41 protein-coding genes and 5 pseudogenes are annotated in these 46,501 nt (G+C 47.1%); 15 read left to right on the forward strand and 31 right to left on the reverse strand.

The window, feature by feature from the left end:
* The 3 genes and pseudogenes from ACESTR_RS14305 to ACESTR_RS14315 all read left to right on the forward strand — a co-directional run.
* On the forward strand, positions 1-144 hold a 144-nt coding region (locus tag ACESTR_RS14305; protein WP_346990145.1), incomplete at its 5' end, for a DUF4120 family protein.
* Positions 145-247: 103 nt separating this feature from the next.
* Positions 248-493: a type II toxin-antitoxin system ParD family antitoxin gene (locus ACESTR_RS14310; RefSeq protein WP_044054665.1), complete on the forward strand. Its 246-nt coding sequence runs from the start codon at positions 248-250 to the stop codon at positions 491-493.
* Positions 486-689: pseudogene (locus tag ACESTR_RS14315) on the forward strand (type II toxin-antitoxin system RelE/ParE family toxin); the annotation flags it as partial. The gene ACESTR_RS14310 and the pseudogene ACESTR_RS14315, both read left to right, overlap by 8 nt.
* Here the strand turns inward: ACESTR_RS14315 and ACESTR_RS14320 are convergent.
* Together ACESTR_RS14320 and ACESTR_RS14325 are read right to left on the reverse strand one after the other, a co-directional pair.
* Complete coding sequence (locus ACESTR_RS14320; protein WP_346990144.1) at positions 591-1,616, reverse strand: Y-family DNA polymerase; 1,026 nt, start codon at positions 1,614-1,616, stop codon at positions 591-593. The pseudogene ACESTR_RS14315 and the gene ACESTR_RS14320 sit on opposite strands and share 99 nt — an antisense overlap.
* A complete protein-coding gene (locus ACESTR_RS14325) occupies positions 1,613-2,497 on the reverse strand; it encodes a S24 family peptidase (RefSeq protein ID WP_014775772.1) in 885 nt (294 codons plus the stop codon). Before ACESTR_RS14325 ends, ACESTR_RS14320 begins: the two co-directional genes overlap by 4 nt.
* Positions 2,498-2,788: 291 nt before the next feature.
* Between ACESTR_RS14325 and ACESTR_RS14330 the strand changes: the two genes are divergently transcribed.
* The 9 genes from ACESTR_RS14330 to ACESTR_RS14370 all read left to right on the forward strand — a co-directional run bounded on the left by ACESTR_RS14330 (position 2,789) and on the right by ACESTR_RS14370 (position 14,494).
* The gene (locus tag ACESTR_RS14330) at positions 2,789-4,465 is read left to right on the forward strand and encodes a tetratricopeptide repeat protein (RefSeq protein WP_014775773.1); all 1,677 of its coding nucleotides are present in this window, start codon (positions 2,789-2,791) and stop codon (positions 4,463-4,465) included.
* A 238-nt stretch (positions 4,466-4,703) separates the two neighbouring features.
* Positions 4,704-5,126, forward strand: a complete 423-nt coding sequence (locus ACESTR_RS14335; RefSeq protein WP_014775774.1) for a DUF3244 domain-containing protein — start codon at positions 4,704-4,706, stop codon at positions 5,124-5,126.
* 56 nt (positions 5,127-5,182) lie between these two features.
* A complete protein-coding gene (locus ACESTR_RS14340) occupies positions 5,183-6,799 on the forward strand; it encodes a hypothetical protein (protein WP_014775775.1) in 1,617 nt (538 codons plus the stop codon).
* 20 nt (positions 6,800-6,819) lie between these two features.
* Positions 6,820-7,416, forward strand: a complete 597-nt coding sequence (locus ACESTR_RS14345) for an outer membrane beta-barrel protein (RefSeq protein ID WP_042494055.1) — start codon at positions 6,820-6,822, stop codon at positions 7,414-7,416.
* Positions 7,417-7,502: 86 nt separating this feature from the next.
* Positions 7,503-8,417 (forward strand): DUF4848 domain-containing protein, encoded by a 915-nt coding sequence (locus ACESTR_RS14350; protein ID WP_167537968.1) that lies wholly within the window; start codon positions 7,503-7,505, stop codon positions 8,415-8,417.
* Positions 8,418-8,548: 131 nt separating this feature from the next.
* Entirely contained in the window at positions 8,549-9,424 is an 876-nt protein-coding gene (locus tag ACESTR_RS14355; protein WP_014775778.1) for a DUF4249 domain-containing protein, read from the forward strand.
* Positions 9,421-11,418: a TonB-dependent receptor plug domain-containing protein gene (locus tag ACESTR_RS14360; RefSeq protein ID WP_014775779.1), complete on the forward strand. Its 1,998-nt coding sequence runs from the start codon at positions 9,421-9,423 to the stop codon at positions 11,416-11,418. The genes ACESTR_RS14355 and ACESTR_RS14360 overlap by 4 nt, the downstream gene beginning before the upstream one ends.
* Positions 11,419-11,501: 83 nt before the next feature.
* Entirely contained in the window at positions 11,502-14,000 is a 2,499-nt protein-coding gene (locus ACESTR_RS14365) for a hypothetical protein (RefSeq protein WP_014775780.1), read from the forward strand.
* 32 nt (positions 14,001-14,032) lie between these two features.
* The gene (locus ACESTR_RS14370) at positions 14,033-14,494 is read left to right on the forward strand and encodes a hypothetical protein (RefSeq protein ID WP_147344315.1); all 462 of its coding nucleotides are present in this window, start codon (positions 14,033-14,035) and stop codon (positions 14,492-14,494) included.
* Positions 14,495-14,530: 36 nt separating this feature from the next.
* Here ACESTR_RS14370 and ACESTR_RS14375 read toward each other — a convergent pair whose 3' ends face one another.
* The 18 genes and pseudogenes from ACESTR_RS14375 to ACESTR_RS14460 all read right to left on the reverse strand — a co-directional run bounded on the left by ACESTR_RS14375 (position 14,531) and on the right by ACESTR_RS14460 (position 29,158).
* Positions 14,531-14,983: a TraQ conjugal transfer family protein gene (locus ACESTR_RS14375; protein ID WP_014775782.1), complete on the reverse strand. Its 453-nt coding sequence runs from the start codon at positions 14,981-14,983 to the stop codon at positions 14,531-14,533.
* An 11-nt stretch (positions 14,984-14,994) separates the two neighbouring features.
* Positions 14,995-15,597 (reverse strand): conjugal transfer protein TraO, encoded by a 603-nt coding sequence (locus tag ACESTR_RS14380; protein WP_014775783.1) that lies wholly within the window; start codon positions 15,595-15,597, stop codon positions 14,995-14,997.
* A gap of 2 nt (positions 15,598-15,599) precedes the next feature.
* Positions 15,600-16,490, reverse strand: a complete 891-nt coding sequence (traN, locus tag ACESTR_RS14385) for a conjugative transposon protein TraN (protein WP_014775784.1) — start codon at positions 16,488-16,490, stop codon at positions 15,600-15,602.
* Between the two features lie 6 nt (positions 16,491-16,496).
* A pseudogene (gene traM, locus ACESTR_RS14390) lies at positions 16,497-17,555 on the reverse strand (conjugative transposon protein TraM); the annotation flags it as partial.
* 18 nt (positions 17,556-17,573) lie between these two features.
* Entirely contained in the window at positions 17,574-17,723 is a 150-nt protein-coding gene (locus ACESTR_RS14395) for a hypothetical protein (protein WP_155835658.1), read from the reverse strand.
* 216 nt (positions 17,724-17,939) lie between these two features.
* Positions 17,940-18,563, reverse strand: a complete 624-nt coding sequence (traK, locus tag ACESTR_RS14400; protein ID WP_014775787.1) for a conjugative transposon protein TraK — start codon at positions 18,561-18,563, stop codon at positions 17,940-17,942.
* A 5-nt stretch (positions 18,564-18,568) separates the two neighbouring features.
* Positions 18,569-19,627, reverse strand: a complete 1,059-nt coding sequence (gene traJ, locus ACESTR_RS14405; protein ID WP_014775788.1) for a conjugative transposon protein TraJ — start codon at positions 19,625-19,627, stop codon at positions 18,569-18,571.
* A gap of 15 nt (positions 19,628-19,642) precedes the next feature.
* Positions 19,643-20,272 carry a DUF4141 domain-containing protein gene (locus ACESTR_RS14410; RefSeq protein WP_042493581.1) on the reverse strand — a complete coding sequence of 210 codons (630 nt, stop codon included), beginning with the start codon at positions 20,270-20,272 and terminating at the stop codon, positions 19,643-19,645.
* Complete coding sequence (locus ACESTR_RS14415) at positions 20,262-20,633, reverse strand: hypothetical protein (RefSeq protein ID WP_042493584.1); 372 nt, start codon at positions 20,631-20,633, stop codon at positions 20,262-20,264. The genes ACESTR_RS14410 and ACESTR_RS14415 overlap by 11 nt, the downstream gene beginning before the upstream one ends.
* Positions 20,620-21,069, reverse strand: a complete 450-nt coding sequence (locus ACESTR_RS14420; protein WP_014775791.1) for a hypothetical protein — start codon at positions 21,067-21,069, stop codon at positions 20,620-20,622. The genes ACESTR_RS14415 and ACESTR_RS14420 overlap by 14 nt, the downstream gene beginning before the upstream one ends.
* A gap of 402 nt (positions 21,070-21,471) precedes the next feature.
* Positions 21,472-21,906: pseudogene (locus ACESTR_RS14425) on the reverse strand (conjugal transfer protein TraG); the annotation flags it as partial.
* 111 nt (positions 21,907-22,017) lie between these two features.
* Positions 22,018-23,823 (reverse strand): reverse transcriptase domain-containing protein, encoded by a 1,806-nt coding sequence (locus ACESTR_RS14430; protein ID WP_014774765.1) that lies wholly within the window; start codon positions 23,821-23,823, stop codon positions 22,018-22,020.
* Between the two features lie 555 nt (positions 23,824-24,378).
* A pseudogene (locus ACESTR_RS14435) lies at positions 24,379-26,460 on the reverse strand (TraG family conjugative transposon ATPase); the annotation flags it as partial.
* A 51-nt stretch (positions 26,461-26,511) separates the two neighbouring features.
* Positions 26,512-26,844 carry a DUF4133 domain-containing protein gene (locus ACESTR_RS14440; RefSeq protein WP_014775793.1) on the reverse strand — a complete coding sequence of 111 codons (333 nt, stop codon included), beginning with the start codon at positions 26,842-26,844 and terminating at the stop codon, positions 26,512-26,514.
* A gap of 2 nt (positions 26,845-26,846) precedes the next feature.
* Positions 26,847-27,143, reverse strand: a complete 297-nt coding sequence (locus ACESTR_RS14445) for a DUF4134 domain-containing protein (protein WP_014775794.1) — start codon at positions 27,141-27,143, stop codon at positions 26,847-26,849.
* A gap of 158 nt (positions 27,144-27,301) precedes the next feature.
* Positions 27,302-27,943 carry a hypothetical protein gene (locus ACESTR_RS14450; RefSeq protein ID WP_014775795.1) on the reverse strand — a complete coding sequence of 214 codons (642 nt, stop codon included), beginning with the start codon at positions 27,941-27,943 and terminating at the stop codon, positions 27,302-27,304.
* 1 nt (position 27,944) lies between these two features.
* Complete coding sequence (locus ACESTR_RS14455; protein ID WP_052312789.1) at positions 27,945-28,391, reverse strand: DUF3408 domain-containing protein; 447 nt, start codon at positions 28,389-28,391, stop codon at positions 27,945-27,947.
* Positions 28,392-28,393: 2 nt separating this feature from the next.
* Complete coding sequence (locus tag ACESTR_RS14460; protein ID WP_014775797.1) at positions 28,394-29,158, reverse strand: ParA family protein; 765 nt, start codon at positions 29,156-29,158, stop codon at positions 28,394-28,396.
* Positions 29,159-29,678: 520 nt separating this feature from the next.
* On the opposite strand from ACESTR_RS14460, the pseudogene mobC reads away from it, so the two are divergent.
* Positions 29,679-30,095 (forward strand): annotated as a pseudogene (gene mobC, locus ACESTR_RS14465) (plasmid mobilization relaxosome protein MobC).
* Positions 30,080-31,369: a conjugal transfer protein MobB gene (gene mobB, locus ACESTR_RS14470; protein WP_014775798.1), complete on the forward strand. Its 1,290-nt coding sequence runs from the start codon at positions 30,080-30,082 to the stop codon at positions 31,367-31,369. The pseudogene mobC and the gene mobB overlap by 16 nt, the downstream one beginning before the upstream one ends.
* A 257-nt stretch (positions 31,370-31,626) precedes the next feature.
* Here the strand turns inward: mobB and ACESTR_RS14475 are convergent, their stop codons facing one another.
* Positions 31,627-32,664, reverse strand: a complete 1,038-nt coding sequence (locus ACESTR_RS14475) for a hypothetical protein (RefSeq protein WP_147344314.1) — start codon at positions 32,662-32,664, stop codon at positions 31,627-31,629.
* Positions 32,665-33,359: 695 nt separating this feature from the next.
* On the opposite strand from ACESTR_RS14475, the gene ACESTR_RS14480 reads away from it, so the two are divergent.
* On the forward strand, positions 33,360-34,232 hold the full coding sequence (locus ACESTR_RS14480) for a hypothetical protein (RefSeq protein WP_147344313.1): 873 nt from the start codon (positions 33,360-33,362) through the stop codon (positions 34,230-34,232).
* A gap of 142 nt (positions 34,233-34,374) precedes the next feature.
* Here the strand turns inward: ACESTR_RS14480 and ACESTR_RS14485 are convergent, their stop codons facing one another.
* From ACESTR_RS14485 to ACESTR_RS14530, 10 genes are all read right to left on the reverse strand, one after another.
* Complete coding sequence (locus ACESTR_RS14485; protein WP_052312790.1) at positions 34,375-36,171, reverse strand: S8 family peptidase; 1,797 nt, start codon at positions 36,169-36,171, stop codon at positions 34,375-34,377.
* A 113-nt stretch (positions 36,172-36,284) separates the two neighbouring features.
* Positions 36,285-36,884, reverse strand: a complete 600-nt coding sequence (locus ACESTR_RS14490) for a tail fiber domain-containing protein (RefSeq protein WP_014775802.1) — start codon at positions 36,882-36,884, stop codon at positions 36,285-36,287.
* Positions 36,885-36,954: 70 nt separating this feature from the next.
* The gene (locus ACESTR_RS14495; protein WP_081488107.1) at positions 36,955-38,871 is read right to left on the reverse strand and encodes a hypothetical protein; all 1,917 of its coding nucleotides are present in this window, start codon (positions 38,869-38,871) and stop codon (positions 36,955-36,957) included.
* A gap of 75 nt (positions 38,872-38,946) precedes the next feature.
* Complete coding sequence (locus ACESTR_RS14500) at positions 38,947-41,667, reverse strand: BACON domain-containing protein (protein WP_167537969.1); 2,721 nt, start codon at positions 41,665-41,667, stop codon at positions 38,947-38,949.
* A 525-nt stretch (positions 41,668-42,192) separates the two neighbouring features.
* The gene (locus ACESTR_RS14505) at positions 42,193-43,230 is read right to left on the reverse strand and encodes a YhcG family protein (RefSeq protein ID WP_014775806.1); all 1,038 of its coding nucleotides are present in this window, start codon (positions 43,228-43,230) and stop codon (positions 42,193-42,195) included.
* 61 nt (positions 43,231-43,291) lie between these two features.
* A complete protein-coding gene (locus tag ACESTR_RS14510) occupies positions 43,292-43,465 on the reverse strand; it encodes a transcriptional regulator (protein WP_014775807.1) in 174 nt (57 codons plus the stop codon).
* A 124-nt stretch (positions 43,466-43,589) separates the two neighbouring features.
* Positions 43,590-44,615 carry a hypothetical protein gene (locus ACESTR_RS14515; protein ID WP_014775808.1) on the reverse strand — a complete coding sequence of 342 codons (1,026 nt, stop codon included), beginning with the start codon at positions 44,613-44,615 and terminating at the stop codon, positions 43,590-43,592.
* 9 nt (positions 44,616-44,624) lie between these two features.
* Positions 44,625-45,815, reverse strand: a complete 1,191-nt coding sequence (locus tag ACESTR_RS14520) for a hypothetical protein (protein WP_042493598.1) — start codon at positions 45,813-45,815, stop codon at positions 44,625-44,627.
* Between the two features lie 18 nt (positions 45,816-45,833).
* On the reverse strand, positions 45,834-46,064 hold the full coding sequence (locus ACESTR_RS14525; RefSeq protein ID WP_022044125.1) for a helix-turn-helix domain-containing protein: 231 nt from the start codon (positions 46,062-46,064) through the stop codon (positions 45,834-45,836).
* Positions 46,039-46,344 (reverse strand): helix-turn-helix domain-containing protein, encoded by a 306-nt coding sequence (locus ACESTR_RS14530; RefSeq protein WP_022044126.1) that lies wholly within the window; start codon positions 46,342-46,344, stop codon positions 46,039-46,041. The genes ACESTR_RS14525 and ACESTR_RS14530 overlap by 26 nt, the downstream gene beginning before the upstream one ends.
* Between the last annotated feature and the right edge of the window lie 157 nt (positions 46,345-46,501).

Consider the following 46,501-nt stretch of genomic DNA (forward strand, 5'->3'; position numbering starts at 1 on the left):
TTCGCGCCCTATTCGTTCCTCTTCAAGGAACGCTATCCCGACGGGAGTCTGGGCGTTGTCGGCGGATTGGTTTATCACGGACAGCCGGATCGATCGTGCTGTTTTATCAACCGCCCCTTTCACGGCTGGATGACCCATACCTGAAAAGTCGAAATCCGAATCGTCGATCCCGGCCGAGGCAATAAATCCGGCCGGGATTTTGTTTTATTATTAAATATTGGTAATTTTGCGTAAAGACAGCGTGATTATGAAAACGACATCGGTAGCCCTCGGGGTTTATTTCGAGGATTTCATTAAAGCGAAAATCGCACAGGGACGTTATAATAACGCCAGCGAGGTTATTAGGGCCGGTTTGCGGCTTTTGGAGGAAAACGAAAGCCGTCTGACGGAGTTGAAAGCCGCCATCCGCGAAGGAATCGACAGCGGCGTGGCCGAAGGATTCGATCCTGCGGAGCATCTGAGAACTCTGAAAGCGAAGCGGGCGAATGGCTGAGATTCGGTTTACCCGCAAAGCGGTCGAGGATCTCTCCGACATTTGGAACTATACGGCGGATACATGGTCGGAGCGACAGGCGGACACCTATTACTGGTTATTGATCGCCTCCTGCCGCAAGCTGGCAGGCAATCCCGTGCTGTTCGGCCGGGAATACAAGGAACTCGGGGAGAAGGTGTACGGCTTCAAGGTCAACAAACACATCGTCTTTTACCGTATTCCGGACGACGGGGCGATCGAGGTCGTGCGCATCCTGGTCGCGGAGCTTGCGGGCCGAGGAGCTGAGGTAACGGACCACGGCGGCCTTTACCTCGTTGAAATCGGAAGTCATTTTCCCGAATGCCCGCGACGTGCATATCTCCTGCTTGTCGGGCGGCGCCAGTTCCAGACTGATGCAGGGCGTCCCGTTCATCTCGCGCCAGAGGCGATCGCACACAACGGTCATGTTCTTGCGCACCCATTCGCGCGGCAGAACGGAGAAATCGTAGGCCGTGCGGATGCCCATCGCCGTCAGCCGCTTTTCATGCCGCCGTCCGATGCCCCACACATCGCCTATAGGCAGCTTTTTCAGCGCTTCCACGCGCTTTTCTTCCGTGTCGATAATGTAGAGCCCCCGCCGGGCATCGTCCGTCTTGGCGAGCTTGTTTGCGGCTTTGGCCAATACCTTCGTCGGGGCGATACCCAGACAGATCGGGATGCCGATTCCGCGCCGGGTGGAGCGAATGATGTCGCGCCCCAGCTTCTCGAAATCGAATCCTTCCATCCCCGTGAAATCGAGGAACCCTTCGTCGATGCTATACCGCTCATAATTCGGGGTGTAAGATGAAAATATACTGTGCATACGGTTACTCAAATCCCCATAAAGCTCGTAGTTAGAAGAGAACGTGACGATGCCGTGTTCCCGGATGGTGTCCGTTATCTGAAACATCGCGTCACCCATCTTGACGTATTTCTTCGCCAGCCGGTTCATGGCTATCGCACAGCCGTCATTGTTCGAGGCTACGATGATAGGCTTTCCGTAAAGCCACGGCTGAACGGATTCCTCGCAGGAGCAGTAGAAAGAATTTCCATCGGCAAGGCCGACCATCTGACGGGGATTCAGGGGCAATAGTTTCTGACTCATTTCTTACCTCCCTTCTTTACCCTTAATTGCCGGATGGAATGGGTTACGATACCCCAGAGCAGGCGTTCATTGTCTTCGGTAATTTGAATTGGAGCGTAATCCTTGTTGCCGGGCATCAGCCAGATCTCCCCGTTGTCGCGCAATTCAACGTATTTCATGGTGAAACCCTCGGTAGTGACGCATACGGCAAGGTCTCCCCACTGGGGTTCGAGCATCCGGTCTACAATCACCGAATCGCTGTCCTCGATGTCGTCGTCAATCAGGGAGAGGCCCTTTACCTTTCCGAAGAAGGTGCTGACCGGGTTGGGAATCAGCTCTTCGTTCAGGTCGATAAGCCCCTCGGCGGAAACATCGCTCTCCGGAAAAAACGAAGCTCGGATCGCCCGCCGCTCGAACAGCGCGGGTTGTTCCTTCTGCGGCAGGCGGTCGATAAGGCGTGTGCGCCGTCGCTTGAACCTCCGGACTTTGATGACGACCGTAACGACGCCCAGCACCCGCGCTTCGGTTTCGCCGTCGACAGGAAGCGTGTCGTCCGTTCCGCCGCCGAGAAGCCATAGCTCGCGCCCCTTTTTGCGGATGTATTTCAGCACGCGCTCGCCGCAGACCTCGCAGAGTGCGAGGTCCCCGGTATGCGGGGCAAGGCTCGTGTCGAAGAGGATGCCGTCGCCCTGTTCGAGTTCTTCTTCGACCATATAGTAGTCCCGAATGCGGGCATAGTAGGTCGCACCCGGATTGAGTATTAGGACTTCGTTCAGGTCGATGCGGTCGCCGATATAGTCCGTGGCCGGCGAGGGGAATCCCGCCGGAATTCCCTCGCTGACGTAGGGCAGCGATTTGGCCTTTACCGTAACAAGTCCGTATATATCGAAATGAATATTCATTAGATACAGTTATGGCGCAGGGAATACAATGGCAGCACGCAATGCTATCGGGCATTGTGTTGTCATTTCATCAATTATTTAAGCCGGCCGTATACCGACAATGTACATGATTGGAAGTTGCGTCCTTTCCGTAGTACTCTCCTGCGGAGTTTATGTGCAAAAATAACGGAAAATTTCGTGCCTATGTTGTGTGAATCTAAAAGATACTACAAGGCACACATACTTTCCAGCACTTTTATTATGCTTTGAGGTCCATTTTTATTATCTTTGGTCGTCACCTTGCATTCTTCTATGATAAACGGAACAAACAGAATACTGACAATCATTATCCTGATCATTGGGATAAGTACTGGATGTTCGGGAAATAAAACCGTCGAATCGCAGTTGTCCCGAGCCGAGCAGGTGATGCAATCATTGCCGGACAGTGCCCTTCGAATCATTGAAAATATCGATACAGACGATATTTCACGCCGTAGTACCCGTGCCCGCTATGCACTCCTGTATTCCCAGGCCCTCGACAAGAATTACATCGATCAGACAAATGATTCACTCATTCGTATCGCCGGTAAATACTACCGTTCACAAGGCAATATACGAGCCCAAGTTCTTACAGGTTACTATCATAGCAGAATTTTATGCAATAACGGAGATTATACACGGGCACTGTTACTTCTCCTGCGAATAGAAGATAAAGCTCAGGAGTTGAACGATCCTTACTTGCTGGGTATGTTATATCATCAAATCAGCGAGATATATACCACACGCTATGATTACCCCAATAAATTGAAATTCGCACAACAGGCATACGACAGCTATCTCAGTGCTGGTCTGAAAAATCATTGCGGGTATGCACTTTTCGATATTGGCGAAGCATACTTCAACTTGGAAGACTATGACAATGCTTTCGAAAACTATAAAAAATCACTCTACATAGCTATTGAAGAACAGGATTCAGTTATGCAGCGTTCCTGTCTCAGCAATATCGCAATGGCATGCGTTGGGCAACGTGAACCCGAAAATGCGATTGCGGCGTTATGGCAGATTAAGCAACAACTGCATGAAGATTGGGATGACCAAGAATATATCTCTATGGCTAATGCTTATCTTATTGCCAATCGACTGGACAGTGCGCAATATTACCTGAACATGGCCGAAATTCGGCATGATGACGATCCTATTGCTATTGCACGATTGAAAAGCGCAGCAGCACGAATTCATATCAGAACCCGCGAATTGACGAAAGCCGCAACTGAATTTCAATATTGTCTTTCTGCCCAAGATTCGCTATTCAGAATAGCCCTGCAGGAGTCTTATGCAAGTTTGCATCGGGATTATCTCGACAAACGGCAACGAGTTGCCCATCGTATGCTACTTATCATGCGGCAGCGTATCTGGCTTGCATCGGCTCTGTTCATCACTATAATACTCTTTGTAGGATTCATCGCTTTTGTGAACTTTCGCAAACGGCAGCTAACCGTTGCAAAATATATGTCGGCCATCGAAGATATAAATAATGCCAAGAAAATTTTGATGGTTAAACTCGATTCGCAGCAACAATCGGATACGACTGAATTACGGCGTATAATCAAAGATCGGTACTCTGTAATCGACCAACTCGCCTCTACTTATTACGAGCGTCAGGGCATGGACGAGCAAAAAGCCATTTACAATAAGGTAAAGAATTTGCTTGATTCCTATGCCTCTGATGAGAAAGGAAAACAGGAAATCGAACGAATCGTAAACCTCTGCTACGATAACGTGATGCAAAAGGTCCGAGAGGAATTACCGACTTTGAAAGATTGGGAACGCGATCTGCTTTGCTATGTGTACGCCGGTTTTTCGCTGCGTGTAATCAGTGTGTTCACCGGAGACAGTATCAACTATGTGGCAGTAAAAAAATCCCGTCTGAAGACAAAAATCGCCGAATCCGACGCTCCGTCAAAGGATTTTTTCATCAGTTTGATATAGTAAATCACTAACAACCAGATCATTATTTGCATTTGTGTAGATGCTTATTTTGCATCCACCTAATAATCAGTGTGTTATGAATGCGTAATAATTAGCCGCAAATATCGGCCGCAACAATCTGTAATACAGTGTGTTATACTTGTGTCTTGTAATGGTTTTACAAGGCATTTTTTCGTTTTGAACGGAAGGTATCTCTAATTTTGCTAATAATTAACTCACTTATTTAAATCCCTTAATTATGAAAACCTTTACTCTAATCCTCGCTGTTCTGATGCTGGTTCCGGCGATTCCTTTTGCCAGTTCTCTATGTGAATCGGAATACTCCTGTATGACCGGGAAAAAAGACAAAAATCATCAGCACACCTTCGAAATTATGATTACCTCTGGCCGGCCACGCCCTACGCGCCCCCGGATGATCGTTCCGACTCCCATTACCTGCATTTATGACGCACAGTCGGAATCTCTGAACTTCGTATTTTCTGAAAATCTCGGAGGAGTTACTATTACCATCGCAAATACTACTACGGGAACCGTCATCTATGACATGTGTTCAACCACTCCTGGAAACTGTAAGGTCATGTTGCCGGATGAAGAAGGCGAATACCAGATACTACTTGAAGGAGATCACGGAGAAATCTACTCCGGAGTATTCGATCTGTAACCTTCGGTAAATATGTAATTTGATCATTCTTTATCAACTTATAAATTACATCCATTTTGAAAAAAGTATTCACTTTAATCGTCTTGTCGGTTGCCCTGTACTCCTGTTCTCAGGATGAAACGCTGAACGACACAGCAGTGTCCGAACCTGAAAAGGCGGTGGCAGGCACGCCCCCCGGCGTACTTTGTTTCAGCTCGACAGAAGATCTGAATTTCGCCATATCAGCAATGAAAGAGACGAAAAATCTTGACATTCGACATAATCCCATGACCCGCGCGGCAGTTGCCGGGCCTGTAGACGGTTTCGTTTCCCTGCGAGAGCATCTGATCGATCAGGGGCTTCGGGAGTTTACCGATGCGGAACTTGCGGAAATCATTGCCGACTCCCTTGAATATGAACCCGAAGACAGCCTCATCGTAGACCCCTATATGACAGCCATTCTCAACGGTGAGCGTGAAGTACAAGTTGGTAATAAAATTTGCCGTTTCGTGGATGAAGGCATGGTAATGTACGATGTTGCCGATAAAGAAAAATTTAAAGTTCAGGACATAGACCTTGCGCTAAAGAAGGTCGATGTAAATGCAATGGAAGAAGGGCAAACGGCCAAACTTCAAGGCGCCGACATGAACGCAGAATTAGTGAAAATCGACTATATAGCAAGTCATAAAATCGATGATACAAATCTCCATTTTATTCGGGACGACGGTAAACTTATAGAGGTTGGCGGTTCATCGGGCGGTTCATCGGGAGGCTCATCGGGAGGTTCGTCGGGTGGGTCATCGGGTGGCTCCGATTCGGAATACCGCTTGAACGAGAGTCCGGATACGAGAATTTTTCTTGTCGGGGGTGTACAAATCCCAGCCAACAAAATCAGAAGGGCAACATATAAAAAAGGCGGTGGTAACGGCAGTTGGCTGGCTAAAGGTGTCTCCAGTGTCTTTGGGACGAATGTGACCATAACCAACAATTACGATAAGCGTCATCGGATGAAACTGCGCATGTATGAGCAGAACTACATTATCCATCGAGCTGTAGGTATGACCGTCCGCATGCAGGCAAGACGATTCCGGATTTGGTGGAGAAAGAAAGCTCAGGAATTCCGTTATGGCTGGTCTGCTATCGAATGTGAATATGACATGAAAACTCCGACATTCCAGCCTCCCCAAATGCCGGGTGGAGTGACACCGGAGTACAGCAGAATTCCTACGGCCATGACCAAGAAATTCCCGTTCGCCAATTCTAAAATCATTCTTTTCAATGTACCTATTGCTAACTACGATGTAACAACTGGAACTATTAACTCGGTATTCGCAAAAGGAGTAAATGCGATCGCCAAGAATATGAAAAAGTGGTTCGATGCCCCGGAAAATAAGAATACGAAAAAATACCCGCGCGGAATCTTTACCGAAGTAGATTCCAAAACCATAAGGGTCATTTATCCACAGGGAGAAGAAAAGGATTGGAATACCGGACGTGAAGTGGTAAAGTGGGATGCCGAATGGTTTTCCGGAGATTTCTCAGTCGGTTTTGCATACAACTCGCCCGGAGGCGGATTCAAATTTGGTAGTTTGGATGTTAAAGCTGCTAAAAAAGTTCACATCGTCCGAGGCCAGATATATGGGGCTGTAAAATATCGCAATGAATGGCGGGCTTGTGTAATCGCAACGGAGTAGTCAGTTATAAATTCGTCAATATGAAAAAACTAATTCTTGCATTGGCATTGCTATGCGCCTTCCAAAGTAATGCCCAAAGCACCCCGTCAGCAAAAAGATCCGATTGTGAAGTAAGACGGTTCGAAGGCGAAATCGGCGTGGGAATCAATTTCGGAGCCGATAAACTGAATTTCAACAGCAATAGGATCGGTGCTACATTTTTTGCCGAAGGACGCTATAACCTACAGCGGCTTCCAATAGATGTCGGACTACAGATTGCAGGATCGATTTTTCATCGAGATGCAGACAATGCCGGGAATCTGGAATTCCAAACATGGAACGTACTGGCTGTAACGGACTACAATTTCAGAAGGTGTAACAAAGTATCATTCTTTGCAGGCTTCGGCCTTGGCTATACCGCTTTGGACACCTCCGGACCTATCCGCTTTGACAATTCAAATCCCAACTGGGCCGGTTTTTCCACGGGAGACAAAAAAGGATCATTCTGTTTCATGCCGCGTGTCGGTGTTGAACTGTTCCACCGTTTGCGCTTTACCTTCGACTATAAGTTACAGGAAAAGGCAAACCGGCATTTCGATCTTACCGTAGGTTTTGTTTTCGGCGGTGGACGAAAATAACGCTCCATTTTTCAGACCCACAAATGTATCAAGTAACTGCCGAAAAACTTTACGAGTAGGCAAAAATCAACTAACTCATAATGATTATGAAATTTACAAAACTTATCATGCTGGCCTCGGTCGTATCTTTGGCCTGTGCCTGTGAAAAAGAGATGCCCGCCGAGACTGTGCCCGCGCCGGATCAGGCGAAAGAAACGCGCGTTTCGACGCAAATGCTATCGTTCTCTTCGATCGAAGAAATGGGGCAGCAAATCAACGAACTGGGAGCTATGGATGAAGTGGCCCTGAGTGCATGGTATGCTGCGCACAATTTCGAATCCCAGAGCGATGCCGTCTATCGTGTCGCAGCGGAGATCGAGGACGCAAAAACTTTGGCTGAAGCCGAAGCAATCAAGGCCAGCTATGCGCCATATTTCCTTTTCAATGAAAATCCCGATGATGAGGAGAGTTTCAATCCCTATATTCGCAACGAAAATCCGGATTACGCCTATGTCTGCAACATCAACGGCGATGTCGTGATCGGCGGGCAGGTAATAAACTTCAACACGATCAGCGATGTCAAGGATACGCATGAATACCAACTTACGCACGAGACCTTAACCAGAACTGTCGAACAGAGCCGGAATTATCTCAAGTCCACCGTGGGTAAACACAAATTCTGGGCAGAGGGACGTTTCGAGCCCAAGGACGATTTTGTAAAAGTGGAATTCACGGCACACCGGAAAGGGACGTTCGGATGGAATAAAACCAAACAAAATTACCATTTGAGAAACGGTCGTTCAAGCTATCCGAACACATGGGAGCTTTTTGAAAGCATCGGCTATGAACTTATCAACGGATCAAAAGATTTCTGGACCGGCACCTTGAATCCGCACAGACTGAAAAATGTCGGCCGTATCGCTGCCGGCAAAACGGCATCCTTTTCCATGATGGTTTATACTGCCGGAACACTTCAAGCCGGTGAAGGCCGTCTCGATCTGTATTTCACGTCTGCACGGTAATCTACTGAATTCGCAATATTTGCTGAGTTCATGTAAAATCGTTCGTTTTCTATGAAGAGTTTTTTCCGACTGCTATACACAACATGAATTATTCATCAGTTGCCATCCTGACAAACCCAAACAGATTTTGCATGAATATCATTCGAACCTTGAGTATGACGGTGTTAATCACCGTCATACTTTCCTCTTGTGAAGTGGATTATGATTTTGAGGGTAAAGACCTCAAAAGGCGCGTTGTCGTCAACGCGCTGATCACCCCGCAGGAAGAGTTTGCCGTCCGACTGAATTGGAGCGGCACATATACCGACGGCACGAAATTCAAAGCTGTCGCGGACGCCGAAATCCGGCTGTATGAGAACAACGCAGAGGTCATCAACTGCCCGGCTGACAGGGAAGGAATAACTGCGACCGACTTTGTACCTACTGCCGGCCGGCATTACCGGTTAGTCGTCACCGTTCCGAATTACGGGGAATTGTCCGCAGAAACAGATATTCCGCAGGCTCCGGCCGGTTCTCTTGTCTTCGCCCGTCAAAAAGGCTGGTACCGGCATTTCGATATGACGGAGTTGACGGTCCCGGACGACACCAAGTCGGTATGGATTCGGGGCAAGCGCAGATACAACGGCTGGAAGGATGTCTTTGAATACTATACGACCTCTGCATTTGTCGACCAGATCAATGGTTCCAACGACGCTTCCGAAGCCAACGACAAAGGAAGCACCGTGAATTTCGAGCAGTTTTTACGCATCCCCTATGAAAACTGCGAGGCGGTTGTTCCGCTGCGCTTCTCCGTCTTCGGAGCTGAAGACGAAAAACATATTTTCCAAGTAATCACCGCATCGGACACCTACGACCGTTATATGAAATCGCGCTACAAACAGGAACTCAATACCGAATGGGGCGGTGAGGAAAATCCGTTCGTCGAGCAAATTACGGTTTACACGAATATCAGCAACGGCCTGGGCATCTTCGCCGGGTACAACTACTACAAAACCCTTGAGATATGAAACGGTGGATTTTTTGCTGCCTGTCACTCTTGCTTGTGGGGACGGCCCTTGCTCAGACGCCCGCCGACAGCGTATCCCGCAGCGAAGCGATCGATTCGGTCGTTGTTACAGCCCGGAAACCTTTGATGATCTACAAACAGACGGGCAACATCGCAGTCAACATCGAGCAGCTCAAGTATGCTCCGCTGTTCGCCGGCGAGAAGGATATTTTCAAATTCCTGCAGCTCCTTCCGGGAGTCTCGGCCGGAAAGGACGGCATGTCGGGTCTGCTGGTGCGCGGCGGCAGTAACGACCAGACCCTAATTCTTTACGACGACGTGCCAATCTACAACCAGGCGCACGCCTACGGCATTCTCTCGATTTTCAGCGGCGAGACCGTCCAATCCGCCGAGGTGTCGAAAGGCTACATATCGCCTGCCTACGGATCGCGTCTTTCGGCCCTGACGCAGATCCGCACACGCGACGGGGACCGGCAGGACCACCGACAGTCGCTTACCGTGGGAACGCTTTCGCTGGCCGGAACCGTCGATGGCCCCATCGTTCGAAACAAAGGTTCATACCTCGTTTCTGCCCGTTATTTCTTTCCTGAAGCAGTCTTGGCGCTGGTCGGCAATGCCGTCCGTTTCGGGTTCTACGACCTGACCGGGAAACTCTCTTACGATATTCACCCCGGCCATACCCTGAGTCTGGGAGTCTATTCCGGGGACGATCACATGACCAACAAGGAGGATTATGCCCGGAACGAATACGGCTGGGGCAATACCACGGCGTCGCTTCGTCTGGAATCCCGATGGAGCGACAACCTGCGGTCCTCGATAGTCGCTTATTATACCTACCTGCAGAACCGGCAGGAGTCAGAATACGAGGACGATGATTTTAAAAACTGGGGCAAAACGACATATAAAACGCATGAGTTCGGGGCGCGTCTGACATTCGATCAGCGTCTCACACGAGCATGGTCGCTCGATTACGGAGCGAATATATCACACCAACGCTTTATGCCGATGCACTCGAAAGGTTATGTCAACGGACAGCACAAAGAGCGCGGCTATTCTTCCGAGCAGCTTGTTTCGGGGGCGCTTTTCCTGAACAACCGGTTTCAATGGGGCGGCTGGCGGGCAGATGTCGGAATCCGGGGCGCTATGTATGACAACTCGGAGCAAACCAGATTCGCCGTAGAACCGCGGGCGCAACTCGCGTATGATTTCGGCAACGACAATGCCATATGGCTTTCGGGCACGATCAATTCGCAGGCATTGGTGCAATACAATCGCTACTACTATTCCATGCCGATCGACTTCTGGACGCCTTTTAGGGACGGGAAATTACAACATGCATGGCAGGTGGCGCTCGGCGGCCGGGCCCGGCTGCGGGAGAATCTGACCCTCTCGCTGGAGGGCTATTACAAGCGCATGCGCAACCTGCCGCTGATCTACGACAGCGACGATTTCCTGCTGGGGCGCGGCGGCTTCGTCTACGGAACAGGCCGGGCATGGGGACTTGAGATCATGTTGCAGCGGCAGACGGAGCGGCTGAGCCTGACGGTATCGTACACTTATACGAATTCCCGACGCAGTTCGGAGGGCGTTAGCTATCCCTTCGAGTACGACGTACCACATGATTTCAACACGTTCCTCAGCTACGATGTCCTGAAAAGGCCCGGAAGGAGACATACGTTCACTTTCAATATGTCCTGGCGGTCCGGCCTTCCGTACCGCCTGACGAACGAGAGCTATCCCGATACTAACGGCAATCCGATCGTCGGCATTACGGCCTATCCTTCGATGCGCATGCGCAATTACTTCCGTTCGGACATAAGCTACAACATGGAGCGCCGGAAACGCAACGGCGTCCGTAACTGGCAGTTCTCGATCATCAACTGGACATGGCACAAGAACCCGGTCTGCATCTATCCATACCAAGGGACCTATAAGGCGACTGTTTTAGTGCCGATCATGCCGTCGGTTTCCTACACCCGAACGTTCGGGAAATAGTTCTCATAGCCCTCCAATTACGGCTTATTTGTGGGCTTACACTTCATAATTAATATCTTTATTTCAACCTAAACCTCAATCCTATGAAGAAAAATCTACTTGTTTTAGCTATTGCGGTCCTGCTGATCGGCTGCTCCAAATTTGAGGAACCACCTTCTGACACTCCAATAAGAGAGAGCAAGACCAGATCGGCACTCGCAGCCCAAGACAACCCCTATTCTCTGACTAATGTTCAAATGGCAATGGATAAAGTATCTGTAGAGATGGGACAACCGACAATAAAATTAAAACCGACACATTATTACGTCCGTTTCTTGCCTAAAGATTCAACGGAATATACCAGATTACTGGACTCCTCGAATCTTATGCTTTTCACCTATCCCCTTGACCGGGAACTGACAGATGAAGAAGTTGAATTCTTTGAAAACGATACTACAAATACTTATGGCTATCCTTGGCATTATACTAAAGTGCCGACTGACTATATATTTCCGGATGGCATTATCCATGAAATACTCGATGAAGTAGTTGTCGAAACTTTTGATGACAATGATATTAATGCTGGCGTGTCAAATAAACTGACTGAGGACGTGTGGGATCGGGTGATGATAAAATCCATGAGATTGCCCGACCAAACTGCTCAAACACGCTCAAGCTACAAATGGCGTCCCTATGCAAGTGTTCGGTACGTTGATGACTTCAATGGTCAAACTATTCCTCTTGTTGGGGTTCGGGTTCGATGTCATCATCTTCTTCATTTTGAGGAATGCTTTACAAACGCTAATGGTGAGGCAACCTCGTTAGGTAGCTTCAAACAACCTGCACGATATAAGATATTCTGGGAGGATCAAAAATATTGGGATATTCGGGATGGTCTCACATGGCAGGCAAAAACAAAAGGTCCCCGAATGACCGGACGTTGGGAGTTGGTAATCTCCGGAGACACCGAAGATGCAATGTTCGCCGCAATACATCGTGCTTGCCGGGCTATTTTCCACGACAATCCGTTTGGGATTACAAGACCTAAACGTGGTCGAATAAAACTATGCGCCTTTTATAAGAAAGATGTCGGAAAAAATGGCGACCATGCAGGAATTACCGTCGGAATATGGCCTGATATTCGGATATTCAGAAAGGTTAAAGGCAATACAAGATCCCGATGGGAAATTACATCAACTGCGCTCCATGAACTCGGACACGCTTCACACCATCGGGCTGTCGTTGAATTGCCTGGCTCTAATCGAATTGAAGATTTTGTGCTGGCGGATGGAATACTCAAGGAAAGTTGGGCTCGGGGAATCCAATTTGCATTTATGAATTGGCTATACCCAAATCAAGTGAACAAAATAAGACCTGACTATTTTGAAAATTATACCGGAGTCGTTGAAGGACTGATGAATCAGGGACTTACCCTAAAACAGATCGAAGGAACAGTAGTGGGAAACAGACTTTGGCGCGGATGGCGTCGAGATGTTAAAGCACTTCATCTCGTTGACGATATTATTGTGGATATGATTTTTGATAATCCCTACATGTTCTGGGCGGCAGATTTCAAAAACCTTATCATCGGCACATCGCAGATTTATACGGATACTGAGGTAACTTATTCATTGCCCCAAAGTGATAAGCTGCCATCCGCCATATCAAATTCCGGCTGGACAGTTTCCGGCGAAGGATACACAATCATCAAAAAAGAGAATCGGTCGATAAAACTGCGATTCAATACTCTCGGTGAACGGACCCTAACAGCACATCTAAAATTAATTGACGGAACAGACTATGATGTAATCAAAAAAATTAATGTAACTTCACGGGGTACAATTTACGGATCGCCAAATCCCCACACGGGAGAGTGGACAGTATACAGGTTAAGTAATTACACCGGAACAGTTGACAAATGGGAATTTGAAGGACTACCTTCCAAATATTATTGGATCGTATCCCAAACATCAAATAGTGTCACTGTTGTATTTAAGTCATCCGGCAGCGCAACGATAAAAGCAAAAATTCAGAATAGTGAACTGGCAACAAAGTCAATAAAAATACCGACAGACATGCCTATCAATTCATTTTGTGCTTACAAGAATACAGATTGGCCTTATGACTTTTGGATAGATAATGTTTCCAATTATACGCCTAATCCTTCGGTGTATTATAATGGATCACGGACATTAGAACCCAAAACGTCAAAGCAGCATTTTATGGCCTATGGATCACGGCCTTCGTCAAGCCATCCCAACTATTCTCTTCTGAAGCCAATATATGAAAACGGGTTTCATCATGGTAAATATGCATACGACCAGCGAACCTATCCCGAATTTTCACAATATGGAATAAAGGCATGGGTATTTTCATCACAGCGCCCCGGTACGGTTCCTCTTTATTTGATTGAAGACAGTCAATATAAGGATAAGAAAATGGTCTACACCATCAGTTATTTAACTCAGGAAAATCTTGGCGCATGGCGAAAAGTTTCATCATGGTATTGGAACTGGCTCGGAACAAGAAAAAAAGGAGATCGAAATTGGACGGAACGAAAGAATTTCGGCGTTATGGGATACGTTTATCCATACATTCCTTAACTGGACTTGTTAATTATCAAATTATTATGATTATGAGAAAAATATTGATTATATCCATAACCGCATTCACCGCTGCATTATTTATCGGTTGCTCTGACTCGGATTATTCGTATACTTCGAATTATATTTACAAGAACGACAGTTCTCGGGATATTACAATGAAATCATACAATTACGCTAATGGTGATCTTCTCGAAGATGCAAATTATACATTCGTAATCCCTGCCGGAAAAGCCCATACACTGCGTTTTGACACTGAAGGCGGATTCCCGTATCCATTTATGTGGACAAGCCCGACAGGTGCGGATTATATTGTCATTTCGAACGGAGAGAAACAATTTACAAACACCCGACACTCATCCACTGGAGAAGATAAATTATTCAGATCAGAAACGTATGAAATCTTGAAAAACAATGATAAAAAACGGAATAGAACCTATCAATATATTTTTACGGATAGCGACTTTGAGAATGCAACACACATAGAACCTTAATGAAGCAAAAGGGGCGGAAAATTTCCGCCCCTTTTGCTATTCTCGACTAACGGTATCAAAGCTCACCGTCAAATCCCTTTTTAGTCCGAAGTTGTCGATCACGAAAAATACAACCTCGGATTTCTCGTCACTGAGACTCTGATAAAAGAGCGTGAAGCTCAAATTATACGGATCACTGTCGTTGAAACCGACGATCGCAGGCAATTCAACGCTCTCTCTGTTTACAAGGCGGTTTGCGGCAGCATCCAGCACTTGTCCGGCCCCTTGCATCTGAATGTACCCGAAATGGTATTTAGCGCCTTTGAAATCTCCCTGCCGACGAAGCGTGAAACGTATTTCTACGAGTTCGTCCGGTTTTATATCCTCCGGCAGATGCCATGTGCCCAATGCGAAGTCGTAATTCTGCTGTACCTCGATATGATCGTCACATGCACTCGCAAAAATGAGCGATGCTAAAGCTATGAGGCAAATACATACTAATCTTTTCATTCCTCGATCTTTTAATTGATGATAAACCGAAATCCGATTCCCCAGGTAGTATGGAATGTCCCGGTAGAAGAGCCGAATGTACAATATTCTCGAAGGTTCAACAGCACAATAACCCGGTTTGAAAGATAGCCTTCAAGAGATGCCGAAAGCCGCCCGCCGTATATAATACTATCATCGCTGCGCAACGTCGCTCCGTCCCTGAGATGTTTATCACCCCAGTTGGTTGTTTCGTACCCCGCGACACCCGCCAATCCTGCAAAAAGGGATATGTTGCGGCCGCGATCCGAAATCAAGGGGTGATTATAACCGGCCTCCGCGGTAAATTGTGCCATCGGCACGAGCTGATCGCCCAGCACGCCTTCGTATCGGTAATCCTTACGAAGACAGGAGACCGCGAAATTCCAATAACTGTGATTCCGGTTATAGCGCGTCAGTTCCAACTCGCCCCAGAACCGGTATGCTCCATGAGAATCCCGAAAAGAGAAACCATCGGCAATGCCCCCGTTGACACCGAGAGCAACCTGTCCGGGTAATCCGCGTTGGGCATACACTTCACCGGGATTGAGCAGCAATGCGGCCCAAAGCCCCAAGCATAACATAATGATTGCCCGCATAGCTACCTGATTTTAAGTTCCTCGACTGTATGAGCATCCACCAAATCCGTATTCTGAATCATAAACGACTGGTGACGGCCGCCGTTCTTTTCGAATACATCCATGATAAGCACTTTATCATCCGGGATGGTGAACTTCTGAAAAACATAAACATTACGCAGGGTCTCTCCGGCTTTCACGGCTGCGATCGCATTATATGCCCGGACCGGCTCGACGAATGTTTCCTGCAGTGCCGTGCGTTTAGCGACTTTTCTGTCGGCAATACGGAACCGGATATGATCGATGTCGAAATTTACGTTTGAACTGTTGCTCAGGGAGACATGAATGTAAAATAGGTCGTTGTGAATGTAAATTCCCCTCAACAACAGTTGCATGCCGAATCGTTTGCTGCCGATGTTCTTAATCAATCGTGCATCCTTTTTATGGATCGTGTACATGATTCGGTTTACGGTAAGCGGGTTTTCATCGCCGAGTTCCTGAAGCCTGACATACGTCTGCGTGGATGCGAAATCACCATAGGGGTCTTTATGCAGCCAGTCTTCCATCTGAATGGAAAGGCGCCCCGGTACATCGGCATAAATGGCGTTGAAGGCGTAAAATACTCCGTCCGAGGTGATGACGCTGAAATTCGTTTCGCCGGGAAATCCCCGCACCGCAGATTTTACCCGCAGGACATTTTCTGCTCCATCCGCTTTACCGGCAACAAGGTCCGTTGATCCCAGATCAACGTATTTTACGGCTGCGGGGAAAAGAATATGTACGGTTTTGGCAAATGTCACCTCTACCTGATAGGGTTCAATCACCTGCTCCGGCGGTATCACCCGGGATGATTCCTGCGCTCCGGCCGCCCAAAAGCTGCAAAGGAAGAGGAAGGTAATTAATAACGTTTTCATGGAAAATTATTCTTTAGAAATGAGAATGATCTGATAACCCGCTTTCACGGTAACTTTTACCTGCCGCAGCTTTGAAGCAATATATTGCGTTCCTCCTGTCATGGCTCCTCGAACAAGATCCATTGCCACTTGCTGACCGGCATTCTGAGTGAATGAAATACTCGTTCCTAAGCCCGAACCGATTGACGCCGCAGCTTCCTTTGCCGCAGTTCGCTCTTTCGAATCGGGAACATATAACCCTTTTCCGCCGTCCAAATCAAAAGCGCTAAGTTCCACGGGGATGATATTACCAGCCTGTTCGATGCTCGACACGACAATCTGTAATCGCTGTCCTTCGATAGCCGCCGTACCGAATAGAAGGCTTCCGGCATCGATCTGACAATCGTTCACTCGTATAGGCTCCGTCAATCGCAGTCGAATTCGATCTCCGCTGCTGATTGTCTGGTCTTCATCCACACACACCCGAATACCGCGATGATTCGCTTGGGTATTGCTTCCTACGGCAGTATTGAATCCGAGATTACGTTCCCGGCCCAGTTCCGACAACAAAGAATCGGGTTCTACAGTCGCCAGTGTCGTAACAACCCCTTCACCTAAACTGCGGACCGGATGAACTGTAACTGTTTTGGAAGCACTGTTTCGTGCCGGCTCTGCGCGTTGTTCCCCGTTATTAAAGTATTTTGCCGCAAGCGCATATTGCTTTTCTGCAATTTCCATCGGATCAGGAGGAGTCTGGGGCTTCGTCTCAAGGCGCGATTCCAACTCCTCAACCTGCCGTTTCAGTTCTTCGACCTGCGGGTCTGTTTTCGGCGTACTGTAGAAATCGTTCAATAGTTGTGAGACTTCCCGATTCGCTTCCTGAGACTGAGTAATCGCATTCTGCGGATTGGATTTTTGCGGTGTGCCGGATGCTCCGTCGAGCAGCGAAAAAGAGTTCGAATCGAAGGCCGACACACGATCCTGCTGTTGCTGTTCCGAGTTGACACGTTCCAATGCCTTTTGTTTGCTGGCTTCAATCCCCGGACTCCGGCCATCAGGAACAGTCATGTTGAAAGAATTCTCACCCGGAGTTTCCGCCTTACTTCAGCCGCCGAAAATCAAATACATACAACCAAGGAACGGCACGAGCAAAATCAAAGCGGCCAGAACGGTCTTTTTCCGTTGTTCCTTTTGCGGGTCCTTCTGAATATTATCGGACGAACCCTTTTTTACATCAGTTTTATTATCTGCCATTTTATTTACGGTTTAATTGATTGTATATGTTCCATCTGCTTCTGCGGCCTCTCCGTAGACAGCCCATCGATAAGCTGCCAAATGTCGAGAACTGCAAAAATCACCAACATCCCAACGATTATCCACAGCCGTTCTCGTTGTGTACGGCGGTCTAAAAACGCCTTTACCTTCGCCTTGCTCCTTCTTATCCAGATGCGAGGCATGAGCAGTATTCTTTTAGCGGTCATAGGTTCCGAGGTCTTTGTTTTCAATGATGTTGAATCGCTCGATCAGGAACCCTTGCGGATTATTATCTGAACGTGTCGCGTTTACCAACTGGCATGTCGTAACGAGACTTCGCTCAGTAACACTGCTCTCACGTAAAATACGTTGCCGGGCATAAGTTTTCACCTGATACGGGTAATTCGTGAAATCACAGCGGATGCTGTCAACCTCGACTTTCTGGATGATATTTCCGGCTATCAGCCGATTGAAATAGCCCTTCTCCATTAAATCGCGGTAGTAACTCATTGCGCTTTTATCGGCCAGCAAAAGAGCTTTTGTAAGATTGCCTTCAATAGCGCTTTTATCCGGCGAGAGATCGAAGAATAACAGGTGAAAACGTCGGACATGTTCCCGTGCCTCAACAGGCCGGTTTTGTTGTAAATCCTGTGAGAGCGCCAGCATCAAGCTCCGGCCTTGATCCAGAACATAGATTTTCTGACGCTGCGCTTCGGCAAAGCTGTAGGACCTCCACACAACCAAAACCGTCAGGAGCATACAGCAACCCAGAAAAATGATTGCATACAAACGGATTTGCCGGAAACTGCTCTCTATATTTTTCAGTGCTTTAAATTCCATTTTGCTTACTTTATATTAGGGTGTCTCATTTTGAATTTTCGCTCTTCCTCGGCAATCCTTTTACCTTGCCCCTTGATGTACTTTCCAGCACCAGTAATAGAACCCATAGCAAAGCCACCGAGCCATTTACCCCCTTGAGTAACGAGATTATTATAACTGTTGAAACCTCCGGCCTGCACAATCCATGATGCAACAGTAGGAACGGTAAAATAACCACAGATACCGATCAGCAGAAATACCAGATAAACAGTACCGTCCATATTGATAAAATACCAGGGATCAGTACTCATCAACTCCAAATCTTTTTGAAGCGATAGTGTTTGCAGGCGGGCCAGAATAGCACCGAAAATATCAGCAACCGGCAACCATAAATATACGCCGATATACTTTGTGAGCCACTGTGCCAATGAAGCCTGAAAGCCATCGAACGATGCTATAGCAAAGACCAGAGGGCCCAGAATAGCCAGTACAATAAGGTAAAATGTCCGGATCGTATCGATAACCAACGAAGCCGCTTCGAAAAGCGTTTCCAAAAGCCATCTAAAAGCCATGACAATGAGACCGCGTATCCCAAACCAATATCTATCCTGATGCAACTGCGACATTGCATTCAAATCCGGTGGCATCCAGCCCAGTTCATCAATTTGCCGGTCAAACTCTTCATCCGAGACCAAATAAGCCTGTGTCGGGTCCTTGAGCATGATTTCTTTTTCGAGTTTGTCTTTATCCGCCTGATATTGATTCATACTGAAAGTCTGGCCTTGAAGAAGAGAGTGCGTGGCTTTAACAATCGGGGATAGTATTCCGTTGAGACCGCCGATAACCAATGTATTGAAAAAGATGATGCAAATGCACATGGCAAAAGGTCGTAACAACGGAAAAACATCAATGGGCTCAGCACGCGCAATAGACTGCCATACCCGATAAGATATGTATAGCAACGCACCGATACATGCTATTGCCGACGCCATGACAGTCATTCTTTCACATAACGGAAGCATCGAATCGAAGAGCTTACGCAGAATTTCATGCAGGCTTTCAAAAGATACTAAAGGGATCATCATAATCATCGTCTTTTATTACCAATACTTATCCTCATCTGTGCCGTACAGGGATAATGTCCGCTCCATATCATTCGACTTCCTCGCCCTTATATAGGACACAGAAAGATTCTGCCGGGTATAGTAGCTCGTTAAATTCCGTAACCGCAGTAATTCGGCATAGGTTTTATCAACCACATCCAAGCGATCTTTGTCCGTCATCGACAAATCCGAGGGATTGATGATACCCTGCAAATCCTTTAGCGTGTTGGCACTTCCCTGAAGAATTCGTGTATATCCCGAAGCGATAGCAGCAAGTTCCCTCACGGAAAAGTTCTTGTCGGAAAGCATGAGCTGATAGTTCGAGACATACATATCCGAAATTTCTCCCACAAAAAGAATACACTGCTGGACCTTCCGGGCGCTGCGAACAAGGTTTTTTACTTTTTTCAGCGTATCATAGTATTTCTTACTCTGGTCATAAATCTTCTGAGTCTCCTGAAAATTCTGAACCATCGTCTGTGCCGTAGAGGATGTCTGCACCATCTCATTCGACGAATTGATGATACTTTGCGTTAAACCGGCAAGGTCCGTTACAGGCCACTGGGCCCGGGCCGCCCCCGAAATAAGGACGAGGGCGACCAGCATAACACTAATTTTATTTTTCATGTTCTGTTTCCATTTTTCGTTTGAACGCTCCGTAGTCTTCAACCAGAAGCAAATCCTGTTTGGGATCGTAACCAATGCCCTGATTCATAAAATCGGCATAGAGATTCCCTTCTTTATCTTCCAGCAGCTCAGAGGATAGGCATTTCTTATAGTTATTAATCTTGTTCCCATAGCGGAATTCGATATAATACTTCCCGTCCTCTATATAGATTCTGAAAGAAACCGTAGAGTCTTTACGTTCCCATTCACCGCAAAGCAGCTCACGGGTCGATGCGGTCTGCAGTAAATATTGCCCCCGCATCGACCGTATCGTCTTTATAAGCGACTCGAATAAATCGAGTATTTCCTTAGAACGTCCCATCGTCTTCGGTTGCCGACCGTACTGCAAATTCCATTTCGCTATCCATCTCCTCACGGAGCATGTCTTCTTCACTACGGAAAATACCGTAGGCTCCGCATCGAAGCAGCCCGTCTTTGCCGATCGTAATGTCTCCGCCCGGTCCCTCGGAAACAATCACCACACGGCGTCCCTGAGCGAGGGCCGTCATCTGGCGAATAATCGTCTTGTAGCAGCGCGTATTGTCGCAGAGCATGAGGGAGAAACCGTCCTCGATACTGCGAATCAGCAGCGAGCAGCCCCCGTCCTGAGCGATCCAACTGCCGCAAATCGTGTTATTACGCACCTGTGCGCTTAATCGATCCACATACGACAGGAATTGCCCCTGCTCCGCATGTCCTTTCCGGTAGGCAGCAAGAAGTTCTGCGAATTTTTCCGGATTATTATTTTTCTTATCCATAGCATTGAGTTTTTATTGGGTTATTTGTGTTGATTTTATTCTGCGATAACTACACCCTGGCACGAGTAGTAAATTATTCCCTGATTCCGAGAGCCAGACATAAATCCGCCTTCCGTCTTGAAAATAATAGGGCCTTAGCCAATGATGCAACCTATACCAAGTATCTTTTGAGTCCCCGAAGACAACTATATAATGGTCATCTTCGCGCGAAATAGTGAGCCTTCCACGCGGAAGAACAGCATCTCATACCCCGCATAACGCGGCATTCTTATTCCGACAATGGGATGCAGACCACCATGCGAGGGAAGCTGCACAGATTATAAACGTTCAGAGACCTGTGATAGCCCAAAGCCACATTTTCGTCTTTCGGGATAATTCGGTTTTCTGTAACATGATCGTTTGTTATTCTGAATTGCGCCTCTTATCTGCCAAAATACGAATAGCTCCCTCGATGTCTCCGTTCATCTTCTTGGCGAGGTTGAAAACCTCGACTTTCTCAACCTCTTCGGTCGTGTATGTCAAGTATTCCTCTGCCGAGACCTCCGTAGCATAGACTGCGGATTGCACCCCGCCCAAACCGATCCACACCTCTTTGTACAGCCGCGAGGGATCGTTCGAAAGGTTGATAGATAGGATCTGGGCCTTCTCCTTGTCCGAAAGTCCCAGCAGGCTTTGGATGCCGTCGAACTTTGTCATGTACTTACGCTGATCGAGAAGAATCTTGCAATCTGCATTGTTGATGATCGAGTCTTTTACAATGGAAGAAGAAATAATATCATCGACTTCCTGCGTTACGGTAATAGCTTCTCCAAAATACTTGCGGACAGTCTTATGTAGGCTAAGCACCCGGCGCCTTACCGTATTTCTACGGCAGGTTTCCAAGAACTCGCCCCCGAACCGGACTTACACCTCTCGGCGTATCCGGCTCTCCACTAATTTTTTTTCAGTCTAAACTTTTCCCAGATGCCGCAGCCTGTGGCAACTCGGACACAACGCAATGGTCTTGCGTTTTCGGGCTGACATGAGCCGTTTCCAACTCTCTTTCCCTTTCAGGTCTTTGAGGTTGCGGACATGGTGCATAATCAGCTTGCCCGTTGCCCCACACAATTCGCATTTTTCCGCTTTGAGCCTGTCCGTCAAATTGGTTCGGCTCACGTCTGCAATAGAGTACGGTTCGATGTCGCAGCTTCCGTTGAACGCCGTTGTCCGGCGTTTGAAACTTGTCTTGTAAAAGGTTCGGGACTTGATTACCCCTTTCTGCTCGTACTTTACGGTGAACAGTTTGTTGAGACGGTACTTTTTGTTGATTTTTCGTACCGTGCTCCTATATTTGCCCGCAAATGTTTTATACATGCTGTACTCCATGATATATCTGAAGTTGTGCAGTACGACGCAGTTGTTGGCGATCAGGTAATAGTTGCAAAATCCCACTGTTTCCCGATTGTATCGGTCGAGGATTTCAAGATCGTCGTTGAATATCAATCCTGAACGGCATTTGGGTTTCCAAATCTCTTTCCCGTTGCGGAGCTTGATTTCCATAGCTCCGTATTCCAGAAGTTTGTCCCGCAGCGTTGCCATGCTGACATTCAGCCGGACACGCTTGCCGTAGGTGCGTCGCAGACGTCCTTGCACATCCCGTCGTTGATGATTGTTCCGTGTTACCGTAATCTCATATCCGAGAAATTTCGCCGATTTACCCGTATGGGTTATCAGCGTCTTTTCTTCGGACAGTTCGAGGGCGAGGCTTTCGGATAGGAATGATTTAATATCCTCCTTTATCCGCAGTGCATCCTCTTTGCTGCCGATTACACCCAGAATAAAATCGTCGGCGTAACGGATGTATTTGAGCCTGCGGTAACTTCCGTCCATTTCATCTCCGCTTGGAAATGCTGCACGTTCCTGTTCGATGGCTTTGAGTCTTGCGACCAAAGCCGCCTTCTCAGTCCCGTCTTTTACCTTTTTCAGTTTCCGCACAGTCCGTTTTCGTTCATTGGCCAAATCGTTGCTCTCTTTGCCCGGCCTGCGTTTGGTTCCCATGTCGAAATGTCGGATATACTCTTTCACGTACTTGTCTAATTTATCGAGGTATATATTCGCCAGAATCGGGCTGACGATACCTCCCTGCGGCATTCCGCTGTAAGTGTTGTGAAACGTCCAATCCTCGACGTATCCCGCTTTCAGGAATTTCCGTATCAGACGGATAAAACGGTCATCTGAAATGCGCTCCCGCAGGATTCCGACAAGTACATCATGGTCAATGTTGTCGAAGAACCCTTTGATGTCGCCCTCGATAAACCATTTCGCCCCGCTGAACGTCTTTTGAATATGAAGTAATGCTGTGTGACAGCTCCGTTTAGGTCGGAAACCGTGCGAGGTGGTCTCAAAATGTCCCTCGTAAATGGCTTCCAGAATCATGCGGACTACCTCCTGCACCAGCTTGTCTTCAAAAGCCGGTATTCCCAGAGGGCGCGTTTTCCCGTTTTTCTTCGGGATATGCACCCTCCGCGACGGGTGAGGCTGATAACTTTCGTCTTTCAACGAGGCTATCAGCGTTTCGATCCGGGCAAGGCTCATCTCGTCGATACTGCGACCGTCGGAGCCTTTGGTCGTACTGCCTCCGTTCGATGCGATCTTTTGGTAGGCAACATAGAACAACTCTTCGTTGAACAGAATCCGGTAAAGGCGTTCGAACTTGTAGCTCGAATCCTTACTGTGTTCGTTCAGACTGTTTAATACTCTTTCCGGACTTCTCATAATGTCTCTCACATTATCCATTAAATTGTATTAAAGAAAATTAGCTGCCTCCCTTCGCCATGTGCAGGGCGTTACCCTGCCCGGACTACTACGGAGGCTCCGTTACCGTGCCGGATATTCAGAGGTCTGCACCTCATAGCCTTACGGCGTTCCGGTTTAGGTAATCCCCGTTTACTTACTTAGTAACTGTTGGCATGATGGATTGTCGGATGCGATTTCCGTCCTTTACCATTTATCATGGTTGCTCTGCGGCAAGTTCTTGCTTGCGTCCGTACCTATACACCGGAGCAGTACCGCAGTATGACGATTTCAGTTACCTTACGTCATAGCCTTCAAGTAGAGCAGCTCGGACTGTCGTTCAAACAATTCGGTTTTCATCCTCATATCCATCGTTTCACCTTGCCGTTCAGTGGCAGTCTGGTAACTGACTGACTTACGACGTTCCCGACATGCTACACTCCCCGTCCGGTTTCCCTTTCGGATAAGTCGGGTGATGATAGGTTTTTCAAAGAACACTTACCTAATCCCTTGCCAGTGGGATATTTACTAAGCAGCTTGTACGGGCGCACAGAGATATTTCAGATACTCCGCCATACCTTCCTTGGCGATAGCCTTCCACGCTTCCTCGATGAGAATAACCTTTCGCACGCCCTGTAACCGTCGCATCTTATTGATGAAGGTTTCCATGATGATGAGCGTTACGATCGGGAATAGGATTTTGTGATCCTTAATATTATCTAACTCAAAGATCACAAGACGTTTTGAGAGCAAATCCAACTGTTTGTCGGAGTTGAGAAGATAGTCATACTCGCCACCCTTGTAGTAGGGTTCAAGCACATTGAGAAATCCATCGACATCGAAATCTTTTTCCCGGACATTTTTCTGCCGCAGAAGCCGCCGGTAATCGCTGCCCACGAATTCATAAAACGTGTTAAACGAAGGAATCAGTTCAGAATCCTTTCTCAGTTCGGCCAGATAGAGATTAACGGCATTGGAAAGAGCTACCTCCTCGGCCCGCGTCGGCGGTTCATTCTCGCGTTTCCACAGAGTCAGAATCAAGGTTTTGATAGACTCTCGTTTCTCAATGTCGAAAATCCCGTCATCCGTATAAAACGGATTGAAGCAGATCGGGTTTTCGTCGGTATAGGTAAAATAGATGCCGTCCTTCCCATGCGTCTTTTGATTCACAAGTTCACACAATCCTTTGTACGAATTACCAGTGTCAACAAGTACAATATGCGCTCCCTGCTCCCAGTATTGACGAACTAAATGATTGGTAATAAACGACTTGCCACTCCCCGAAGGCCCGACGATACATTTATTTCTGTTCTGGATTATACCTCGTTTCATCGGCAAATCCGAGATGTCGAGATGTATGGGAATTCCAGTATGCCGATCGACCATTTTGATCCCGAAGGGTGACGGACTGCTGCGGTAATTTGTCTCTGCGGTGAAAAAGCATAAAGCCGGCTCCAAAAAGGTATAAAATGATTCCTCAGCGGGAAAATCCGCTTCATTACCCGGAATAGCGCCCCAGAACAATGCCGGAACATCAACCGTATTGTGATGGGGCGTGCAACCCAAAAGTGCGAGCTGGGCTCCAACGTCATTGCGGATACGCTTGAGATCGTCTTCATTCTCCGCCCAAGTCATCACATTACAATGGCAGCGAACGGAACGAAGATTACCTACATGAGCTTCCGAAAGATACAGATCGATCCACTCCTTGTTCACGGCATTCGACCGGGAATACTGCGACAAGGAATTCATATTACGTCCCATGCGTTCGAAGCGTTCGAGAATCTCTTCGTGGTTCTCCAGAAAGATAAACTGATTGTAAACGTGATCGCATCCGAGCAACAACCCAACGGGTGCGGCAAAAGAAAGACGGCAATCACTGCGATCGGTAGAAAGCCGCTCGTAACGGGTGTCCGTTCCGACCTGCTGGGGCAGGTCATCCAAATCGGTGAGCGTATGCATACAGAGGATCTTGTCCCCGATCATCATTCGCCCCGGATCGAGCTTTATATCCTCGTTTACCGAATGTTCGAAGTTGAGCGTGAAATACTGGTTCAGGATTCCCGGAGTCTTTTCATCCCCAAGAATCTCTTCGGTCGTAAGACGCCGGATTCCAATCAGACCGCTTTCACGGATAATGCTCTCGGCCTGACCTACGGCATCCAGAAAACGGCTTATAGCTTCGGGATCACGAATCTCCTTTGGAATGATAAAACCCCGGCACAACGTCGTGAAATTGCTCTGCTGGCTGATACGCTCTTTGGTTGTCTTCGTCAGGAAAAGGTAACAGGCATGCTCAAGGTAAGGCCGTTCATTGAAATGCCGTTCAAAAGAGCGGGAGAGGAAACTTTGATCGCCATCCCGATTCTCCGGCCGATACTTTTGCGACAGAAACCAGTCCTGTTTATGAACAACGGAGTAATCGGGTAGGACTTTGATTGCTTTCAGTCAGGTAGCATGAATCGCTTCGTATTCTTTGGTGGTCACGGAAAACAGTTCCGGCAGTTCAACCCGAAATGCGACCGTTACATCAGCCTCTTTACTGACGATGCAGCCATGTTCGACAGCCATGATTGGAAACTTATCTTCCAATGTATTTTTTTTCAAAATGCTTTTCATAAGTGTTTGGGATATTAATCCTTTTCAGGCATTTGAACCTCTTATCGACAGCTAAAGGTCCCGGATTCCGCTCGTTCTGGCGATGAGCCTTACAAGGGTTTTCCGAGAACTTATCCTCCGGGGAAACCGATGCCGCGCAGCAAGTTTCATCAGCCCGTGAGCCCCATATTCGGCGTTCAAATGAAAAGTGAACCAGACCAGCGCAGTACCCAATACCAATGCAATGGTGATACATACTACAGGAGGTGCGCCCATCATGTACAAGACGACAAAAAGGACAAATACGCCTAACAATCCTCCGGCGAAAATGAAGACATACTGCGCTCTGAGTCCTTTAAATTCAACTTGTTTGCCAACGCCTTTATTAATCATGTACTCGGCCATCGTTAGAGGAAGAACGATTCGAGAACGACACCCACGATTACAAGGAAAATGCAGGCTCCAAACCAACTGGCAGCCGTTTTTGAAGTGTCCGGGTCTCCCGACGAGAACTTTTGATAGACTTTGATGCCGCCGATCAAGCCAACGACAGCGCCTACGGCATAAATTAATTTCGTTAAAGGCGCAAAATAACTCGTAACCATTGAGGTGGCATCCGTGATGCCTTTAATACCATTGCCCTGAGCCATAGCTGCGCTGGCAAGAACGACGGCCATCAAAGTCAAAATCAGTTTTTTATTCATTTTTTATGTCTGCGTTTTAAAATTATTAAAAACCGCAGACCGCGCACTTCGGAAGATTGGCGGCCTGCGGTCGTCAGTCTTCGTTAGTGCGTTCAGGTCAGTCAGCCTGAATCGAAATAGAGCATTTTCATCGCTTCGTAGTTTTTGGGTTTAACAATTTAACTGTAAGCACCTGCATCGAAATTATCAATGCCGTACTTCTCTTCATCCGTAGGTTCCAGCAGGTCCCGTTGTTCATCGGCTTGTGCAAGTTCCAACTGTTCGGCAACTTCCCGGCGAATTTGTTCTTCATCGATGATCTCGATAATCTCCTCCTCTCCGTCACCGCCATTGACAGGAACAAATCGCGCCGCAGCAAAACCTTTGTCTTCCCACCTCTGCGGCTGTTTCTTTTCTGCAGGGCGGGGTGTCTGCGTTCTCTGAAAGGCCGGAGCCCTCCATTCCATGATCCGCGGCTCCTGCTCAACCTTCGTCGTGGCTGCAAATGTATCATCCCCGGCAGTTTTTGGTTCTCTTTTCGGGCCGATGTCACCCGTTGGCTCTTTCTGGCGTGAAACATACCGCTTCTTTTCAACCAGATTATCGTCCGTCAGCGTAGATATTACCTCCTGTTCGGGAGACGCCAAGGGTTGTTCGGGCGAACTGCGGCAGGAAAATCGGAGTATAGGACCGAACCATTCCCGAAGCAAAGACCGCCATCCGTCAAAGAAAAGTTGTGCGAGTTTTCCTTTAAACAGGAACTTGTCTACATAGAGATATGTAGAAAGGCTTCCCAAGAGTATTATTAGGATTGTCTTCATGCTACAATATGTCTTTCGTATTCTTCTGACGATGCAATCTGTTAATCTCATCCCGAAACAATTCAAGATGATGGGCAAGGATATTTTCGGCAAAGGATGTGACTGAAATCCTGCTCCATCCCAACCGGCGTACTACATCTGAGAGTTTCTCTTTAGTCTTTGAACTGATGTATATTGCACTGCGCTGCTGCACGACATGTTCGCAGAGGAAAAGCCGCTCATAGCTCGATATAGGGCGAGGTTTCGCTGGTTGAGGAGGTCTTTGTTCAGTAACAGCCCCTTTCACCTCTTGCTGTACATTCTCTTCGGTTCTGTTCGCAGAGTCGGTCTTGCCGGTTTGCGCCGTGGGATTATTCAGCACGGAGCCCGAAGGACTGCGGCGCGACGCCACTTCTCGCAGGAGGATTTCATCAAGATCAATCTCCTCCAATTTTTTCTTTCCTGCCATGCCTATTCCTCCTCGACGATTTTGCAGATTTCAGCACACAGAGAATCGAGACAGCACTCCGCAACGAAAGACCGCTCACCGGGGAAAAGCGTCGAACGGCATATAGCGCCGCCTTCGGGCCGCAATTCTTTACTGAAACGAAGGCGCTGCGGGATGTTGGTTTGCATCATCGGGAGCCCGAATGCGGCCAAAGCCTTCTCGTACAGATCGTATAGTGGCGTGCGTTCACGGCGATCGATCATCGACCAAAAAAGATGCACTCCTTTGATTTCCGACTTCTCGCTGGGAATAAAAGACTCCGCAATGGTGCGGGCAAAAGTTACACTGCTCTCCATAATCATCTTATCAGCTTTCAGCGGGATGAAAATCCGCTCCAAGCCGGCAATAAGGGGTAGAACCCCCTTGGTCGCAGTAGTGCCCGGGAGATCGAAAAAAACGTAATCGTACTCCTCATCAGTAGAATCGAGGAAGGTTTTAACTGTAGTCAAGGCTGTGGCGGCCCGGCATTCAAGTACAGGCCAAATCTTCCGCCCTGTAGCTTTATACTGCCGAATCATCATCAGTTTGTAATAATCCGAGCGGTCGAGGATTTCCAACTCCCGGCGGCGCTGTTCAAGAATGCTCCACTGGGGGTAGTCGCAATCCGCGACTACAACACGCCGGCCGAGACGATAATGAAGCATTCCCGCAAGAAGAATTGTAAAAGTAGATTTCCCGACGCCGCCTTTCTGACTGCAGATAGAGATGAAATGAGGTTTGTTTTTCATAGCTGAATTCATATATTGATTCCGTTGAGTGGAATGCTGTCATTGCACTGCATGCAGGCAATGACCGCCGTGAACCCCGATCATTCATTTCACTGAATGCATCGTATTCACTGAATGCAGTGCGTGAACTGAATTCACTGCATGAACGGCCTGCTTCCAACGACCTCAATTCATACAGCGACCTGCACGCATCCACATCATCCGGCACAAAGAAAAGCAGGAATCGAAGCCCTGATTCAGTATGTCACTCAATGACACTCCCAGTCCGCAATCGTCTCTTGTGCAGTTGATTTTTTATCCCTAACATTGCACATGAGAACGATACCGCATCCGATGAGCGGCGGCACGCTGGCCGCCGCCGGGAATAATCCGCTGAATAAGCGGATTCTATCGGCGCCTGCCGATAGCGAGCTGTGTTTTTGTATGCCGCAAATATTTGCGGCATACAAAAAGGCCCGGACTCCGAAGTCGTCCGGGCTGGTTTTCGCTCCAAAGTCGCATAACCTATAAAAAAATTACTATGGCAAATGGAAAATCGGGGCGTCCGAAGGCCAAAGACCCCAAAACTCACAGGTATAATTTCAAGCTCAACGATGAACAGGAACTACATTTCCGGAAGATGCTCGAAGAAGCCGGCTACCGGGAAAACATCTCGAAATTCATCCTCGCACGTCTGTTCGGATGAGAGTTCCGGGTCTATAAAAGCGATCCTACAGGCGCAAAATATGTCGCGCGGCTGAATGATTTCTACTGGCAGTTCTCCCGAATAGGGAACAACTATAACCAGATCGTAAAGCAAGTGAACACCCACTTTTCGGAGCAGGCGATCCCCGTGCAGCTCGACATGCTCATCGGCTACACACGCCAGCTCAAAGCCCTGAGCGAAAAGATCGCATCCCTGACCGAAGAACTGCGCAAACAATGGTTGCCCGAATAAACCACGGCGCACATATCGAAGGGGTGCTTTTCTACAACAAGTTCAAGACCGACAAAGGCGAAGCACGGGTCGTCCTGTGCCACAACCTGCCCATCGTTCCCCAAGACGGCAAGATCGACATCCGCCGCCTGAGCGAAGCATTCCGCCCCTGGATGACGCATCCCCGGCCCAGACTCGGGGAACCGGTCTTTCATGTCTCGTTAAACCCCAATCCAAAAGACCGGATAGACGAGATGAAAATGCTTGAAATAGCTCATTACTACATGGAGCGCATGGGCTATGGGGATCAGCCCTATGTCATTTTCGAACACAACGACATCGAACGCAAGCATTACCACATCGTTTCGACACGGATAAAACCCGACGGCACGACGATCGACTCTTTCGAATACAAGAAACGATCGAAGGCCCTGACCGAAGAAATAGAACGCGAATTCAACCTTATTCCGACCGTTCAGGGCCAGCAGTCCGCAGCTTTCGAGGAACTGCGCAAGGTCGAATACGCGCAGAGCAACCTCAAAGCGCAGCTATCTTCCGTACTCAACAACCTGACGGACCGCTACCGATTCAGTTCTAAAGGCGAATTTACGACCCTGCTGAAAATCTTCAACATCTGGATGGAGGAATGCAAGGGAGAAGTCGAAGGCCGTCCCTATGCCGGCATTATATACGGAGCCTTGGATGAACACGGCCAACGGGTAGGAAAACCCATCAAGTCAAGCCGTATTAGCAAGAAATTCGGCTATAAGGCACTGCAAAAGGAATACAGCAAAACCAAACGATGGATCGCCGGTAACAAACAGAAGTTGGAGCCGACACGGATAACAATCCGTGAGGCGATGAAGACCGCCCGGACTACTGAGGAATTTGCAGCGGCGATACGTCCGGGTGGAATATCAGTAGTCTTCCATCGAAGCGCCGAACATGAAAACAGAATCTACGGCGTTACATTCATCGACCATAGGAACGGACTTGTTATAAACGGCTCCCGGCTCGACAAGGCTTTTGCGGCCAACCGCTTCCAAGAACTGTTTACCAAGGCTCCGGCCACTGAGCCTCAGAACCGTGCGGAGCGTTCGCAGCAGAGCTCCGACACGGGAAATGACTGGTTCACGCAGCAATCGCACGACTTTGGAGCCATATCCGACATATTCCCGGACCTGGATTTATTCTCCGTGCTGCTCAACGAGGCATCCAGACCCGATTATTGGGATGAATGGGCGCAGGAATACCAACGAAGAAAAAAGAAGAAAAAACGCCGGCACTTGAAATAATACCCGTCAAAACTTAAAGCAGGCTTACAAAAAAAGCTGTCATAGACAGCTTACATTTTGGATTCTCCGGTACACGCCCGGATTAGGTGATTTTTTTATCCCCTGTTCCCAGCTTTTGACGGTCAACATGCAACCGTAGGCCGCAATGCGGACAGACGATATTATCAGCCTTGAGTAATTGTTCTACCGATAAAGGAATATAACCACTGCATACGGGGCAACTCATGCCCATTGGCTCTGACGGTATCATATAATAATCACTTTACAGGTTTCAGTTCTTGGGGCAGTATATAGGGAATCATGGCTATTTTAACCGAACTGACACCCGTTCTCAGGATATTTATAACCCATCTTTCACCGTTTTTTCTTTTAATAACAACTTTCTCTCCCTTTTTTACCGGACATTCTTGTTCTGAATAATACGGTTGACTGGATTCCGGGGCCTTTGTCCAGCCAACTATGCCTGAGAAGATCAGGTTATTATAAATAGAGTTGAATTCCATAGTTATCATAACTTCCCCTCCCCAGACAGCTACAGCTTCATCCGACGTTATGTCTAATTCAAGCATATTATTCTTTTCTTCGGATTCAGAAGGCAAATTCGAAACACGGGGGATAGATGGAACTACTGTTTGCACACTGTCGGGCTTCGAATCCTTCATTTTATTCACAACAAAACAGAACCCATAACCAGCCGAAAATATAAAACTAACTGCCGTAATAATAGACCACAGAGATTTAACTTTAACCCGGCCAAGTAATTTCCATAATTCTTTGCAAGTTATATTTTCCATGTACCTTACGACAATCGCATAGTCATCGCTATTCTTTCCCGCGTTATTTTGAATCTGGGATTGTGCCTGTGCCGCGGCTTGCGCCTGAACTTGGTTATTCACGTTGATATTAACTTGAAGCGGCTTGTCGTCCCGGCTATGGGCATTCTTTTGCTCCTGTTCCTGATCCTTCTGCTGCTCCTCGTCCACTAATTTCAAAAAATGGTTGCAAGCTTCGATTGTTTCCTGACGCATGATTTCAATGCCGGAAACAGGCAGTGGAAGCGATCCTTCACGCTTAGTATAGTAATCGATCGTCTTTTTGAAAACAGCATCTTTCGACTGAAGATAATTCTTTAAGTTCTTGACGGTATCGATAAGATGCTTCGGGCTTACAAAATGATTGCCTATCTCTAAATCACAAAACTCCTCCCTTAAATTATGAGCAATATCCCGTGATGTTTGGATGATTTCACTGCTGTTTATAAATTCTCCATACGAACGACTACCGTATTCCTTCATACTCTCGAAGTATTCACGGGAATGGTTCTGCACGAACTTTTCGAAATATTTCCTGGCTTCGTCAAAAGTATTCATAAAACAAAGGTAGTGAATTATCTCCGAATTATCCTAATATCCAGAACCTCGAAAAAAACGCAAACACCTGCCCGTAGTAGCTGCAGAGACTTTCGACCGTGGAAACGGATAGAATACCCATATCAACCGGCACATCAGAAAATTACTTGAAGATTTGCTGTTTTCTGAATAATAATCGCTAACTTTATATCACGGTCTGATAAATATTAGGCTTTATGGGTCGGTGGACCTCACAGTTCATAGATGTTTCATGGAGGAGGTGATTAGTGGCCTCCTCCCTTTTTTAAACGATGTTTGTACACATACACATACCCATCATCGACTGTAGAAGTCTGTGTTCATCCTTTCAGAGGTTGAAGCGTCCCGTCTTTCCGATTCCGGAAGAAAATGACTTTATCCGCAACTTCGGCAAAGTATCCTTGAATTACATCCCAGCCCTTCCGTGTTACGCCGGAGAAGACTGGTTTTTCCGGGGTGAAAATACCGTGAGGTTTAAGGAACTGCCCCGATTTAGGATTAGGATTGGCAAACAATATTACAACTGCCAAAGCAAATTCCGACGCCTCTTCTGCAACGGGAAAATGGCTAATCGTTATGAAGTGGGCTTAGAATTCACGGGAATGAGAGTATACGCCAATCAGCTTGTAGACCATCTGTTCAGCCTGGGCGTCAAAGTCAAAAACTGCGAAAAAGGATACACCCCGACCACTCTTTTGGCTGTCGGGAAATTCCTGCCTGCGATTTACGACTATTCGACATCGAATCAGCCGCTCCACGATGATTTACGTGTAAGCTGCGGGGAGACATTGTGTATTCTGGAATCTGCGGCCGGGGAAATCGTATTCCGGCCTCAGCATGCCGAATTGGTGCTTAAATTTCCTAAACAGGGACTCTCACTTTATCATTTCGTCTACACACGGGCGAATACCAAGATTCATTGCTGGATAATACAGAAATGGCTGACGGCAGACGCCCGCTTCGCCAGCAAACTGAGAAACGCGCTATTTCAAGTTCATTTGGAGTCCCAATCTTTGATTCAGGCATATAAATTTCTGATCCTGAACGACGATCCCCAAAAGTTAAACAAGGAGGCATTCCTGCGTTTCGTAACGGATATTCAGGCTAAACTCAAGCGCCGATCCCGCTTCACTATCAGCACCGAACGTATCGTCAACATCGCTCTCAAAGCAACGCACGCCCTACAACCGGCGCAGATGACCAAGATGATCGACATGGTGGATAGGATCGGCGACAAATACCAGACCGCCGACTTTCTGGAACTCATGTCGCCCCTAACGATCGCCGAGTGGAAAGAAGAGATCGAACGGGAGCTTCAAAAAAACTGGAGTCCCGGAACCAAAACGCAACTCGAATACCTGAAAGAGGCATGTAGTTCCTCTTCGTTCAAGCAATTCATTCGCTTTATTGTTCAATATAAGGGCGAAATCTGGGATATAGCGAAGGACATCATTACCGACCGACTAAAGAAATAAGGCTTACGGGGGAGGGCCAGTAGGGCGAAGCCCCTACAATATACTTCAAAACTAAAAATGGCCGGAAGAAAAATCTTCCGACCATGAATGGGGCAAACCGCTCCGTTTTAAACGGTTTCCATCATAGTGAATTGCTGCATCTTTAATTGCGTATCTCAAGTTTACAACCAGCATTTACATGTAAAGTCTCAAGCGATGTAACACTTTCGGTTCCTATGATTGTCAATTTTGCGTTATTACTAACAGTGACATTCTTAGTCTCCACTTTACGACCCTGAACAATCTGATCTGTCGTTACATGCTGATCGTAAAAAAGAATTTTATCAGGAACGTAATTCACTGCGGCATAAGCATCGACCAAGCCATAGCCCATGTAATCAACCCATAGCCCATTGGGACGACCGGAAGTCGTTTTATATAAATAACCTCCGACCTTTTTCCCTGATTTTTCTATAGCAGTTACCACTTGCAAGCGTGTAAAAGTAGGGTTCTTCGATATTACGAGAGCTGCTACACCCGCAATATGCGGGGTAGCCATAGACGTTCCACTCTTCTGGCCTGTGCTATTGCCCGGAATTGTAGACAAAATATTAGATCCGGGAGCCACAACATCCAACTTCGTACCATATCCGGAGAAAGACGATTTACTGCCATTTGAGTCAATAGAACCGACAGTTAATATATCATCATGGAAATTGCCGGGATAATCCATAACTCCAGAATAATTTCCTGCAGCAAAGGTTACTACACACCCTAATCCATCCCGGCCTTTTGTCATGGCATCAATAATAGCCTGCTCCAAAATCGCACTATGCATAGTGTCGTAAAATGCTCCACCCTGATCGCCCCAAGAATTAGTAAGTACATCAGCCCCATTTTGCCATGCCCAGCTAAATCCGCTCGCAAGTTCAGCCGAGAATGTTGTTGACAAATATAGGTCGTGACTAACTCCGATAATCTTGGCTTCAGGAGCAACGCCAACCACTTGCAGATTATTATTCCATACGGCGGCAACAGTACCGGCTACGTGTGTTCCATGACTCAATCCATTCACAAATACGCTGGGAGATTTGCCCGTTTGCGCATCATAGCTCAAGGTATGAAGATTGGCATTCAAATCATTGTGGCTGCGGTCAATCCCCTGATCTAATACCGCGACTTTCGCACCGGCTCCTCTTGTTATATCCCACGCAGCGGTAACATTGATATCAATATCCGGATAAGAATTATTTTTCAATCCCCATAGTTGGCCAAACATCGGATCATTAGGAATAACGTTCGGCTTGAAATCAAACATAAATGCAGGGTCCACATCTGCGAAATGACCAGTTTCATAGAAGTAGTTGCTTGCATCTACCGAACTGCCGAAGCTGGAGTTATGAATAGACATAATATACCACAAAGGCATATAAGGAACCTCCTTTACAATCTGAACTTTCTGTTCTTCTGCCAGCAGCTTTAATGTGGCGAAATCTTTCTCATCCTTTAATTTCAAATAGAAAATATCGGATGTTCCGATGGGTTGAGCATTCGCACCTCGGCTAAAGAATGGCAGAATGTGTTTAATCTGCTTATTTTGCTTGAGGTCTTTTATGAGTTTAGAGTAGTCTGTAGCAGTCGATTTCGAAGTCAATCTATATTTGACTACATTCCCGCTCCGAGCGCCATCTTCTTGTACTAAGTCCAGCCCTTGAAATGAAGAACCGGTCTTTGAAGATTTCAACGACGCATCATCTGCAACAATATTCACATATTCAGTATTCAGAGTCAAGGGTATCTTTTCTCCGCTATACCAGTAGTAGCACGTCGCATCTGCCCCTGCCGAGCGTGTCTTACTCAGGCCGTCTTGTCCCGGCTCATCGACAGGAGCGTCAGTACAAGAACCAAGAGTAATGGCCAGCAGGAATAGCATACTGAAAATGCCTATTATTTTTTTCATGGTTTCAAGTTTTTTAATTATATCTCGTTAAGACATATAAGAGATATTATATTGAGAAGCACAGAGCGGGTTACCATCCCCGCATCCGCCTGTTCCTCGACTAACGAGAGTTGTCACCGATTCTCTTTCAAGGCATTTACCTCGGCTTGAAGAGATTTTACGGCATCGATCAGCACGGGGATCAACATGTTGTAGTTGACGCATTTATTGCCCTCTTTGTCCGTGATGACAGCGCCCGGTAAGACCTCCTCCAACTCTTGTGCAAGGACGCCAATCTCCTGATCAGAAGACCTGCGATAGTTTTTACCCTCGTTAATGAAGTTGTAGGTGACAGGTCTGATCCGCGAGATAACCTCCAAGCCTTGTGAGAAATCACGAACATTGGTCTTGGCACGAGCATCGGAGTGGTAGTAAACATTCAGCACATTGATGCTGTTATACTTGTTCGTTGAGGAGTTGTAGAAAGAGATCTGATCACCATGCCCCGCCAGCCGGGTGTTTTCTGACGAAATGTCAATCTGGAAGAAGTTCGTCTGTGACGGGAGTTTGAAATATGCGCCGTTTCCGGCTATCGAGACCTTATAGCTCCCAATAGGGGTGGTATCCAGCGACAAGCGGCCTCCGGAATAGGTAAGCTGTGCATTTGCCGAGAAAATGCTGACAGCAGAGAATAGAATTGTGAAAAGCAGCGTATGGAGAGTTGTAGGTTTCATATATTCAAGTTTTTTAAGGTTAAAAGTAATCCGGGGTTTGGTTTACCCAAACCCCGGATTTGGGTATTACTTAGTTATTATGATTCGTGCTGTTTAAATATATAATGGGATGATAAAATCCGGATTCCCATACAACATTCCAATTTTTTGCAGGAAGATTTTGATTTATAGCATTATATATCACTCTATCGATGGGAATTTGATCGTATACAGGATTCGGCCGGACTGGGGTGATTGGACCGATCGCGTTTCCTGTCTCATTCTCTGAAGGATACAACCGGAAGGCAATTCCCCGCAGGACGATCGATCCTTTTGCGGCGGCTTCTTTTGCGGGTAACGTATTGACCGCATCGAGCAGCAATTTTCCATAAGGATCTGAACCACCAACGATGTAACCACTGAAAGAGGACAAATAGACGTATTCCAAAGCAGGAAGATCCCCGAAGTTGAAATTCTTGAGTTGGGTATTCTCCAGACTGATTTGCTTGAGGTTATTGCAATTCAGAATTGTCAACCCGCCGGTATCGCTCAACGAATATAACGATTCCGGATAGTCCGGCCATGCGAACACAGACTCATAATCTCCGATGTCAATAGGATCAGTTGGCTCGGAATATGATTCTCCTGGTTTCCAAATTCCTTTACTTGTCGCAAAAGTTTCCAGATTCGAACAATTATCCAAAATAACCTTTGAGTCGCCAATCCTGACTAAATACAGTTCTTTGAGATATTCGTACCCTGTGAAGTTGAACTCCCGACTAATGAAATCCGAACCGCCTATAATGCGGATATAGCTTAACGCATGATTCACGGGCTTGATGTCGATCGCACCTGCATTATTAGCACCCTTAAAGTCGAATCTGGTCAGCGCATAGCTGTAATCCGGCTTTGCCTCTCCGTAGTCCAGCACCTCGCCGATAACGATCTTACGGGTTTTCGTTTCGTCGAATGTCTTGTTGATCATAAACGTATGCTCAGACGTCGTATAGTCCGGAAGATCATAGGCAGTGTACTCTTTCGAGACCTCACCATCCCAGCGTACCCCCAGATTCTTGGTTGTAGTCACCGAAAATCTTGTGCTGGAACCAGTGCATTCGAACTCGATCAATGGGACGAATAGATTATCTGGGGGCGTACCTCCGAATGACTCTCCATAGAGGAACTGCGCAAATGACTTATCATTTTCGGACAACTCGGTTATGTAATCCTCGTCGAATTCGATGGGCGGAATATTGCGGGCAATCATCTCATAGAACGGCCAGTTCATCACCGACCACTGGTCGTAGTACTCGGTTTTGTGGATGAAGAACGCCTGATCTTCGAGCGGATCGAGTACGATCTTCTTCAACTCATCCCAGGCAATGTAATTCGCCAGTTCATTTTCCCAGTACTCCCGAATGGCCGTTTCGTTTACACTGCCGTCGGCATTGGTTATCCAAGCCGGATGGAACATCGGGTGACGGAACTCCAGCTCCAGACCGAGGACCTGACCGAAAGCCCGTAGTACGTCACTCCGCTTTTGGGCATCTCCGGCACGGCGCCATTGTGCAAAGTGCATTGTAGCTTCGCTCTGCTGTCCGTAAACCTGCATATGATCGGTGCCGGTCAACGACCAGCTCGACATCATGCCCGGCACATAGTCGAAGCCGATACGGACAGTGGCAGGCTTGTCACTTCCTACGAAATGGAAGCGGACGCCGGCAGCCTTCTCCCACTCTTTAGCTACTTCCTTAACATATTCCTGATAGCCGGCCGAACCGTTCAGGAATTTGACGGTCAGGTTATTGGCCGCCATAGGTTTACTCCACACTTTCATGGCGTTCGCAACGCCACGGGTCGCGGGAGCAGGGGTATTCAGCATGGCTGCACCATAGAAATGCGGAACAAAGGCTTCCGTTTGGTCAGCCTGCCCCGAACTCGTTGTTTCATCCTTGCTGCAACCTGCAAAGAGCAACAACACAACAGATAGCAGTAATAGTTTTTTCATAGCTGAATGTGTTAGGTTAATAATTGGGTTATCGTCTACATAGATATGTAGTTTATATGGTTATTAACTCTCAGTTTACTCCCCGATAATCGGCGGCTGGTGTCTGCGTTCTTGATCTTTGGTCTGTTGTGATCGTGATTTTGACAGATTGGGTCTGTCTTTATCGCTGTCTTTGGCCAGAAACTTGTCAAAGGTATATTCTTCGCCAGTTAGCGCCATAATGCGCCTGACAATCAATTCCCGACAGATGGTATTGAAATAAAAATCGGCTGATTCATCCATCAAACTATAAGACTCAGATCGCCAAACCCCAAATGCATAATAATATCCTCCTTGAAGCACACCCACATAGGGGTATCTCGGATGTCCGATCAGATGTGCCCAATAGACCGATTTCGGATCGCTGGTCAGCGAGAGATTCAGATACCAACCCTTCTTCTGTTCATTTCTCAATCTTGTTGCTTCATAATCCGGAATCTCGAACGGCTGTCCAGGATCGAATCCAGAAGTACTGTATTCGTCACCTAAAAGGCCAAAAGCATGACCGGCCGTTTCGTGAATAAATGTCCCCATTGACATCTTACGTCCTCCATAGACATAGCCTGTAAAGGCAAAATTTGGCCCGGATATCGGTTCCCGCATATAAGTAACCCCTCCTTTGACCCCATTGATAACGATCCCGACCGAATGTACCGGCCTTTCATATGCCAGGACAGGGAGACGATAATAGGATTCCAGCCTTTGTTGTGCGGTATAAATGTAAAACCACTGACGGCTGTTTTCTGTTTGCACACCTAATGCAGTCTGACCGCCGCTGTCAAACGCACCGATATAGGCATCCCTCGACACGGCATATACCATGTGTACGTTGAAGTATTCGCGGTAGGATTTGGTGGGTTCGATGGCAAAGAAGGATTCCATAGCAAACTCCATGACCTGCTTGTAGTAGCCCGTGGCAATGTCTACGTCGGTAAATGCTTCGCCGATCAATACGATGTCGATGCCCTTGCCCTTGGTCGCCCGTTGCAGGGTCTCGAACTGCTTATCCATCGAGAAGTCGGTACTCTGGTAGGAGCTGTTGCCGAATACCTTCTTCAACTGCGTGTTCAGGTCGTCCGTATGCTGGAACGGCCGGGCCATGAAATCTATCAGAAACGGCTCCTCGGGGTAGAGGCTTGTGGAGCAATACTGCCCCGTGAACATGTCGTTGGAGAACGTGCCGTACTGATCGACCAGAAAATAGCTCGGATAAGGTTCGGCAGGCAGAATCACGCGGTGTCCCTCGGCATCGGCATAGTCCGTCACCACGGGATAGGGCACGTCGTGCGTGCGGAGGTATTGCTCCGCTGCCTGTTTGTACTCCTCCCCTTCGGGAGTGATCGCCACCACAGCGAAGCCCTGTCCGCCGAAGAGCGTATGCACCCGCCGGACAGTGGTCTCCAGAAAGGTCTTCGAATCCTCCTGCAAGGGATTCCAGTGCAGGATCATCGTCCGGATGTTGCCGCTGTACACCTCGCGGATGCTGCCCTGCGAGCCGTCGCGCAGGTCGGTGAAAGTAAAGTCCGGAAGGTGGATATCCTTGCTGTATGATACTCCACCGGATTTACCGTAGTCTTGCCGGACACACTGGAGGGCGATGCGGCTCCACAGAGGATGGTTCTGAATAACGTCCGGGATTTTCCCATAGAGATAATTGTTGTTCAGGATCAAGTCTATTGGCCGCCCGCTTTGGAACAAATGCGCCCAAGTCGCCACCCAACTCGTGATCTTATTGAACGACAGATTTATATACTGCAATCTGTTCAGTTTGGCCCAATCGGGAAGATAACCGCCCTCGATGCAGTTATGGCTGAGGTCGATCGTTTCCAGTTCTATCAGGTCGTCCAGACAGGTAATTGAGTGCCCTTTTCCGTCATTGACGCTGATGGGGCCTTCGAGCGCATTCCAACTCAAATCCAGATGCCGCAGCTTCGTGAGTTTTGCGATCTCCCACGACACGGTTCCCGCGAGGTTGTTCTTCGCAAGCCGCAGGGCCGTGACGTGCCCCTCGGCGTCGGTCTCCACGCCGTACCACTCGCCCAGAGGCTTGTCGCTGCACCAGTTCTCGCGGTGCGTCCAGCCGCCGCCTTCGGCCGCGTCGTAGAATGCCCGCAGCGCCGAGCGCTCCGGGTCAGGATCGTCCCACGCGGCCTGCACGACGGTCAGTTCGTCGAACAGGTCGGACGCCTTATCCTTGAACACGATAAGCCCCGTGCGTTCCCGTGCATCCGGATTGGCAGAGATCGTGAAGCGGTGTGTACGCTCTTCGAGCCCCGGTGCGGCCCGCGATTCGGGGAGCTCCTCGATCCACTCGCCGCCCTCTTTCACCGATACGGTGTAGTCTACGTTCGACTGCACCTCTACCGTGAGTGTCCGCTCTTCACTGCCGATTTCAAGCCGGTTGTCGCCCGCGATGATCGCGTTCTTCTTCGCCTGCGAGACCTCGATGCGCTCTTCGAGGGTTTCGCCACGCAGGATAAGTGTAAAGCACCGCCCGACATACTCCTCATTCGGGTCCACCTTCACCGTAACATTAATCTCCCCGCCCGCATCACCCGAAGGGGGAGCGATGTCGTACCAAGTAGCGGCATCGATGGCCGATTCAGGAGCGGTCTCCGAGGTAATACGCCACGGCTCATTGGTCGAGAAAATCAATACGGCGCTCCCGCCCTGCGCACCGAAAGGCGCGGCGGGTAGTGCCTGCGTGATGGTTAGAAAAGGTTTGTCGGGATCAGGTGGTACGGGTGGATTATCCACGTTGTCGCTTCTGCTGCATTGCGAAAAGAATAACACGGCAGAAATCCAGAGAAACGGATGCGTGAAACATGGGAAGGGACGTGTCATAACCGTTCATGTTTTAGAATGATCCAAGTTATCGACTTTTGCTCAATATAATAAAATATTTCCAAGAAATCTTCGAGGCTGTTTCTCAATTATTACTCGAACGCCCGAATTTTCTACTAATAAATCCATATAGGATAATTTTGCGAATAGCACAACGATTCGGGAAATCGGTCAATTTTCGTATATGCGCAGAAACGAATCGATTATGAAGACTTCGGACCGCAGGTCAGAATGGCTGTATCTCGGCAGGTATTGAATATAAAACACGCGCAAAAAGGACATTTAGTAGATTTTGTTCTGGATGGTCTGTAAAAAACGTCGCCCATAAAGGACGACGTATAGGATAAAGTGTATTCGGTTTTCTTGTTACTCTTTCAGGATTGCTGTGTGCGACATATCCCGGACGATTATACCCTCATCAAAAAGTTCATAGGCGGACTATTTTTCCTCTACTTGTTGTAAACTATAAATTTCTTTCTGCCTTTCAATCTCCTCGCGTAACTCTTCCTCTTTGGGCAGGTAGGTCAGGTATTTTGCAGCAAATAGTTGTGGATTCTCATGCAGCACCGAATACCGGGCGATGTCGCGGCTGGTTTCCGTACAGAGGATCAATCCGATGGTCGGATTATCGCCGTCCGTGCGTTTCAACTCATCGTACATGCGGACATACATATCCATTTGCCCGACATCCTGATGCGAAATCTGGGTGGTTTTCAGGTCGATCAGCAAAAAGCACTTTAAAATGTAATTGTAGAATACCAGGTCAATGAAATAATCCCCTGCATCGGTAGAGATATGCTGCTGCCGGGCGACGAAAGCATAGCCCTTACCCATCTCCATAATGAATTTCTGCAAATGCGTGAGGATTGCACTTTCAAGCCGGGATTCGGTAAAATCCATGTTGGACGCCAAGCCCAGAAACTCTGCAACCATCGGATTCTTGATGAACTCCAACTTGTCCTTTTCATACGCCGCCGTCAGGGATTTCATTTCCGATACGACCTTTTCCTTTTTCGGTGATTGGAGCAGACGATGATAGTATTGCGACGATATATTGCGATCAAGTGTACGGACGCTCCACATTTCTTGTGCAGCTTCATTCAAATACCAGATGCGGGCCGCATCGTCCGTAACCCGCAATAAGGTTCGAATATGCGACCATGTAAGATTTGGTACACGCGTGTGCCAAATCTCATCATGGGGAAAAGATAGATAGAATTGCCTGTAATTTCGCAAATTGCGAGCCGAGAAGCCTTTGCCGAATGCCGCGGACAGTTCTTCGGAAAGCACCTTCAATAACTGCGTTCCATATTCCGCACGGCTCTTGCCATGCTGCTCCTGCTCTACGATCCGCTTGCCGATATTCCAATAGGTCTCCAGCATCACGGCGTTGATGGCAGCATAGGTATTCAGACGGGCATCCTCGATCAGACGTTTAATGTCGTCGATAAACGTGCGCTCCAGTACGGGTTTCATAACGGGTTAATTAGATTGGAAAAAAGATAAAACAAAGGTAGAAAATAATATCCGAATTACCCTACATTTTCAGCTCCTCGAAGAATTCCTCGAAAGTCAGGCCGTAATAGTTGCAGAGTCTTTCGAGAGTGGTGACGGATATATTGTAACCGCCGACCTCGCTGGCCGTGTATCTCGTAGATTTTATTTTGGATGGTCTGAAGTTCCATTGTTCGGGGTGAGTAACGGGGTTCATTCTTATAAAGTTTGCAGGAAAAGACCGGAATCTTTTAAAAGCATCACATTTCTTTCAGGTGTTCTCTCATCTTCAAGCCGGAGAAGAGTCCGGGCGTGTCACTGGACTGTCGTAGGAATAATTTTTAAAGTACAATTTTATTTTTCTTGAAAAATTCAACTGCCTGCTCGAACTTCTCGACAGAAGCTTCAATATTATTTGCATAAGCTGCAAAATTTTTGCTATACTCTTTCATTGCATTTATTTGCTCTGCAATTACAAAAACTTTACCTGCGAGAAAATGCGTCTTTATAATTGCAGGGGTTCTTTTTACAACAGAGCTGTCAAATTGTTTTATCACTAATATAAGGTTATGTAACCGTGAAAATTGCGGATTTACTGATGGAATGGCGTTTAAAGCAACGGTAATAAGATTTGTCAAAATAGAGTAATATACCTTTTCTGAGGACATCATAGGCATATTAATAATTCTATTATAATTTAATGCTACATCCTGCTGGTAGGCAGGCCAAAGCTCATTCCATTCCAAAAGAAATTTATTGCTGTATGAATTATAATCGTCGTATATCTTTCTGATCTCAGGTTGTATGCTGATTAAATATGATACACTTGACAAATAGGAATTTAGTTTTTTTCCTTTTATTTCATTTTTTTCTGATATACCTCGATGCAGGGAATCAGTCAGCCGATCAATGGTAAATTGCGAAAGTACATCAATGGTAATTTGCTGCACTGGAAAGGCTTGAGGCAGTATTTCGTCCGATTTCTTAATTTTATCAGCGAGCGTCTTTATCGAATGAATGTACTTCCGCAAAATAGGTATATTTTCTTCTGCCCAGATTACGATAGCGTCTTTTACAACCTCACGTTCTTCCTGCTTTTGTTTTCTCCGATACAAAATGTTAATACAGACTCCTAAAATAAAAATACCGAGCGAGATTAACGCCGGTAATAGAATGTCCCAAGACACACCAAGAAATGTGTTCTGACTGTGCGCAACAATACAATTCTGTATATCGGAAAGGCTTGTAGACATATCCGACAGTTTCGAAATAGCAAGGCTGTCTGAAGCATTGAGATTGTAGTCGAGCCGATACAGCCCCTCTTGAATGTCATCGAGTTTGAGCAGTAGTAATTTGTCTGAATACATATTCCCTTATTATTTGAGCGTGATTTCCGGGTGTTTGTCTTTCCAAGAGATCAAATCCTTGCACAACTTCCGCATGAAAATATTGAGCTGATACAAATCTTTCTCAGGACACTCGTTCTCTGTTGGTTTGAAATTGGCTTTCGCGTGTACGATACTATTCCTCGTGGCATAAAGAATGACCGCAACCTTATTCTTGATCGTCCTTTCTTTCTCCGCCACAATGCCGATGGCGGATTGTTGTTTGCTGGCTTTTGTTTCTTTGAGACACCGCTCCTGCACCCATTCTGGAAGGAATTCGTAGAGCTTAACGATGTCGCATTGTTCCATTACGATTTTTACAAGGTCACGATCCTTTATGTGTTTATCGTGTGCCCTCATGGATAATCCGGAATCCAGAGAATCGACATTCCCAGTTGCCGGAATCCCGGAAGAGAATTTCCGGCACAACTCTTCATGGGCCTTGATTTTGGCGACTATTGGAGAGATATACTCGATCACCTTATAGAAATACAGGAATTTAATATCGTTATTTCTTATTAGCAGGGCTTCAGAATATAAATCCAGAATAGGCGAACAATGAGGTAAAGAAGCTATTTGAATTGGATGTGTTTGGGTTGAATCCTTTGTCAAATCTAATTTGATCGTATATTTCACCTTGCGAACAGAACGGTTGTCGAGAGAAAAATTTATAAAATTGTATTTATCTATCAAATAGTACAAAACACGGTTAATAATATCACTCTCTTGTTCTTCGGGTAAAACATATTCCGGGGAATCATATCTTATCTCAATGGCAGAAAATGATGAACATGGCGAACATAATCGCTCATCTTCAGTGCATTTCTCTACATTATTTAATAGCCCTATTAGTAAGGGACTCTCAACCAACAATACAGTATAGTGTATGTCAGAAAATACATCTATGAATAACCTTGCATGTTTTAGGTTAATAACAGACTGCCTTATACTATCTGTTCGGACTGTACTTTCGTTTACCCCCTTTAAGGATTGTATATTATTAGTGTAGAGTAAAAAATCTTCAACAGGATATATTATGTAATCTTTTTCCTCTGCAAATAAAATTTCAATAGAATCTACACCTATTTTTACATCTTTATATTTAACATCATAATTATTCGCCAAAAAATCAAGCCGACGCTTGATCTCTTCGATATTTTCAGATGTAATGTAGGTATTCATATTCTCCTTATATTGGTGTTACATTTCCAACTCCCGGAAAAACTCGCCCAGCGTCGTGCCGTAGTAGCGGCACAGACGATCGATGGTGTCGAGCATCGGATTGAACAGGCCGGCTTCGATGTTGCCGACATTGATGCCGGTCTCCTTTATCACCTCTTTTTGGCCCTTGCCCGCGGCTTTGCGCAGTTCGCGGAACCCGGCCCCGATCCTATTGATCACCTCGTTATTGCGGATGTGTTTCTTGCTCATGGTCGTCGCTTATTTCCGGATTGTCGGTCGGTTCAGGTGCGTCGGTTGTTTCCGGCTCAACGGAAGGCGTGAAAAATTCATGTAGGGTCGTGCCGTATAAGGTGCAGAGGGCATGGAGTGTCGAGATGGTAATGTTGTTGCGCCCCATTTCGATATGCTCGACACGGACGCCTGTTTCAAACAACACCTTTTCCTGCGACAGGCCCCGCGCCAAACGCAGTTCCCGCAGCCGGTAGGCTATGTAACGGACAAGTTCTTCGTTTCTGGGAATTCTTACCATAATACAAAGAACTCGAAATCTCAAATACATTATGTTGTAATTGATTTGAGAGAATAAAAAAACAGGCTAAAATTGCGGATTTCCGGGGATAAAAAACAGAGGTATAAAAAAGTGTAAAGCAAAAGATAATCAAATAATTATACACTTTTCTTCAGTA

It is taken from the genome of Alistipes sp. DJF_B185, from assembly GCF_964250025.1.
Lineage (GTDB): Bacteria > Bacteroidota > Bacteroidia > Bacteroidales > Rikenellaceae > Alistipes > Alistipes finegoldii.

Bases quoted from the DNA above. Each gene is read 5' to 3' on its own strand.
- ACESTR_RS14310 (WP_044054665.1), top strand. From the start codon at position 248: ATGAAAACGACATCGGTAGCCCTCGGGGTTTATTTCGAGGATTTCATT.
- ACESTR_RS14320 (WP_346990144.1), bottom strand. From the start codon at position 1,616: ATGAGTCAGAAACTATTGCCCCTGAATCCCCGTCAGATGGTCGGCCTT.
- ACESTR_RS14325 (WP_014775772.1), bottom strand. From the start codon at position 2,497: ATGAATATTCATTTCGATATATACGGACTTGTTACGGTAAAGGCCAAA.
- ACESTR_RS14330 (WP_014775773.1), top strand. From the start codon at position 2,789: ATGATAAACGGAACAAACAGAATACTGACAATCATTATCCTGATCATT.
- ACESTR_RS14335 (WP_014775774.1), top strand. From the start codon at position 4,704: ATGAAAACCTTTACTCTAATCCTCGCTGTTCTGATGCTGGTTCCGGCG.
- ACESTR_RS14345 (WP_042494055.1), top strand. From the start codon at position 6,820: ATGAAAAAACTAATTCTTGCATTGGCATTGCTATGCGCCTTCCAAAGT.
- ACESTR_RS14350 (WP_167537968.1), top strand. From the start codon at position 7,503: ATGAAATTTACAAAACTTATCATGCTGGCCTCGGTCGTATCTTTGGCC.
- ACESTR_RS14355 (WP_014775778.1), top strand. From the start codon at position 8,549: ATGAATATCATTCGAACCTTGAGTATGACGGTGTTAATCACCGTCATA.
- ACESTR_RS14360 (WP_014775779.1), top strand. From the start codon at position 9,421: ATGAAACGGTGGATTTTTTGCTGCCTGTCACTCTTGCTTGTGGGGACG.
- ACESTR_RS14365 (WP_014775780.1), top strand. From the start codon at position 11,502: ATGAAGAAAAATCTACTTGTTTTAGCTATTGCGGTCCTGCTGATCGGC.
- ACESTR_RS14370 (WP_147344315.1), top strand. From the start codon at position 14,033: ATGAGAAAAATATTGATTATATCCATAACCGCATTCACCGCTGCATTA.
- ACESTR_RS14375 (WP_014775782.1), bottom strand. From the start codon at position 14,983: ATGAAAAGATTAGTATGTATTTGCCTCATAGCTTTAGCATCGCTCATT.
- ACESTR_RS14380 (WP_014775783.1), bottom strand. From the start codon at position 15,597: ATGCGGGCAATCATTATGTTATGCTTGGGGCTTTGGGCCGCATTGCTG.
- traN (WP_014775784.1), bottom strand. From the start codon at position 16,490: ATGAAAACGTTATTAATTACCTTCCTCTTCCTTTGCAGCTTTTGGGCG.
- ACESTR_RS14395 (WP_155835658.1), bottom strand. From the start codon at position 17,723: ATGGCAGATAATAAAACTGATGTAAAAAAGGGTTCGTCCGATAATATT.
- traK (WP_014775787.1), bottom strand. From the start codon at position 18,563: ATGGAATTTAAAGCACTGAAAAATATAGAGAGCAGTTTCCGGCAAATC.
- traJ (WP_014775788.1), bottom strand. From the start codon at position 19,627: ATGATGATCCCTTTAGTATCTTTTGAAAGCCTGCATGAAATTCTGCGT.
- ACESTR_RS14410 (WP_042493581.1), bottom strand. From the start codon at position 20,272: ATGAAAAATAAAATTAGTGTTATGCTGGTCGCCCTCGTCCTTATTTCG.
- ACESTR_RS14415 (WP_042493584.1), bottom strand. From the start codon at position 20,633: ATGGGACGTTCTAAGGAAATACTCGATTTATTCGAGTCGCTTATAAAG.
- ACESTR_RS14420 (WP_014775791.1), bottom strand. From the start codon at position 21,069: ATGGATAAGAAAAATAATAATCCGGAAAAATTCGCAGAACTTCTTGCT.
- ACESTR_RS14430 (WP_014774765.1), bottom strand. From the start codon at position 23,823: ATGAGAAGTCCGGAAAGAGTATTAAACAGTCTGAACGAACACAGTAAG.
- ACESTR_RS14440 (WP_014775793.1), bottom strand. From the start codon at position 26,844: ATGGCCGAGTACATGATTAATAAAGGCGTTGGCAAACAAGTTGAATTT.
- ACESTR_RS14445 (WP_014775794.1), bottom strand. From the start codon at position 27,143: ATGAATAAAAAACTGATTTTGACTTTGATGGCCGTCGTTCTTGCCAGC.
- ACESTR_RS14450 (WP_014775795.1), bottom strand. From the start codon at position 27,943: ATGAAGACAATCCTAATAATACTCTTGGGAAGCCTTTCTACATATCTC.
- ACESTR_RS14455 (WP_052312789.1), bottom strand. From the start codon at position 28,391: ATGGCAGGAAAGAAAAAATTGGAGGAGATTGATCTTGATGAAATCCTC.
- ACESTR_RS14460 (WP_014775797.1), bottom strand. From the start codon at position 29,158: ATGAAAAACAAACCTCATTTCATCTCTATCTGCAGTCAGAAAGGCGGC.
- mobB (WP_014775798.1), top strand. From the start codon at position 30,080: ATGGTTGCCCGAATAAACCACGGCGCACATATCGAAGGGGTGCTTTTC.
- ACESTR_RS14475 (WP_147344314.1), bottom strand. From the start codon at position 32,664: ATGAAGGAATACGGTAGTCGTTCGTATGGAGAATTTATAAACAGCAGT.
- ACESTR_RS14480 (WP_147344313.1), top strand. From the start codon at position 33,360: ATGAGAGTATACGCCAATCAGCTTGTAGACCATCTGTTCAGCCTGGGC.
- ACESTR_RS14485 (WP_052312790.1), bottom strand. From the start codon at position 36,171: ATGAAAAAAATAATAGGCATTTTCAGTATGCTATTCCTGCTGGCCATT.
- ACESTR_RS14490 (WP_014775802.1), bottom strand. From the start codon at position 36,884: ATGAAACCTACAACTCTCCATACGCTGCTTTTCACAATTCTATTCTCT.
- ACESTR_RS14495 (WP_081488107.1), bottom strand. From the start codon at position 38,871: ATGAAAAAACTATTACTGCTATCTGTTGTGTTGTTGCTCTTTGCAGGT.
- ACESTR_RS14505 (WP_014775806.1), bottom strand. From the start codon at position 43,230: ATGAAACCCGTACTGGAGCGCACGTTTATCGACGACATTAAACGTCTG.
- ACESTR_RS14510 (WP_014775807.1), bottom strand. From the start codon at position 43,465: ATGAACCCCGTTACTCACCCCGAACAATGGAACTTCAGACCATCCAAA.
- ACESTR_RS14515 (WP_014775808.1), bottom strand. From the start codon at position 44,615: ATGTATTCAGACAAATTACTACTGCTCAAACTCGATGACATTCAAGAG.
- ACESTR_RS14520 (WP_042493598.1), bottom strand. From the start codon at position 45,815: ATGAATACCTACATTACATCTGAAAATATCGAAGAGATCAAGCGTCGG.
- ACESTR_RS14525 (WP_022044125.1), bottom strand. From the start codon at position 46,064: ATGAGCAAGAAACACATCCGCAATAACGAGGTGATCAATAGGATCGGG.
- ACESTR_RS14530 (WP_022044126.1), bottom strand. From the start codon at position 46,344: ATGGTAAGAATTCCCAGAAACGAAGAACTTGTCCGTTACATAGCCTAC.